The organism is Pseudomonas sp. GW822-FHT01E03, assembly GCF_058802985.1.
In genome coordinates this window covers 227708-284980 of the sequence record NZ_JBXAOQ010000004.1, presented here as the reverse complement: position 1 = coordinate 284980, position 57273 = coordinate 227708, and the positions used below count along the sequence as shown (strand labels likewise).

The 57273-nt window shown below is 59.8% G+C and carries 55 protein-coding genes (2 of these 55 only partly in view); 27 read left to right on the top strand and 28 right to left on the bottom strand.

The features are described from left to right. The 6 genes from AC1RP7_RS10105 to AC1RP7_RS10080 all read right to left on the bottom strand — a co-directional run. A protein-coding gene (locus tag AC1RP7_RS10105; RefSeq protein ID WP_057713479.1) for an ABC transporter ATP-binding protein crosses the window boundary here: on the bottom strand, positions 1-110 show its beginning. The gene continues 946 nt to the left of window position 1, outside the view; only the first 110 of its 1056 coding nucleotides appear in the window; it begins with the start codon at positions 108-110; its stop codon lies beyond the left edge, outside the window. A gap of 18 nt (positions 111-128) precedes the next feature. Beyond that, positions 129-977, bottom strand: coding sequence for an ABC transporter permease (locus tag AC1RP7_RS10100; protein ID WP_007978496.1), 849 nt, complete (start codon positions 975-977; stop codon positions 129-131). Further along, a complete protein-coding gene (locus tag AC1RP7_RS10095; protein ID WP_057713477.1) occupies positions 974-1882 on the bottom strand; it encodes an ABC transporter permease in 909 nt (302 codons plus the stop codon). Before AC1RP7_RS10095 ends, AC1RP7_RS10100 begins: the two co-directional genes overlap by 4 nt. A 166-nt stretch (positions 1883-2048) precedes the next feature. Next, on the bottom strand, positions 2049-3152 hold the full coding sequence (locus AC1RP7_RS10090; protein WP_057713476.1) for an extracellular solute-binding protein: 1104 nt from the start codon (positions 3150-3152) through the stop codon (positions 2049-2051). A gap of 303 nt (positions 3153-3455) precedes the next feature. Next, positions 3456-4904 carry an aldehyde dehydrogenase family protein gene (locus AC1RP7_RS10085; RefSeq protein WP_493181223.1) on the bottom strand — a complete coding sequence of 483 codons (1449 nt, stop codon included), beginning with the start codon at positions 4902-4904 and terminating at the stop codon, positions 3456-3458. After that, positions 4901-6538 (bottom strand): 5-guanidino-2-oxopentanoate decarboxylase, encoded by a 1638-nt coding sequence (locus AC1RP7_RS10080; protein ID WP_493181224.1) that lies wholly within the window; start codon positions 6536-6538, stop codon positions 4901-4903. Before AC1RP7_RS10080 ends, AC1RP7_RS10085 begins: the two co-directional genes overlap by 4 nt. Positions 6539-6697: 159 nt before the next feature. On the opposite strand from AC1RP7_RS10080, the gene AC1RP7_RS10075 reads away from it, so the two are divergent. Further along, entirely contained in the window at positions 6698-7579 is an 882-nt protein-coding gene (locus AC1RP7_RS10075) for a LysR substrate-binding domain-containing protein (protein WP_150813333.1), read from the top strand. Positions 7580-7719: 140 nt separating this feature from the next. On the opposite strand, the gene AC1RP7_RS10070 is transcribed toward AC1RP7_RS10075, so the two are convergent. After that, positions 7720-8334, bottom strand: a complete 615-nt coding sequence (locus AC1RP7_RS10070) for an NAD(P)-dependent oxidoreductase (protein ID WP_493181226.1) — start codon at positions 8332-8334, stop codon at positions 7720-7722. Between the two features lie 128 nt (positions 8335-8462). Next, entirely contained in the window at positions 8463-9338 is an 876-nt protein-coding gene (locus tag AC1RP7_RS10065) for an MBL fold metallo-hydrolase (protein ID WP_340313082.1), read from the bottom strand. A gap of 223 nt (positions 9339-9561) precedes the next feature. Between AC1RP7_RS10065 and AC1RP7_RS10060 the strand changes: the two genes are divergently transcribed. Both AC1RP7_RS10060 and AC1RP7_RS10055 read left to right on the top strand, forming a co-directional pair. Then, positions 9562-10467, top strand: a complete 906-nt coding sequence (locus AC1RP7_RS10060; RefSeq protein ID WP_206743389.1) for a LysR family transcriptional regulator — start codon at positions 9562-9564, stop codon at positions 10465-10467. Between the two features lie 202 nt (positions 10468-10669). Then, positions 10670-10846 carry a hypothetical protein gene (locus tag AC1RP7_RS10055; protein WP_007978514.1) on the top strand — a complete coding sequence of 59 codons (177 nt, stop codon included), beginning with the start codon at positions 10670-10672 and terminating at the stop codon, positions 10844-10846. A gap of 9 nt (positions 10847-10855) precedes the next feature. Here AC1RP7_RS10055 and AC1RP7_RS10050 read toward each other — a convergent pair whose 3' ends face one another. After that, positions 10856-11752: a helix-turn-helix domain-containing protein gene (locus AC1RP7_RS10050; RefSeq protein WP_090457497.1), complete on the bottom strand. Its 897-nt coding sequence runs from the start codon at positions 11750-11752 to the stop codon at positions 10856-10858. 181 nt (positions 11753-11933) lie between these two features. Between AC1RP7_RS10050 and pobA the strand changes: the two genes are divergently transcribed. Together pobA and AC1RP7_RS10040 are read left to right on the top strand one after the other, a co-directional pair. Further along, positions 11934-13127, top strand: coding sequence for a 4-hydroxybenzoate 3-monooxygenase (gene pobA / locus AC1RP7_RS10045; protein ID WP_493181229.1), 1194 nt, complete (start codon positions 11934-11936; stop codon positions 13125-13127). A 78-nt stretch (positions 13128-13205) separates the two neighbouring features. After that, positions 13206-14723, top strand: a complete 1518-nt coding sequence (locus AC1RP7_RS10040; protein ID WP_493181231.1) for an MDR family MFS transporter — start codon at positions 13206-13208, stop codon at positions 14721-14723. A 118-nt stretch (positions 14724-14841) separates the two neighbouring features. Here the strand turns inward: AC1RP7_RS10040 and AC1RP7_RS10035 are convergent, their stop codons facing one another. From AC1RP7_RS10035 to AC1RP7_RS10020, 4 genes are all read right to left on the bottom strand, one after another. Beyond that, positions 14842-15690 carry a cache domain-containing protein gene (locus tag AC1RP7_RS10035; protein ID WP_489339158.1) on the bottom strand — a complete coding sequence of 283 codons (849 nt, stop codon included), beginning with the start codon at positions 15688-15690 and terminating at the stop codon, positions 14842-14844. A 231-nt stretch (positions 15691-15921) separates the two neighbouring features. Further along, positions 15922-16794, bottom strand: coding sequence for an ATPase (locus tag AC1RP7_RS10030; RefSeq protein WP_340313069.1), 873 nt, complete (start codon positions 16792-16794; stop codon positions 15922-15924). Positions 16795-16910: 116 nt separating this feature from the next. Then, positions 16911-17903 (bottom strand): NAD-dependent epimerase/dehydratase family protein, encoded by a 993-nt coding sequence (locus tag AC1RP7_RS10025; RefSeq protein ID WP_150813342.1) that lies wholly within the window; start codon positions 17901-17903, stop codon positions 16911-16913. A gap of 54 nt (positions 17904-17957) precedes the next feature. Then, a complete protein-coding gene (locus AC1RP7_RS10020) occupies positions 17958-18851 on the bottom strand; it encodes a LysR family transcriptional regulator ArgP (RefSeq protein ID WP_493181233.1) in 894 nt (297 codons plus the stop codon). Positions 18852-18947: 96 nt separating this feature from the next. Here AC1RP7_RS10020 and AC1RP7_RS10015 point away from each other — a divergent pair, with 96 nt between their 5' ends. From AC1RP7_RS10015 to AC1RP7_RS10005, 3 genes are all read left to right on the top strand, one after another. Continuing rightward, positions 18948-19349, top strand: coding sequence for an ACT domain-containing protein (locus AC1RP7_RS10015; protein WP_492624086.1), 402 nt, complete (start codon positions 18948-18950; stop codon positions 19347-19349). A gap of 6 nt (positions 19350-19355) precedes the next feature. Then, a complete protein-coding gene (locus AC1RP7_RS10010) occupies positions 19356-19958 on the top strand; it encodes a LysE/ArgO family amino acid transporter (protein WP_218494266.1) in 603 nt (200 codons plus the stop codon). Between the two features lie 164 nt (positions 19959-20122). After that, positions 20123-20719 (top strand): superoxide dismutase, encoded by a 597-nt coding sequence (locus AC1RP7_RS10005; protein ID WP_008022038.1) that lies wholly within the window; start codon positions 20123-20125, stop codon positions 20717-20719. A 180-nt stretch (positions 20720-20899) separates the two neighbouring features. Here the strand turns inward: AC1RP7_RS10005 and AC1RP7_RS10000 are convergent, their stop codons facing one another. Next, positions 20900-21163, bottom strand: a complete 264-nt coding sequence (locus AC1RP7_RS10000) for a DUF6124 family protein (protein ID WP_090457509.1) — start codon at positions 21161-21163, stop codon at positions 20900-20902. Positions 21164-22355: 1192 nt separating this feature from the next. On the opposite strand from AC1RP7_RS10000, the gene AC1RP7_RS09995 reads away from it, so the two are divergent. From AC1RP7_RS09995 to AC1RP7_RS09965, 7 genes are all read left to right on the top strand, one after another. Next, positions 22356-24407 (top strand): putative bifunctional diguanylate cyclase/phosphodiesterase, encoded by a 2052-nt coding sequence (locus AC1RP7_RS09995; protein ID WP_218494264.1) that lies wholly within the window; start codon positions 22356-22358, stop codon positions 24405-24407. 246 nt (positions 24408-24653) lie between these two features. Next, on the top strand, positions 24654-26003 hold the full coding sequence (locus AC1RP7_RS09990; protein WP_493181234.1) for an imelysin family protein: 1350 nt from the start codon (positions 24654-24656) through the stop codon (positions 26001-26003). Positions 26004-26297: 294 nt separating this feature from the next. Continuing rightward, the gene (locus tag AC1RP7_RS09985) at positions 26298-27725 is read left to right on the top strand and encodes a di-heme oxidoreductase family protein (protein WP_493181235.1); all 1428 of its coding nucleotides are present in this window, start codon (positions 26298-26300) and stop codon (positions 27723-27725) included. A 27-nt stretch (positions 27726-27752) separates the two neighbouring features. Continuing rightward, the gene (locus AC1RP7_RS09980) at positions 27753-28817 is read left to right on the top strand and encodes an imelysin family protein (protein ID WP_493181236.1); all 1065 of its coding nucleotides are present in this window, start codon (positions 27753-27755) and stop codon (positions 28815-28817) included. Between the two features lie 14 nt (positions 28818-28831). Next, positions 28832-29932 carry a DUF1513 domain-containing protein gene (locus AC1RP7_RS09975; RefSeq protein ID WP_057716568.1) on the top strand — a complete coding sequence of 367 codons (1101 nt, stop codon included), beginning with the start codon at positions 28832-28834 and terminating at the stop codon, positions 29930-29932. Positions 29933-30134: 202 nt separating this feature from the next. Next, positions 30135-31283, top strand: coding sequence for an efflux RND transporter periplasmic adaptor subunit (locus AC1RP7_RS09970; protein ID WP_493181238.1), 1149 nt, complete (start codon positions 30135-30137; stop codon positions 31281-31283). 13 nt (positions 31284-31296) lie between these two features. Next, positions 31297-34323, top strand: a complete 3027-nt coding sequence (locus AC1RP7_RS09965) for a multidrug efflux RND transporter permease subunit (RefSeq protein ID WP_493181239.1) — start codon at positions 31297-31299, stop codon at positions 34321-34323. 86 nt (positions 34324-34409) lie between these two features. On the opposite strand, the gene AC1RP7_RS09960 is transcribed toward AC1RP7_RS09965, so the two are convergent. From AC1RP7_RS09960 to colR, 5 genes are all read right to left on the bottom strand, one after another. Further along, positions 34410-34637 carry a hypothetical protein gene (locus AC1RP7_RS09960; protein ID WP_079246712.1) on the bottom strand — a complete coding sequence of 76 codons (228 nt, stop codon included), beginning with the start codon at positions 34635-34637 and terminating at the stop codon, positions 34410-34412. Between the two features lie 2 nt (positions 34638-34639). Further along, positions 34640-35353, bottom strand: coding sequence for a lipopolysaccharide kinase InaA family protein (locus tag AC1RP7_RS09955; protein ID WP_057713452.1), 714 nt, complete (start codon positions 35351-35353; stop codon positions 34640-34642). Between the two features lie 4 nt (positions 35354-35357). Then, positions 35358-36026 (bottom strand): class I SAM-dependent methyltransferase, encoded by a 669-nt coding sequence (locus AC1RP7_RS09950; RefSeq protein ID WP_090457527.1) that lies wholly within the window; start codon positions 36024-36026, stop codon positions 35358-35360. A gap of 154 nt (positions 36027-36180) precedes the next feature. Beyond that, positions 36181-37455 (bottom strand): sensor histidine kinase, encoded by a 1275-nt coding sequence (locus tag AC1RP7_RS09945; RefSeq protein ID WP_057713451.1) that lies wholly within the window; start codon positions 37453-37455, stop codon positions 36181-36183. Further along, entirely contained in the window at positions 37445-38128 is a 684-nt protein-coding gene (gene colR / locus AC1RP7_RS09940; RefSeq protein WP_007985839.1) for a two-component system response regulator ColR, read from the bottom strand. Before colR ends, AC1RP7_RS09945 begins: the two co-directional genes overlap by 11 nt. A 218-nt stretch (positions 38129-38346) precedes the next feature. On the opposite strand from colR, the gene AC1RP7_RS09935 reads away from it, so the two are divergent. Continuing rightward, a complete protein-coding gene (locus AC1RP7_RS09935) occupies positions 38347-39090 on the top strand; it encodes a phosphatase PAP2 family protein (RefSeq protein WP_340313038.1) in 744 nt (247 codons plus the stop codon). 173 nt (positions 39091-39263) lie between these two features. Here the strand turns inward: AC1RP7_RS09935 and groL are convergent, their stop codons facing one another. The 4 genes from groL to AC1RP7_RS09915 form a co-directional block, all read right to left on the bottom strand. Then, on the bottom strand, positions 39264-40910 hold the full coding sequence (groL, locus tag AC1RP7_RS09930) for a chaperonin GroEL (protein WP_090457529.1): 1647 nt from the start codon (positions 40908-40910) through the stop codon (positions 39264-39266). Between the two features lie 50 nt (positions 40911-40960). Next, positions 40961-41254: a co-chaperone GroES gene (locus AC1RP7_RS09925; protein ID WP_007985847.1), complete on the bottom strand. Its 294-nt coding sequence runs from the start codon at positions 41252-41254 to the stop codon at positions 40961-40963. Positions 41255-41502: 248 nt separating this feature from the next. Further along, positions 41503-41979, bottom strand: a complete 477-nt coding sequence (locus AC1RP7_RS09920; RefSeq protein ID WP_008053539.1) for an FxsA family protein — start codon at positions 41977-41979, stop codon at positions 41503-41505. A gap of 66 nt (positions 41980-42045) precedes the next feature. Then, complete coding sequence (locus tag AC1RP7_RS09915) at positions 42046-42777, bottom strand: HugZ family pyridoxamine 5'-phosphate oxidase (protein ID WP_492587581.1); 732 nt, start codon at positions 42775-42777, stop codon at positions 42046-42048. A 163-nt stretch (positions 42778-42940) separates the two neighbouring features. Between AC1RP7_RS09915 and AC1RP7_RS09910 the strand changes: the two genes are divergently transcribed. Continuing rightward, positions 42941-43699: an SDR family oxidoreductase gene (locus AC1RP7_RS09910; protein ID WP_223501961.1), complete on the top strand. Its 759-nt coding sequence runs from the start codon at positions 42941-42943 to the stop codon at positions 43697-43699. 121 nt (positions 43700-43820) lie between these two features. Here AC1RP7_RS09910 and apbC read toward each other — a convergent pair whose 3' ends face one another. Further along, entirely contained in the window at positions 43821-44915 is a 1095-nt protein-coding gene (gene apbC, locus AC1RP7_RS09905) for an iron-sulfur cluster carrier protein ApbC (protein WP_223459660.1), read from the bottom strand. Positions 44916-45247: 332 nt separating this feature from the next. Here apbC and metG point away from each other — a divergent pair, with 332 nt between their 5' ends. The 8 genes from metG to AC1RP7_RS09865 all read left to right on the top strand — a co-directional run bounded on the left by metG (position 45248) and on the right by AC1RP7_RS09865 (position 52240). After that, positions 45248-47299, top strand: coding sequence for a methionine--tRNA ligase (metG, locus tag AC1RP7_RS09900; protein WP_056726133.1), 2052 nt, complete (start codon positions 45248-45250; stop codon positions 47297-47299). Between the two features lie 253 nt (positions 47300-47552). Next, a complete protein-coding gene (locus AC1RP7_RS09895; RefSeq protein ID WP_154860461.1) occupies positions 47553-48122 on the top strand; it encodes an electron transport complex protein RnfA in 570 nt (189 codons plus the stop codon). After that, positions 48119-49132 (top strand): electron transport complex subunit RsxB, encoded by a 1014-nt coding sequence (gene rsxB, locus AC1RP7_RS09890; RefSeq protein ID WP_407514598.1) that lies wholly within the window; start codon positions 48119-48121, stop codon positions 49130-49132. Before AC1RP7_RS09895 ends, rsxB begins: the two co-directional genes overlap by 4 nt. Beyond that, positions 49119-50105, top strand: a complete 987-nt coding sequence (locus AC1RP7_RS09885) for an RnfABCDGE type electron transport complex subunit D (RefSeq protein ID WP_057713442.1) — start codon at positions 49119-49121, stop codon at positions 50103-50105. The genes rsxB and AC1RP7_RS09885 overlap by 14 nt, the downstream gene beginning before the upstream one ends. After that, positions 50102-50713: an RnfABCDGE type electron transport complex subunit G gene (locus tag AC1RP7_RS09880; RefSeq protein WP_493181242.1), complete on the top strand. Its 612-nt coding sequence runs from the start codon at positions 50102-50104 to the stop codon at positions 50711-50713. Before AC1RP7_RS09885 ends, AC1RP7_RS09880 begins: the two co-directional genes overlap by 4 nt. Further along, entirely contained in the window at positions 50706-51290 is a 585-nt protein-coding gene (locus tag AC1RP7_RS09875) for an Rnf-Nqr domain containing protein (RefSeq protein ID WP_493181244.1), read from the top strand. The genes AC1RP7_RS09880 and AC1RP7_RS09875 overlap by 8 nt, the downstream gene beginning before the upstream one ends. A gap of 25 nt (positions 51291-51315) precedes the next feature. Next, a complete protein-coding gene (nth, locus tag AC1RP7_RS09870; RefSeq protein WP_102671233.1) occupies positions 51316-51954 on the top strand; it encodes an endonuclease III in 639 nt (212 codons plus the stop codon). Positions 51955-52060: 106 nt separating this feature from the next. Then, the gene (locus AC1RP7_RS09865; RefSeq protein ID WP_007972325.1) at positions 52061-52240 is read left to right on the top strand and encodes a PA3496 family putative envelope integrity protein; all 180 of its coding nucleotides are present in this window, start codon (positions 52061-52063) and stop codon (positions 52238-52240) included. An 83-nt stretch (positions 52241-52323) separates the two neighbouring features. Here the strand turns inward: AC1RP7_RS09865 and AC1RP7_RS09860 are convergent, their stop codons facing one another. Both AC1RP7_RS09860 and AC1RP7_RS09855 read right to left on the bottom strand, forming a co-directional pair. Then, positions 52324-52950: a response regulator transcription factor gene (locus AC1RP7_RS09860; RefSeq protein WP_008053528.1), complete on the bottom strand. Its 627-nt coding sequence runs from the start codon at positions 52948-52950 to the stop codon at positions 52324-52326. A 274-nt stretch (positions 52951-53224) separates the two neighbouring features. Continuing rightward, entirely contained in the window at positions 53225-53437 is a 213-nt protein-coding gene (locus tag AC1RP7_RS09855; protein ID WP_493181245.1) for a hypothetical protein, read from the bottom strand. A gap of 59 nt (positions 53438-53496) precedes the next feature. On the opposite strand from AC1RP7_RS09855, the gene AC1RP7_RS09850 reads away from it, so the two are divergent. Next, a complete protein-coding gene (locus AC1RP7_RS09850) occupies positions 53497-54195 on the top strand; it encodes a hypothetical protein (protein WP_407514590.1) in 699 nt (232 codons plus the stop codon). A 150-nt stretch (positions 54196-54345) separates the two neighbouring features. Here AC1RP7_RS09850 and AC1RP7_RS09845 read toward each other — a convergent pair whose 3' ends face one another. Together AC1RP7_RS09845 and AC1RP7_RS09840 are read right to left on the bottom strand one after the other, a co-directional pair. Continuing rightward, the gene (locus AC1RP7_RS09845; RefSeq protein WP_007972320.1) at positions 54346-55563 is read right to left on the bottom strand and encodes an argininosuccinate synthase; all 1218 of its coding nucleotides are present in this window, start codon (positions 55561-55563) and stop codon (positions 54346-54348) included. A 129-nt stretch (positions 55564-55692) separates the two neighbouring features. Next, a complete protein-coding gene (locus AC1RP7_RS09840; RefSeq protein WP_057713436.1) occupies positions 55693-56598 on the bottom strand; it encodes a flagellar protein MotY in 906 nt (301 codons plus the stop codon). Between the two features lie 159 nt (positions 56599-56757). Here AC1RP7_RS09840 and pyrC point away from each other — a divergent pair, with 159 nt between their 5' ends. Further along, positions 56758-57273 carry the start of a dihydroorotase gene (pyrC, locus tag AC1RP7_RS09835; protein ID WP_493181246.1) on the top strand. The gene runs 531 nt beyond the window's last position, so the window shows 516 of its 1047 coding nt (coding positions 1-516); it begins with the start codon at positions 56758-56760; its stop codon lies beyond the right edge, outside the window.

The following is a 57273-nucleotide window of genomic DNA, read 5'->3' as shown; positions in this document are numbered from 1 at the left end:
GGACCGAGGAAACACACCAGTTTGCCCTCGGGCAAATGCAGGTTTACATCCTTTACCGCGCAGGCCGAGCCGTAATGTTTCTCGACGTTTTCCAGAATCAGACCAGACATAAGAATCACCTCAAGAAATCAGAACGAAACGCCACCTTCACCAACCAGCTTCTCCAGCGCCCAGATGAGGACGAAGTCGATCAGCACGATCAGCACGGCAAACGAAAAAACGGTTGGGTCGAGCGAAGACACGGTGCGGCTGTACATCCAGATCGGCACGGTCATGACGTCGATGGTGTAGAGGAAATAGGTCACGGTGAATTCGTTGAACGAGACGATGAACGCCAGCAGCATGCCCGCCAGGATCCCCGACTTCATCAACGGCACCACCACATCGACAATCGCCCGCAGCGGTGAAGCACCGAGCATTTGCGCGGCCTCTTCGACTTCGCTGCCGATGGAGAGCATCGCCGCCGTGCAGTTCTTCACCACGAATGGCAACGCGAGGATCACGTGGGCAATCACCAGGCGCGAGGTGGTCATGTGGAACGGCAGGCTGTCGAACACCAGCAGCAACGCCAGGCCCAACACCACCATCGGAAACACCAGCGGCAACGACATCAGTTGCAGCGCCACCGCCTTGCCGCGGAACTCGCAACGGGTCAGCGCGTAGGCCGCCGGCACCGCGATGATCGTGGCGAAAATCATGGTCAGGCACGACACCAGCAGGCTGGTAGACATGGCCTGGCCGAGGCTCAGGACGTCACTGGCGTCCGGCGACACGAAGGTGTGCCAGGCGGCCTTGTACCATTGCAGGCTGTAGCTGCTCGGCGGGAAGTCGAGGTTCGACGCGCCGCTGAACGACATGACGATCATGGTCAGGATCGGCAGTACCGCCAGCAGCAGGATGAAGCCGGAAAGGATGCCGGCAAACTTGCCGGTCTCGCCGGGCAACAGCCCATAACGCTTTTTGGTCAGGGTGCTCATTGGGAAGCCTCCAGCATGCGCCGACGACGGCCAGTGATGTATTCGGACAAGGTCATGATCGCGAGGGTGGTGACGATCAGCACCACGCCGGCAGCGGATGCGGCGGGCCAGTTCATCAGCGGGGCGATCTGGTCATGCACCATCACCGCCAGCATCGGCACGCGCCGACCTCCGAGCAGCAAGGGCACCACGAAACTGCTGGCGTTGTAGGCGAACACCAGGGTCGCACCGGTAATGATCCCCGGCAGACTCATCGGCAATACCACCTGGCGGAACACTTGGAAGCGACTCGCGCCCAGGGTGGCGGCAGCTTCTTCGTAGCTGCGGGCGACACCGCGCATGGCGCTGGCAATCGGCAACACGGCCAGCGGGAAGGCGGTTTGCACCAGGCCCATCAACACGCCGTTCTGGTTGTACAACAGCATGATCGGGCGCTTGATCAGGCCCAGGCCCATCAGTGCCTGGTTGAGCATGCCGCCAGGGCCGAGGATCACCAGCCAGCCGTAGCTTTGCAGCAGCAGGTTGACCAGCAATGGCAGCAACACCGCCGCCAGGAAGATCCGTCGCACGAACGGCGAGGTCAGGCGCGACATGGTGTAGGCCACCGGGATCGCCAGAATCACTGCGATCACCGCGCTGATCAGCGCCAGGCGCAGGGTCAGCATCAGCGACTTGAGGTAATAGGGTTCCAGCAACTGGGCGTAACTGGCCAGGCTGAACCCGGACCATTCCGCGCCTTTGGTGCCCACGCTCATGCGCAGTACCAGCAGGCTCGCGGCAATCAAAACGCCGAGAAACAGCATCGACGGCGTGAGGAAAAGCCAGGCGCGCGCGGTCGGCGAAACACCCCGAGCGGCGCGCACGGGGGCGGCACTCAGCGGATGAGTCAGAGGTTGGTGTTCCATAGCAAAGGGTCTCGTCAATGGAGGATCAATGGCACACGGACTCGGGGTGTGAACCCCGATCCCCTGTAGGAGCGAGCTCGCTCGCGAAGGAAGTGAGGGCGCCACGTTCATTCAGGCAACCCTCGTAATCGTTAACGTCCATCGCGAGCAAGCTCGCTCCTACAGATCAGGAAGAAAAGATTTCCGTGTAACGACGAATCCATTGGTCATGCACGCTGGCCAGGAAGGCGTTGTCGTGCATGATCGCCTTCTCGGCAATCTGCTCCGGCGTGAGGATGTACGGGCTCTTGCGTGCTTCGGCGGAAATGATCGCCTTGGCGTTGACCGGGCCGTTGTAGATGTCTTCAGCCATCTTGCCCTGCACCAGCGGGTCCAGAGAGTGGTTGATGAAGGCGTAGGCCATGTCGGTATCGCCCGGACGGTTCTTCGGCATCACCGACAGCATCAGGTCGGTGTAGAAACCTTCCTTCATGCCGAATGTGGCGCCCAGGCCGTAGTTCGGATCACGGATCTGTTTCGGGAAGAAGGCTGGTGCGTACAGGCCGCCCATGTCCAGGGAACCGGTGCGGAACAGTTCGGCGATCTGGTTCGGGTTTTCACCCAGGGTCACCACACGATCCTTCAGCTCGGCGAGCTTCTTGAAGCCAGGCTCGATGTTGTGTTCGTCACCACCGGCCAGTTTGGCGGCGATGATGATCAGGTCCATGGCCTCGGTCCAGTTCGGCGGCGGCAGGAAGATGTTCGGCGCCGCGTCGGCATCCCACAGGGAGGCGTAGCTGGTCGGGGCTTCTTTCTGAGTGCGGGTGCTGTAGACCAGGCTGTTGCACCACAGCAGGTAACCGATACCGTGGCCATTGGCGCCGGTGCGGTATTTCTCCGGTACATCGACGAGGTTGGGAATGCGGTTGAGGTCGGGTTTTTCCAGCAGGTTGGCAGCGGCCAGACCTTCGGCGCCAACGCCTGCCAGGGTGATGATGTCGTACTGCGGACGATCACCGCCGGCCTTGAGTTTGGCGACCATTTCCGAGGTACTGCCGGTGCGGTCAGCGATGACCTTGCAGCCGTACTTGTCTTCGAACGTCGCGGCGATGTTGCGCAGTGCGGCCAGGCCGGTGTCATCGGACCAGGTCAGCAGACGAAGGGTCTTGCCGGCAAAGCGTGTGTCGCTGGCATTGGCCTTGATGAACGGCATGCTCATGGCTGCCGCTGCAACCGAGGCTACGCCTACGGTCTTGATGAATTGACGTCTGTTCAGATCATGCTCGCCCATTACGGACTCCCTTTGTTTTTGTAGGTATGAGGCAGGTCGAAACTGTTGCATCCGCGCGACCGGACCAGCGTTATCCCTCGTATTTTCGGGGCTTGACTGAGCCGGCAAGTTCATCCTGAGGTCGCGTAAAACACCTGACTATCGATAAAAACTCATTGAAGCCATGACGCCAGCGCATGCCTCCTTTTCCTTGTGGGAGCGAGCTTGCTCGCGATGGACGTCAACGATAATGCGGGGCATCAGACAGCCCGTGTCGTCCATGCGTCCATCGCGAGCAAGCTCGCTCCTACACAGTGCCAGGCGTCAGACGGCCCGGATCACGTGTTTGATTTCCTGGAAAGCCTGCAAGCCCCATGGCCCCAATTCGCGGCCGATGCTGCTCTGCTTGTAGCCGCCCCAGGCGGTCTGCGGGAAGATCACCTGCGGCGCGTTGATCCACACAAGCCCCGCCTGCAAAGCGTTGGCGACGCGGTCGGCGGTCTGTGCATTGCGCGTCACCACACTGGCGACCAGGCCAAACTGACTGTCGTTGGCCAGGGCAATCGCTTCGGCCTCGGAGGCGAAACGGCGCACGCAGATCACCGGGCCGAAAATCTCTTCATTCCACAACGCACTGTCGAGGGGCACATCGGTGAACACCGTCGGCTGCAAAAAATATCCGCGCGGCAGGTCGGCCGGGCGATTGCCACCGCAAACCAGCTTGGCACCGGCACTCAAACCGCGATCGATGTGACCGAGCACGCGCTGGTATTGCGCCTGATTGACCAGTGCGCCCATTTCCACGTTCGGGTCGAACGGGTCGGCCACGCGGATGGCTTCGGCACGGGCCTTCACTCGGTTCAGGAATTCATCGGCCAGTTCATCGGCGACCAGCACGCGGCTGGTGGCGGAGCACATCTGCCCGGCGTTGAAGAAACCACCGCCACAGGCCACTTCCACCGCCAGTTCGAGATCGGCATCGGCCAGCACCAACAGCGAAGATTTGCCGCCCAGCTCCAGGCTCACGCCTTTGACGGTTTCCGCCGCCCGTTGCATGACCTGCACGCCAACGGCATTGCTGCCGGTGAACGACACCTTGGCGATGCGCGTGTCTGCCGACAGCGGAGCGCCAACGGCCAGGCCGGTGCCGCACACCAGGTTAAAGACACCCGCCGGCACACCGGCTTCAGCGATGATCGCGGCCAGCTCCAGTTCCGGCAGCGGCGTCACTTCCGAAGGCTTGAGCACCACGCAGCAACCGGCGGCCAGGGCAGGGGCGAGTTTCCACGCGGTGGTGACCATCGGGAAATTCCACGGCACGATCAGGCCGACCACACCGCACGGCTCGCGGCGCAGGCGAGCGCTGAAGTCGTCGGTCGGCAGCTCTACCGCGCTGTCTTGTTTGGCATCCAGGCCTTCGGCCAGACCGGCGTAATACTCGAACGTGGCGATCACGTCATCGACGTCGATCGCGGCTTCGAATTGCGGCTTGCCGTTGTTGCTCGACTGCAAGTGCATCAGCTTTTCACGATTGGCCTGCACGCCCGTGGCGATTTTGCGCAGGATCGCACCGCGTTCGGCGCCCGTGGTTTTCGACCAGTCGGCGAACGCCTGGGTCGCTGCGTTCACGGCTTGATCAACCGCGCGCTCGTCGCCGCCATTGACGGTGGTCAACAGAGCTTCGGTCGCCGGGTTGATCACACGCAGGTGTTCGTTGCCGGCCGACCATTGGCCGTTGATGTACAGGCCATCCAGAGTCGTCGGGAAGCTCATTTCGACACCGCCTGCATCCATTCGGCCTGATCGATTTCAATCAGGGTCGGGCCCTGGCGATCGGTAGCCACCCGCAATGCGCCGCGCAATTGCTCGACACTGCTGACCGCTTCGGCGGCGCAACCCAATGCCTTGGCCACACCGATGAAGTCCGGGGTGTAGATGTCCACGCCCACCGGCTCGATGGCGCGATTGACCATGTATTTTTTGATCTCTTCGTAGCCCTGGTTATTCCACAGCAGCACGATGACCGGGGTGCGCGCTTCAACGGCACTGGCCAGTTCCGGCAAGGTGAACTGCAGGCCACCGTCGCCGATCAGGCACACCACCGGAGGACGCGCGCCACCTTCGACGCGGCCACCCAGCCAGGCGCCAATCGCCGCCGGCAAGGCGTAGCCGAGGGTGCCGTAACCGGTGGACGAGTTGAACCAGCGACGCGGACGCTCCGGGTTGAACGTCAGGTTGCCGGTGTACACCGGCTGGGTCGAATCGCCGACGAACACTGCGTCTGGCAGTTCCTGCAGCACGGTTTCGAGGAAGCGGGTCTGGGCCAGGGTCGGTGCGTCCCAGGTTGCGGCCAGGTCTTCACGCAGACGGGCGGCACGTACTTGTCCCCAATCGTTGCGACGCTCGGCCAGGGATTTGTGCGACAGGGCACTGAGCAAAGCCTGGGCGGCGTTGCGCGAGTCGGCCACCAGCGCCACGTGCGGCGGGTAGTTGCGCACGGTCTGGTCCGGGTCGATATCGACGCGCAGCAACTTGCCAGGAATTTCGAAGCCACCGGCGAAGGTCACGTCGTAGTCGGTCTCGGCCAGTTCAGTGCCGATGGCCAGTACCACGTCGGCCTCGGCGACCAGCGCACGGGTGGCGACCAGGCTCTGGGTCGAGCCGATCAGCAGCGGGTGGCCGGAGGCGAGCATGCCCTTGGCATTGATGGTCAGGGCGACCGGCGCGGCCAGCAGTTCGGCCAGCTCAGTCAGCTCGACGGCCGCGTCGATGGCGCCGCCACCGGCGAGAATCAGCGGACGCTTGGCGTCGGCCAGCAATTCGGCCATGCGTGACACGGCGCTCGGCGAAGCACCGGCGCGGTCGATATTGACCGGCAGGCTGGCGAGCAAGTCGTCGGCTTCTTCAACCAGAACATCCAGCGGAATTTCAATGTGCACCGGACGCGGACGGCCAGCCTGGAACAGTGCAAAGGCGCGAGCCAGCACACCCGGCAATTCCGACGCCGACATCAGGGTGTGGGAGAACGCCGCGACACCGGCACACAGTGCGCCCTGGTTCGGCAGTTCATGCAGCTTGCCGCGACCACCGCCCAACTGGCTGCGCGATTGCACGCTGGAAATCACCAGCATCGGGATCGAATCGGCGTAGGCCTGGCCCATGGCGGTGGTGATGTTGGTCATGCCAGGGCCGGTGATGATGAAGCACACACCCGGTTTGCCGCTGGTGCGGGCGTAGCCATCGGCCATGAAGCCGGCGCCCTGTTCATGGCGCGGCGTGACGTGGTTGATGCTCGAACGGGCCAGCCCGCGATACAGCTCCACGGTATGCACCCCTGGAATGCCGAACACCTGCTCGACCCCGTAGTTTTCGAGTAACTTGACCAATACTTCGCCGCACGTCGCCATGTCTTTGCCCTTTTTGTTCGTTTGAGACGCCGGGCGTGCGCTGTGTTTATGATGGATTCGCAGGCCCGGGAATGGCCTCATTGGAACGGGCGACAGGTAGCCGCAACAATGGATAAAAAGTCATACTAGCCATGTCCTCACGTCATACCTTGGATCCCAATGAAACGACTGCCTCCCCTGCCGGCGCTGCACACTTTTCTGATAACCGCGCAGTGCTGCAATTTCACCCGGGCCGCCGAACAGCTGCACATCACCCAGGGCGCGGTGAGTCGGCAGATCGCCGGGCTGGAAGATCATCTGGGTTATGAACTGTTCATCCGCCTGGCCCGAGGCCTGGACCTGACAGCCGAGGGACGGGAATGGCTGCCACGGGTCCAGCAGATTTTCGGCCTGATCGACGAGGCCGTTGAACAGATCGGCGAGAAGCGTGAAACCCTGCAACTCAAGGCACCGACCTGCGTCATGCGCTGGTTGCTGCCGCGTCTGTTGCAATGGCAAAGGGAACGCCCGGACGTGCCGGTGGAACTGACCACCACGGTCAAGCACGGGGTGGATTTTCATCGCGAGCAATTCGATGCGGCGGTGATGTACGGCGCACCGCCGGATGATTCATTGATGTCGCAAAAACTCTTCGACGAACAACTCACGCCGGTGTGTTCCAGACCGATGCTCGAAGGCCCCATGCCCCTGCAGACTCCGGCCGATCTGCAACAACACCTGTTGCTGCACCCGACCCGCGATGAACGGGACTGGAAAGCCTGGTTGAAAGCCGCGGATGTGCATTTGACCAATGTCGGCAAGGGCCAGCACTTCGAAACACTGGACCTGGCGATGTCGATGGCGTCCCAGGGAACGGGTGTGGCGATTGGCGACTGGTCGCTGATCGGCGATGACCTGAACGCCGGGCGGCTGGTCATGCCATTCGATTTGAAAGTGACAACGGGACTGGCGTATTACCTGGTGTTCCCGGAAAAACCCGGGCCTTCACCGAAGTTGCGTGAATTGATGGGGTGGTTGGTGGAGCAGGCGCAATCGCGGTAAAACCGCAAAATCCTGGTGCACCACCCTGTGGGAGCGAGCTTGCTCGCGATGAACCTGAGAACGCCGCGGGGTATCAGGTTCCCAGCGTTATCGTTGGCGATCATCGCGAGCGAGCTCGCTCCTACAGGAGATCAGTGACCTCAATAACCGACAGTAAACCGCAGTCGAGAATGCTTCGGCGTTTCCACTTCATCGAGCATCGCAATCGCATAATCGGCAAACGTGATCCAGCTGCGCCCTGCGCTGCTCACCAGCAAATCATCCTGGCCGGTGCGGAATTTCCCGGTGCGCTCGCCCTCGACAAATTCGGCCGATGGCGACAGGAAGGTCCAGTCCAGATCCCGCTCTTCACGCAGGTTTGCGAGGAATTCGGCACCGGCGCTGGCCTCTGCCTTGTAAGCCTCAGGGAAACCTTCGCTATCGATCACTCGAGCGCCATCGGGCAATAGCAGCGAACCCGCCCCGCCCACTACCAGCAAACGTTTAACCCCGGCTTTTTTCACCGGGCCAACGACTGCACTGGCAGGCAGGGTCGCGAAATGTGCGGCGCTGATGACTACGTCATGGCCCGCAATCGCAGCTTGCAACGCAGCGGCATCAAGGGCATCGACTTCCTTGCTGACCACACCTTCACGCACGTCTATTTTCGATGTGTCGCGGGCAATGGCAGTAACGCTGTGGCCGCGCCGCAGGGCTTCTTCCAGCACTTGGCTACCGGCACGACCGGTGGCACCGATGATTGCGATTTTGCTCATGACGTTCTCCAGTTGGCTTGAAAGTATCGGTATCAAATTGCGCTGACCTTTGTGGCGAGGGGGCTTGCCCCCTCGCCACAGGTAATCAATTTCATCTCAAAACTTGCTTCAGCTTCATGTACTTCCGGTTACCACTTCATCTCGCCCTTCGCGACCTTGGCACTCAGCTCCAGGGAGCTTTCATCGCCCAGGGTCGGGAAGCGTTTTTTCATCGCGGCGATCAGCGCGGCAGCATCCTTGGCCTTGGCGGTTTCTTCGTCGAAGGCCTTGATGTAGGCGGCGGTGAACTGCACGGCCGTCAGTGAGCGATCGCTCTCGCCAAGGTAATGACCCGGCACCACGGTCTGCGGTTTCAGGGTTTCAATGGCATGCAGCGTAGTCAGCCAATCGGCATGGGACTGCGGAGTTTGCGTGTCAGCCATCCACACGTGGATGTTTTGCGCCACCACGACACCACCAACCACGGCCTTGATCGATGGAATCCACACAAAGCTGCGATCCGGCTGCGGGCCCTCAAGACCCACCACCTGCAACTTCTGCCCTTCGAGGATCAGGCTGTCACCCTTGAGCACGTCCGGCACGATGGTTTTTACAGGCACGTCGGCCCCCATTTTCGGGCCCCAGAATGCCAGTTTGCCCTCGACGGTGTGCTTGATGTGGTCGACGGTCGGCTGCGAGGCGAGGACCTTGGCCTTGGGGAATGCGGCCGTAAGGGTATCGAGGCCGAAGTAGTAGTCCGGGTCACCGTGGCTGATGTAGATGGTGGTCAACTGCTTGCCGCTGGCGCGGATTTTTTCCACTACCTGTTCGGCCTGGGATTTGCCGAATTGCGCATCCACCAGGATCGCTTCTTTCTCGCCACTGACCAACACCGAGGTCACCGGGAAGATGGCTTTTTCGCCGGGGTTGTAGACATCCAGCGTCAGGGTCGAGGCGCTGGCGTGGGCGGCAAAACCGAAGGTGGTGGCCAGCAAAACTCGCTTAAGTGAGGTGAAACCGATCATCTGTTGCTCCGTGATCCCGATGCCATGTTTGGCGATGCCTTTTGTAGGAGCGAGCCTGCTCGCGATGGACTTGAAGGCGCCGCGTATAACCGGTATCCCGCGTTATCGTTAACGACCATCGCGAGCAAGCTCGCTCCTACACAGAGGAACAGAGCTTAGTTGCCTGACTCGGTACAAAAAATGCGATGCTTGAACATAGTTTGTTTCTGAAAGCGGGCAAATCATGGATCGTCTTCAAGCAATGCGTGTGTTCGTCACGGTGGTCGACCTCGGCAGCCAGTCGGCCGCCGCCGATCATCTGGAGCTGTCACGGCCGGTGGTGTCGCGGTATCTGGCGGAGCTGGAAGACTGGGTCGGCGCGCGCCTGATGCATCGCACCACACGCAAGTTGAGCCTCACCGCCGCCGGCACCGAGATCCTGCCCCGCTGTCGGCAGATGCTCGATTTATCCACCGACATGCAAGCCGCCGTCAGCGAACCGGATGACGCACCCCGCGGCCTGCTGCGAATCAGCGTCAGCACCTCCTTCGGCCAGGCGCAATTGGCCGACGCCATGGCCGCCTATGTCCGACGCTACCCCGGCGTCAGCATCGACATGCAGATGCTCGACCGCACCGTGAACCTGGTGGATGAGCGCATCGACCTGGCGATCCGTACCAGCAACGACCTGGACCCGAACCTGATCGCCCGCCGCCTGACGGTTTGCCGCTCGGTGATCTGCGCGTCCCCCGCTTACTTGCGCGAGCACCCGGCGCCGCAACGGGTCGAGGACTTGAGCCTGCACAATTGCCTGACCCACTCCTACTTCGGCAAAAGCCTGTGGCATTTCGAACAGGATGGCGAGCAGGTTTCAGTACCGGTGCAAGGCAACATCAGCGCCAACGAGGCCAGCACACTGCTGCGCGCAACGATAGCCGGCGCCGGGGTGGCGATGCTGCCCACCTACCAGGCCGGCGTGCACATCCACAGCGGCGAGTTGATTCGCCTGCTGCCGACGGCCGAACCCCGGCAAATGAACGTGTATGCGGTGTATGCCTCGCGCAAGCACATGCCGGCGGCGTTGCGCAGCTTGCTGGATTTTCTGGTGGTGAGGTTTCCGCAAGAACCGGAATGGGACATCGGGTTGTAAATGGAAGCCCTGTGGGAGCGAGCTTGCTCGCGATGGCTACCGAACATTCAACAATGATGTCGACTGATCCACCGCTATCGCGAGCAAGCTCGCTCCCGCAGGGGGGATCAGTGTTCTGAATACCGCGCTATTGCTGGTAACTCACCGGCGCTGACCTATGCTCAAAGTAGTACCGAAAGGTATTCGTTCAGAGGTCAACGCCATGAACATCAGAACAAGAAGATACCTCGCGATTTTCATCACCTGTGCGGTCACGCTCGGGCTGTATGGCGCTGCGGCCTGGCGCGTCGAGCAACTGCGCAACCTGCCCCGTGAAGCCGCGAGCTGCAACTTCGAGCGCTGCATCCCCCACAACGCCACCCTCAACGCCCTCCGGTAACGAAGGGGGTCAGGCTTCGTTGTCCTGATCGGCCTTCAAGCGGTCGCGGAACGCCTTTGGCGAAATCCCCACTCGACGCCGGAACAGGCGCGTGAAGTTGGTCGGATCGGAAAACCCCAACACGTCGGACATTTCATAAATGGTCATGCTGGTGTAGGTCAGCAAACGCTTGGCCTCCAGCAATTGCCGTTCGTGCATTATCTGCAACGCCGGTTGCCCCGCCAGCTCACGGCAGGTGCCGTTGAGGTGGGACACGGAAATCCCCAGCCGGTGTGCCAGATCCTCGACCTTGACGTGCTGGCGATACGTCTCTTCCACCAGTTGAATAAAGCCGTTGAGGTATTCCCGGGCCCGCTGCGGTCGCGCCATGGCGGTGCGACGCTGGATCACCTGGCGACTGACCCACACCACGATCACGCTGACCAGCGAATGCATGAGCATTTCCCGCGCCGGTTGATGGCTGGTGTATTCGTTCTGCAAGGCGCTGAACAGGCTGTTGAGGTACTCGGCGTCCTTGCCTGCCGGGTAGCTTTCGGACTGGGCCAGGGCATTGACCGATTGCCCCAACTGCATCTGCAGGTGGGCGATCAGCGGCGCAGCCAGGGTTACGACAAACCCTTCCACGTCCTCGGAAAAACGAAAGCCGTGCACCGACAGCGGTGGCAGGATCTGAATTGCCGGCTCCACCAGTTGCGTTCGCTTGCCTTCGATTTCAAGCTCGGCCTGACCTTTGAATACGAAGAGCAACTGGCACAAGTCAGCGTGGCGGTGAGGTTTGATTTCCCAATGATGTTCGCGACTGCGTTTGGAAATGGTTTCACAGTGCAGCAAGTCCGGGGTCGGCCAATCCAGGCTTTCACCGTAGAGCTTGAACACCGGAATCGAAGGCAGGTCAGGCTTGTTCATCACTTCAATCCAGGCCTCGGGGTTGATCTGGGGCGATAATCGCACCGATTGGCAGAATGTACAGCTATCGGCTCAGTTTTCACCTTCAATTGACAGACTCGCAAGGGAAAAATGCAAGCACTCGATCCATAAAAATCATTCACCGGCCCAGGTCGTGTGGAGCTTGCGAGTCATAAGAACAATGAAAACACTGAAAACCCAAGTTGCCATTATCGGTGCTGGCCCCTCAGGCTTGCTGCTCGGCCAATTGCTGCACAACGCCGGCATCGACAACATCGTTCTCGAACGTCAAACCCCCGATTATGTACTCGGCCGAATCCGCGCCGGCGTGCTTGAACAAGGCATGGTAGAGCTGTTGCGTCAGGCCGGCGTGAGTCAGCGCATGGACGCCGAGGGACTGGTCCATGGTGGCTTCGAACTGGCCCTCGACGGGCACCAGGTACACATCGATCTGCAAGCGTTGACCGGCGGCAAGACGGTGATGATCTACGGCCAGACCGAGGTCACCCGTGACCTGATGGCCGCTCGTCGGGAGGTGGGCGCGCAGACGATTTACCAGGCCAGCAACGTCGTTCCCCACGGCATGAAAACCGATGAAGCGTTTGTCACTTTTGAGAAGGACGGCGAGCCGTATCGACTTGACTGCGACTACATCGCCGGTTGCGACGGCTTCCACGGTGTGGCGCGACAATCGATTCCCGCCGACAGCCTGAAAATCTTCGAACGGATCTATCCCTTCGGCTGGCTGGGGATTCTGGCCGATACCCCACCGGTCCACGATGAGCTGGTCTATGCCCGCCATGAGCGCGGTTTCGCCCTGTGCAGCATGCGCTCGCCGACGCGCACCCGTTATTACCTGCAAGTGCCCGCAGAGGAAAATGTCGAGGATTGGTCCGATCAACGCTTCTGGGACGAGCTCAAAAACCGCCTGCCGGTCGATCTTGCGCAAAAACTGGTAACCGGCCCGTCCATCGAGAAAAGCATCGCGCCGCTGCGCAGCTTCGTCGTCGAACCCATGCAGTACGGGCGGATGTTCCTCGTCGGTGATGCCGCGCACATTGTCCCGCCCACCGGGGCCAAGGGCCTGAACCTGGCGGCCAGTGACGTCAGCACGCTGTTCAACATCCTGGTCAAGGTTTACCGCGACGATCGCCTTGATCTGCTGGAGAAATACTCGGAAATCTGCCTGCGCCGGGTGTGGAAAGCCGAGCGTTTTTCCTGGTGGATGACCTCGATGCTGCACCGCTTTGATGATCACGATGCCTTTAGCCAACGCATTGCCGAGTCGGAACTGGACTATTTTGTCGATTCGCAGGCGGGTCGCAAAACCATTGCAGAAAACTACGTCGGGCTTCCTTATGAGGCTATCGAATAGCTTCCTATCGACTTACACTGGCGAGCATCCCCGCTCGCCTTGCCTCTTGCGGGTCAATCACTGCCCGCAGGTTTTCCCGTGACCAATCTCCATCAGCCTGAAACGCCCAAACCGGCCATTCGCAGCGTGCTGATCGCCCTGATGCTGGCGATCTTTCTCGGTGCGTTGGACCAGACCATCGTCGCCGTTTCGATGCCGGCCATTTCCGCGCAATTCAAGGACGTCAGCCTGCTGGCCTGGGTGATTTCCGGCTACATGGTGGCCATGACCGTGGCGGTGCCGATCTACGGCAAACTGGGCGACTTGTACGGGCGGCGCAAGCTGATGCTGTTCGGCATGGGCCTGTTCACCCTGGCGTCGGTGTTCTGCGGCATGGCACAGAGCATGGAACAACTGGTACTGGCGCGAATCTTCCAGGGCATCGGGGCCGGCGGGATGATTTCGGTGAGCCAGGCGATCATCGGTGACATCGTGCCGCCACGGGAGCGCGGCCGGTATCAGGGCTATTTCAGCAGCATGTATGCAGTGGCCAGCGTGGCCGGCCCGGTGCTCGGTGGTTACATGACCGAATACCTGTCCTGGCGCTGGGTGTTCCTGATCAACCTGCCACTGGGCCTGGGCGCCTGGCTGGTCGCCTATCGCACGCTGGTGGGCCTGCCGATTCCGCAACGCAAACCGATCATCGACTACCTGGGCACCGTGTTGATGATCATCGGGCTGACAGCATTGTTGCTGGGCATCACCCAGGTCGGCCAGGGCCATTCGTGGCGCAGTGCCGAGGTGTTGGCGCTGCTCGCTTGTGCGGTGCTGGTGCTGGGGCTGTTCGTCGTCCACGAGCGACGGGCGCGAGAACCGTTGTTGCCCATGCATCTGTTCGCCAACCGCAATGCGATCCTGTGCTGGTGCACGATTTTCTTCACCAGTTTCCAGGCCATCTCGCTGATTGTGTTGATGCCGCTGCGCTTTCAGAGCGTCACCGGCGCCGGTGCCGACAGCGCCGCCCTGCACCTGCTGCCCCTGGCCATGGGTTTGCCGATTGGCGCGTATTTCGCAGGCCGCCGCACCTCGGTCACCGGACGCTACAAACCGATGATCCTTACCGGTGCGGCGCTGATGCCTGTCTCGATTATCGGCATGGCGTTCAGCCCGCCGCAGGCGTTCGTCGTGAGCAGTCTGTTCATGCTGCTCTGCGGGATATCCTCGGGCATGCAGTTCCCGACGTCATTGGTCGGCACGCAGAACTCGGTGGACCAGCGGGACATCGGTGTAGCCACCAGCACCACCAACCTGTTCCGTTCGCTGGGTGGTGCCGTGGGTGTGGCGTTGATGTCGGCGCTGCTGTTGGCGTTGTTGCAGGATTCGAGTTTCGCGCACCTGGCCGGTTCGTCTCTGATTGCCGAAGGCAGCTCGGGAAATGTATTGCTGGACGGTTTGAATGCCGCGCCGGGTGAGGCGCAGAACACCCTGCGTGCCGAATTGTCACTGACATTCCGGCATTTGCTGACGGTCAGCGCGGCCGTTTCATTGCTTGGGCTGGCGGCGGCGATTGCCATGCCGAACATGTTGCTGCGCGGGCGCGAGGACAAGGTTCGCTAGATATCTGCAGGAGCGAGCTTGCTCGCGAAAAAATCCAAGGGCGCCGCTGGGCATCTGGTTTTACGCGTTATCGTTTACGACCTTCGCGAGCAAGCTCGCTCCTACATCGCGAAGGCTATCAAGGGCTGTAATACCCGACAGCCACCAGAAAATGTCCGACCTTCTTCAGGTAGGCATGCTTGTTCTCGACTTTGCCCGTCACCGGGTTTTTCCAGCGGTATTCGTATTCGCCGTAATCCTGCTGGGCCATCAACGCCAGAATCGGCTCGCCCACCGGTTTGCCTTCCGGGTCCACGATCTTGCTGAAGTCGGTATTGATCAGCCGCAGGTTGGTGCCGTGGGCCACGTAACGCTGAGTATCCAGGTCGACAACAAACACATACAGGTCATCCTGCAGGTAGCCGCCCTTGAGGGAATTGATCGCCGTCAGGGTGCCCTTTTCGTCCTTGGCCAGATCGGTTGCCGCTTTGTTCAGCAAGGTCATGGCCTGTTCGGCGGAGGCCCGTGGCAGGTAATAACCGACCGCCAGAATCCGCTGCCCAACGCGCTGGTAGTAGACATGCTTGCGCTCGACCTTGCCGTCATTCCAGTTCTGCCAGCGATATTCCGCCTGCTGAATGCCATTGCCCTCCGGCACCTTCAGGGCGTCCTTGAAAGCTTTCTGCAGATCCGGTCCAAGCACTTGCGACACGTCCCGGCCAATCAGCGCCGACGACGGCCCGCCACTGGCGAGCATCACGCCCTTGGTGTCGAGCACAAAGACATAACGGTCCTTGTCGACAAACTCACCCTGTCGACTGAACGCCGCCAACGCCTTGTCGCCATTCTGGTGGTAGTAGGCCAGGGCTTTTTCCAGTAGGGCAATGGCCGCCTTGCTGTCGTCCTTTTCCGTCCCGGCGGCTTGCGCCTGGCCCAGGCACAACAAAAACATGCCGCACAGCAAGGTAAACCTATGCAGAAACCCCATTGCGCATCCCTCGTTCCTGATGGTGTTTCAAGAGCGTAGACGGCAATGGGATATGTACGAATATTCGCCAGAACAGGGTCATAGGCTTTTGTGGCGAGGGGGCTTGCCCCCGTCCGGCTGCGCAGCAGTCGAAAATCAGGCACCGCGGTTGATCTGGTGAACCGCGGCGAATGGATTTGGGGCGGCTTCGCCACCCATCGGGGGCAAGCTCCCTCGCCACAACTGTTCGGATTACTGCCGGGCGCGCAGTTGCTGCTGAAGGTTCTGGATCTGCGCCTGAAGGGTATTGATGTTGCGGGTGACCTGGCTGCGGAATGCATCGAACTCGGCGGTATTGGTCGAGCCCTGCGTGACCGCTGGACGGTTGTCCTGCTCGCTCTTGAGCACGATCATGTCTTGCTCGAGACGCTCGATAGCAGCGCTTGGGTTGCCTTGTTTCTTCAGCGCGGTGATATCGGCGCCCAGGCTCTTCAGTTGTGCATCGAGTTTTTCAGCGTCCGACGGGGCACTTTTCAGGGTGGCCAATTCAGCACTCAATGCTTTGACCTGGGCCTGCAACTGGGTATTGGCCGTCTGATGTTCGGTGTTCTGGGTATTCAATTGCGCCAGGCGCTTGTCCAGCTCGGTGGTTTGCGCGGTCATTTGTGCCAGTCGCTTGTCCAGGTCCGAGGCCTGGCCGGCAACACCTTGCTGCTGGGCGTTCTGGTCCTGGAGCTTGCTTTCCAGCTGGCGGATTTGCAGCTTCAAGGCCTCGCTGTCGGTGTTGACACTGGTCTGGCTGGCAACAACCTTTCCGGAAATATCCTGCAGGCGCCCTGCCGCTTCCTCACTGATTCGCGCGAAGCTTTCCTGGGTCGCCACCAGTTGCTGTTCCATCAGGGAGATCTGCTGAAAGCTCCACCAGGCCAGGCCCGTGAACGCAAAGAACAACGCCCCGATCAACGCCCACAAGGCACCGGTACTCGCCGCCTTGACCTTCACCACCGGCGTCGTGCGCGAATGCACGACCGTGCGGGCGGGGGGCGCAAAGTCGTCATCGAGAACGTCTGCACGCAGGCTCGGTACATCATCGAAGTCGTCGTTGGCATCGTTTCGCATGGACATTGAATCAACCTTAGTGAATCACATAATGGCTTTATGCCGCGCAGTATAAACCCCACAGCCGCAACCATTGACCCCCAAGCCCGAATCCGGTTCAGTCGGGGGTCGTTGTTCGAGCGTCAGCGAACAGCCTGGGCCTTCCACCAGCCACAGAATTCATCGAGCGCCGTCCAGAGGCTGACCTTGGGATCGTAATCCAGATAATGCCGCGCGCGGCTGATGTCCAGGGTGAAATTTTTGTTCATGACCTGCATGCCCAGACGCGACAGCGTCGGTTCGGGACGCCCCGGCCACAACTTGCACACGCCCTCGTTGAGCGCCGCCACGCTGTAGGCCAGGCCGTAGGAACGGTAGCGGGTGACCTGTGGGACTTCCATGTTGCGCATGACGTAATTGACCACATCCCACAGGGGAATCGGCGTGCCGTTGCTGATGTTGTAAGCCTTGCCCAGCGCAGAACCGCTGGCCAGCAAACTGCTGAGCAACGCCTCGTTGAGGTTTTGCACGCTGGTGAAATCAACTTTGTTCAGACCGTTGCCGATGATCGCCAGGCGCCCCTTGCGCTGCATGTTCAACAGGCGCGGGAAGATGCTCATGTCGCCGGCCCCGGTGACGAAACGCGGGCGCAGGGCCAGGGTTTCGAGACCGAACTCCTGGGCACCGAAGACTTTTTGCTCGGCCAGGTACTTGGTGGCGGCGTAAGGGTGTTTGAAGCGCTTGGGCACCTGTTCTTCCGTCAGGCCCAGATGATCGCGACCATCGAAGTAGATCGACGGCGACGACAAATGCACCAGCCGCCGAACCCGTTGCTTCAAGCAGGCTTCGACCACGTTCTCGGTGACCTGGACGTTGCCCTGATGGAAGTCTTGATAACGTCCCCATAATCCAACAGCACCGGCGCAATGCACCACGGCCTCGACGTCCGAGCACAGCTCGCGCGCCAGTTCCGGGTCGCTCAAGTCACCCTGGATGAACTCGGCTCCCCGGCGTACCAGATGCTCCACGCTCTCGGCCCGGCGACCGTTGACCCGCACGTCCAGGCCCTGCTCCAGGGCAAAACGCGCAAAGCGCCCGCCGATGAAGCCGCTTGCGCCGGTAACCAGAATCTTCATGAATTGCTCCGAATATTTCGTTTTGCGTATTACGTGAGGTCTTGACGCTGCGCGTCAGTCCAAGGGCACCAGCCATTGCTTCGATGCGCTGACCAATTGATCGGTGAGCAGCCCCAGCAGCTGGCCGCCATTACGCCAATGATGCCAGTACAGCGGCACATCGATCGGCTTATCTGGCAGCAGCTCCTGCAATACACCCCTTTGCAGTTGCTCGTGCACCTGCAGTTCCGGAACCAGCCCCCAGCCCAGACCGGCTTCCGCCAAGCGGATAAAACCTTCGGAGGACGGGCACAAATGGTGTTCGAATCCACCCTCGACGCCGAGGGACGCAAGGTAGCGATGCTGCAGGAAATCGTCCGGGCCAAATACCAGCGCCGGGGTTCGGGCCAACTGATCGGCGCGTACGCCCTGCGGAAAATGCCGGGCAATAAAGGCGGGGCTGGCCAGCGCACGGTAACGCATGGCCCCCAGCAACACGCTGCGCGCACCCGCCACCGGCCGCTCGCTGGCGCAGACACAAGCCGCCACTTCACCGGCGCGCATGCGCTTGAGGCCGACGGTCTGGTCTTCGACCACCAGATCCATCAGCAGATGCTGTTCGGCGCAAAACGCCCCCACGGCCTGCGCCCACCAAGTGGCCAGGCTGTCGGCATTCAGGGCGATGCGCAGGCGTTCCGGCAGGCCCTCTTCATCCAGCGCCGGCACCAGGCTTTGCAAATCCCGTTCAAGCAATCGCACCTGCTGCACGTGGTTGAGCAGCCGTCGACCGATTTCCGTCGGCGTTGGCGGCGTGGCCCGCACCAGCACCGGCTGACCAACCCGCGCTTCCAGCAGCTTGATACGCTGGGAAATCGCCGATTGCGACAAGCCCAGTACCTGGGCCGCCCGTTCAAAACCGGCCTGTTCGACCACGGCGGCCAGGGCAGAAAGCAATTTATAGTCGAACATCAGTTTTCCTAATGAGCGATCAGCAAGATTGGTTTTTCTTATACAACCTTCACAAGGACAATGACCAGCAAGAACTCTTGAACAAGGATCACCCACATGGCTGGCGAAACTTCATTGGCAACGCTGCTGCGCAGCATGAGCCCGCAACTCAACGCTGGCGAATACGTGTTCTGCACCCTGCGCGACGGTAAATTGCCTGCGGATCTGGAGATTGTCGGCAGCTTCCGCGAGCAGGAAGGCCTGACCGTAATTCTCGAGCGTTCCCACGCCGAAACAGCCGGATTCAGCTTCGACTACATCGCCGCCTGGATCACCTTGAACGTACATTCGGCCCTCGAAGCGGTCGGCCTGACCGCCGCGTTCGCCACGGCACTGGGCAAAGCCGGAATCAGCTGCAACGTGATTGCCGGCTACTACCACGACCATTTGTTCGTCGGCCAGGCCGACGCCGACCGTGCCCTGCAAGTGCTGCGGGATCTGGCAGCCAACGCGGAGTAAAAAATCATGTGGCAAAGTTATGTGAACGGGCTGCTCGTGGCCTTCGGCCTGATCATGGCGATCGGCACCCAGAATGCGTTTGTCCTGGCGCAAAGCCTGCGGCGTGAACATCACCTGCCGGTGGCGGCACTCTGCGTGGCCTGCGATGCCCTGTTGGTGGCCGCCGGAGTGTTCGGCCTGGCGACCGTACTGGCGCAGAACCCGACGCTGTTGGCCATCGCACGCTGGGGCGGCGCAGCGTTCCTGTTGTGGTACGGCAGCCAGGCGCTGCGCCGGGCCTTTTCGAAGCAGAGCCTTGAGCAGGGCGAAGGCCAGACCGTACGCTCGCTGCGGGCGGTCATGCTCAGTGCGCTGGCGGTGACCTTGCTCAACCCGCACGTCTATCTGGACACCGTTTTGCTGATCGGCTCCCTGGGCGCCCAACAAACCGAGCCCGGCGCTTATGTCGTCGGCGCGGCCAGTGCCTCGCTGCTGTGGTTCTTCACCCTGGCCCTCGGTGCGGCATGGCTGGCACCGTGGCTCGCCCGGCCCGGCACCTGGCGAATTCTCGATCTGTTGGTGGCGGTGATGATGTTTGCCGTAGCGCTGCAGCTGATCGCGGCCATCTGATTGGCGGAACCTCTATTCCACACAGTTGTTGCGTGGTTATGCCGCCCCCCCGGTGCTATGATCCGACTCCCTGCGCCGCAAAGAGTACAAACTCCCCGGCGCTTGTCTGGCCGCCCGTGATCGGCCTTGCGCTCACCGCAACTGACCTGATTAGGAGAATCATCATGGCTTTCGAATTGCCGCCACTGCCGTACGCACACGATGCCCTGCAGCCGCACATCTCCAAGGAAACCCTGGAGTTCCACCACGACAAGCACCACAACACCTACGTCGTGAACCTGAACAACCTGGTGCCAGGCACCGAGTTCGAAGGCAAGACCCTGGAAGAAATCGTCAAGACTTCCTCGGGCGGTATCTTCAACAACGCCGCTCAGGTCTGGAACCACACTTTCTACTGGAACTGCCTGGCGCCAAACGCTGGCGGTCAACCAACCGGCGCACTGGCTGAAGCCATCAACGCGGCCTTCGGTTCGTTCGACAAGTTCAAGGAAGAATTCAGCAAGACTTCCATCGGCACCTTCGGTTCCGGTTGGGGCTGGCTGGTGAAGAAGGCTGACGGTTCCCTGGCCCTGGCCAGCACCATCGGCGCCGGCAACCCGCTGACCAACGGCGACACCCCGCTGCTGACCTGCGACGTCTGGGAACACGCTTACTACATCGACTACCGCAACCTGCGTCCGAAGTACGTCGAAGCGTTCTGGAACCTGGTCAACTGGAAATTCGTGGCTGAGCAGTTCGAAGGCAAAACCTTCACCGCTTAAGCTCGATGCCAGACAAAAAACCCGGCTTTTGCCGGGTTTTTTTATGGAAGGAATATGAGCAAAGGGACGGTGGTGATTGTCCCGCCGTCTTCGCGAGCAGGCTCGCTCCCACAGATCACCCCCCCGAGCCAGTGGGAGCGAGCCTGCTCGCGAAGAACCATAAAGCAGTCAGTCGGCCAACTACTGCGGATCGAGGTTATCCAGCGCACGATTCACCGCCAGCTCCGCCAACATGACAATCTGCGAAATGGCCAGCGCCGTGTTGCGCTGGGGGCCAGCCAGGCAGGTAGCGAAATCACTCGCCATGACATTGGCTGAAGCCAGTGATTCACAAGCGTGGGCAAGCAGGCTTTCAGTGTCCATGTCGGGGACGATCATGAACATGGTGCGAGGGCTGTAGGGTTTGGTGGTGTTGCAGGGGGGATCGGGGATTAACTTATCCAAAATATGCTCCTTATCGATTGGAGCCATCTCTCGCCGTTTCTCACGCGAGCGAAGAGGTGGCAGCTATGTGCGGAGTGAGAAACCGGCAAGAGAGCAATCCGGCCAGACCGAGGTCTGCCCGCACACAGCCGCCATAAAGCATTGCTGGCAGCGGATAAGCTGGCGGCAATTATGGTGGTACTGGCGCTGGATTAACACTCTCTTGCGGGTTCTCACGCCCGATCGCTGAAGCATTTCAGCGATCACCAAAGGTTATTCAGCCCGCTTCCGACGGACAACCTGAAAACTGCGTGGGAAACTTCTGGCGCTTTCCTACACCGCGCTAACGCCCAAAACGTAACGCGAAGCATCCCTGGCCACACATGGGTATGACTCACTCACATTGGGTCCCCGGTTTTCAGTCGGGACTTGTGGCCACTGAAGATCCCTGTAGGAGCGAGCTTGCTCGCGAAAAACGTCTGAACAACGCGATCAACCAGTCAGCCCGCGTTATCGTTGACGTCCATCGCGAGCAAGCTCGCTCCCACAGAAGAGCAAAAAGCAGAGCATCCCGCATCACCGCATCGCTTCTCACCACTCAACAGGCCGAGCGTTAGCTCGCCTGCAGCTTTTGATCTTGATCCACCCGCCCCCTCGGCAGGCTGAGTGGAGGTGTTCATCCGGGGATTGGCGCGCAGCGCCGTTCGACGCAGTCGAACACATCGCATGTAGGTGCCAGCGAAGCCAACCGGAGGGCGATGCCCCCGGATGAATGCCGGAGCGAAGGAACCCCGAGCCCTGGCGAGGGGCCGTACGTTCGGGGCGAGACTTTTTGGTTCCTTTTGTGTCGTTTGACAAAAGGGACTCGCCGTAAGGGCGAAACCGCCAGCTGCCGTTACCGCAGCAATGGATATGCCCCCCCAAAAAAACCCGGACGAAGCCAATTTCCCAAGATGAAACCAGCCTCCAGCCCCTTGCTCCCCCGCCCACGCCGACTAACATCAAACAAAAGGAAAATATCTCCATCCCGCCCCTCAAGTTGAAGGACTCGACAACCGACACAGTACTAATAGGCTAACTCGCCAGGTCAACTGCAAATCGGCCAAGCAGCAGGCAAAATCCCCCAAGGATGATTGTCCCTTTGACTGCCATCACGGGATTGCCAATACTCATGGCAACTTGATGCTACCCGCACGGAACAAGGAATAACCCTTTGAAGCTGGAACTCAAGAACAGCTTGTCGGTGAAGTTGCTCCGGGTCGTACTCCTGTCGGCATTGATCGTCGGCGTGGTCTTGAGCTGCGCGCAGATTGTGTTCGATGCCTATAAAACACGCCAGGCCGTCGCCAGCGATGCCGAACGCATCCTCGACATGTTTCGCGACCCCTCGACCCAGGCCGTCTACAGCCTGGACCGGGAAATGGGCATGCAGGTGATCGAAGGCCTGTTTCAGGACGCCGCCGTCCGCAAGGCCTCCATCGGCCATCCCAACGAAGCCATGCTCGCGCAAAAAACCCGCGAATTGCAGCACTCCCACAGCCGCTGGCTGACCGACCTGATTCTTGGCAAGGAACGCACCTTCACCACCCAACTGGTCGGTCGCGGGCCCTACAGTGAGTATTACGGTGACCTGAGCATCACCCTCGATACCGCCACCTACGGCCAAGGGTTCATTGTCAGCTCGGTGATCATCTTCATTTCCGGCGTCCTGCGCGCACTCGCCATGGGACTGGTGTTGTACCTGGTCTACCACTGGCTGCTGACCAAGCCGCTGTCGCGGATCATCGAGCACCTCACGGAAATCAATCCGGATCGTCCCAGCGAACACAAGATTCCGCTGCTCAAGGGCCACGAGAACAACGAACTGGGCATCTGGATCAACACCGCCAACCAGTTGCTCGAATCCATCGAACGCAATACCCATCTGCGCCACGAAGCGGAAAACAGCCTGGTGCGCATGTCCCAGTACGATTTCCTGACGGGGCTGCCGAACCGGCAGCAATTGCAGCAGCAACTGGACAAGATCCTCATCGACGCCGGCAAATTGCAGCGCCGGGTCGCGGTGTTGTGTGTCGGCCTCGATGACTTCAAGGGCATCAACGAGCAGTTCAGCTACCAGACCGGCGACCAGTTGCTGCTGGCCCTGGCCGATCGCCTGCGCGGTCATAGCGGTCGCCTGGGCGCCCTTGCCCGCCTCGGCGGCGACCAGTTCGCCCTTGTCCAGGCCGATATCGAGCAGCCCTACGAAGCCGCCGAGCTGGCGCAAAGCATTCTCGATGACCTGGAAGCGGCGTTTGCCCTCGATCATCAGGAGATCCGCCTGCGCGCCACTATCGGCATCACCCTGTTCCCCGAGGACGGCAACAGCACCGAGAAGTTGCTGCAAAAGGCCGAGCAGACCATGACGCTGGCCAAGACCCGTTCGCGCAACCGCTATCAGTTCTATATCGCCAGCGTCGATACCGAAATGCGTCGCCGCCGCGAGCTGGAAAAAGACCTGCGCGATGCGTTGATCCGCAATCAGTTCTACCTCGTCTATCAACCGCAGATCAGCTACCGCGACAACCGCGTGGTGGGCGTCGAAGCCCTGATTCGCTGGCAACACCCCGAGCACGGTATGGTGCCGCCGGACCTGTTCATCCCGCTGGCCGAACAGAACGGCACCATCATCGCCATCGGCGAATGGGTGCTGGACCAGGCCTGCAAACAACTACGCGAGTGGCATGACCAGGGCTTCTCCGACCTGCGCATGGCGGTGAACCTGTCTACGGTTCAATTGCACCACGCCGAACTGCCACGGGTGGTCAACAACCTGCTGCAGATGTACCGCCTGCCACCGCGCAGCCTGGAGCTGGAAGTCACCGAAACCGGCCTGATGGAAGACATCAGCACCGCGGCCCAGCACTTGCTCAGCCTGCGCCGCTCCGGCGCGCTGATCGCCATCGACGATTTCGGAACCGGCTATTCGTCCTTGAGCTATCTCAAGAGCCTGCCTCTGGACAAGATCAAGATCGACAAGAGCTTCGTCCAGGACCTGCTCGATGACGACGACGATGCGACCATCGTTCGCGCCATCATCCAGCTGGGCAAAAGCCTGGGCATGCAGGTGATTGCCGAGGGCGTGGAAACCGCCGAGCAAGAGGCCTACATCATTTCCGAAGGCTGCCACGAAGGTCAGGGCTATCACTACAGCAAACCGTTGCCGGCACGGGAACTGGGTCTGTACCTGAAGCAGGCCCAACGCAGTAATGCCGCTATCTTGTAACCTCCTGTAGGAGCGAGCCTGCTCGCGATGGTCGTGAACGATAACGCGTTCATCCTGGATGGGCGCGTTGCTCTCAAGATCATCGCGAGCGCGCTCGCTCCTACAGTGAGGGTTGCAAGCCTCGCTCTGTGAATAAGAAATATTTACAGGTACAACCCTTTACACATAATGCGAAAGATTTGCATTATGTCGCAGTTTTGCGTGTGCATAGCACGACTCCACCCCTATCGAAGCAGGATGTTCGCCATGATTCGTATGCCTCTGGCTACCGCCAGTCTGTTGGCCATCGCTATTTCCCTCGCCGGTTGCGGCGAAGGTAAAGACCAAGAAAAAGCTGCCGCGCCAGCTGCCAGCACTGCAGCTGCCCCGGCTGCTCCAGCCACTGCGCCTGCCGCTGCCGGTAAGGTCGACGAAGCTGCCGCCAAAGCCGTTGTCGCCCATTACGCCGACATCGTTTTCGCCGTTTACAGCGATGCCGAATCCACCGCGAAGACCCTGCAAACCGCCGTAGACGCCTTCCTCGCCAAGCCGAACGCCGACACCCTCAAAGCCGCCAAGGCTGCCTGGGTTGCCGCTCGCGTGCCTTACCTGCAGAGCGAAGTGTTCCGTTTCGGCAACACCATCGTTGACGACTGGGAAGGTCAGCTGAACTCTTGGCCGCTGGACGAAGGCCTGATCGACTACGTCGACAAATCCTATGAACACGCCCTGGGCAACCCGGGTGCCACTGCCAACATCATCGCCAACACTCAAGTGCAGATCGGCGAAGACAAGGTCGATGTCAAAGACATCACCCCGGAAAAACTCGCCAGCCTGAACGAGCTGGGCGGTTCCGAGGCCAACGTCGCCACTGGCTACCACGCCATCGAATTCCTGCTCTGGGGCCAGGACCTGAACGGCACCGGCCCTGGCGCCGGCAACCGTCCGGCTTCGGACTACCTGGAAGGCAAAGGCGCTACCGGCGGTCACAATGATCGTCGTCGTGCCTACCTGAAGTCCGTGACCCAGCTGCTGGTCAGCGATCTGGAAGAAATGGTCGGTAACTGGAAGCCGAACGTGGCCGACAACTACCGCGCCACCCTGGAAGCAGAACCGGCTGAAACCGGCCTGCGCAAAATGCTGTTCGGCATGGGCAGCCTGTCCCTGGGCGAACTGGCGGGCGAGCGCATGAAGGTTTCCCTGGAAGCCAACTCCCCGGAAGACGAACAGGATTGCTTCAGCGACAACACCCACAACTCGCACTTCTACGATGCCAAGGGCATTCGTAACGTGTACCTGGGTGAATACACTCGCGTCGATGGCACCAAAATGACCGGCGCCAGCCTGTCGTCCCTGGTGGCCAAAGCCGACCCGGCTGCCGACACCGCGCTCAAGGACGACCTGGCCGCCACTGAAGCCAAGCTTCAGGTCATGGTCGACCACGCCAACAAGGGCGAGCACTACGACCAGTTGATCGCTGCCGGCAACACCGCAGGCAACCAGATCGTCCGTGACGCCATCGCTTCCCTGGTCAAGCAGACCGGTTCGATCGAAGCCGCCGCTGGCAAACTGGGCATCAACGACCTGAACCCGGACAACGCTGATCACGAGTTCTGATCAACGCTGGCTGAATGAAAAAGGCGACCTTCGGGTCGCCTTTTTCTTGTCTGCCCGGATGTGCCCCCCCTGTAGGAGCGAGCTTGCTCGCGATGAATTTGAAGGCAACGCATTTTTCCAGTCAGCACGCGTCACCGTTCACGTCCATCGCGAGCAAGCTCGCTCCTACACAGGGGATCGTGGTTTGCAGATAGACTCTTGCCCCACATCAAGCAAACGATAATTCCTCTTATTCAAATTCCCATCCCCTGTTAGACTTTGCGCCCTTGTTTTGCTCGTCTTGCAGGATGTCTGATGCCCCCGCTGCCTCTTCGCTTGTCCGCACTGTTTCTGGCCCTGGGCCTGAGTGCCTGCGATGACGCCCCGAAATTCACCCGGGCCGAACCCGGTGAAGCCCGCTCCGGCGGCAGTGCGACGGTGCGCAAGACCGATCAGAACTCGTTTTCCATGCCCTCGGCGAACCTGCCGCCATCACGGCGTGTGGATTTCAGTGTCGGCAACAGCTTCTTCCGCAGCCCTTGGGTGATCGCCCCGTCGACGACGACCGCTCGCGATGGTCTCGGTCCACTGTTCAACACCAATGCCTGCCAGGGCTGCCACATCAAGGACGGCCGCGGCCATCCGCCGACGCCCGACGATGTGAACGCGGTGTCGATGCTGGTACGCCTGTCGATTCCCGACGCCCCGGCGTATGCCAAGGTCATCGAACAGCTCGGCGTGGTGCCGGAGCCCGTCTACGGCGGCCAGTTCCAGGACATGTCCGTACCCGGCGTGGCCCCCGAAGGCAAAGTGCGGGTCGATTACACCCCCGTGCCGGTGCGCTTCAAGGACGGCACCGAAGTCGAGTTACGCAAACCGAGCCTGAACATCACCCAGCTGGGTTACGGCCCGATGCACCCCGACACCCGTTTCTCGGCCCGCGTGGCGCCGCCAATGATTGGCCTGGGCCTGCTCGAAGCGATCCCCGAGGAGGCGATCCTGGCCAACGCCGAGGCACAGGCCAAGGCGAACAACGGCATCAGCGGGCGACCGAACCGGGTCTGGGATGACGCTCTGAAAAAGACCGTTCTGGGACGATTTGGCTGGAAAGCCGGACAACCGAACCTCAATCAACAGAATGTCCACGCGTTTTCGGGAGATATGGGGCTCACAACCAGCCTTAGACCCCTTGATGACTGCACGGACGCGCAAACGGCCTGCAAACAGGCACCCAGTGGCAACGGCCCCGATGGCGAGCCGGAAGTCAGCGACAACATCCTGCGCCTGGTGCTGTTCTACAGCCGCAACCTTGCCGTACCGGCCCGCCGTGACGTCAACGCCCCTGAAGTACTGGCCGGCAAGACCCTGTTTTATCAGGCCGGTTGCCAGTCCTGTCACACACCGAAATACACCACCGCCGCCAACGCCGCCGAACCTGAACTGGCCAATCAAGTGATTCGCCCGTACAGCGATCTGCTGCTGCATGACATGGGCGACGGCCTGGCCGACAACCGTAGCGAATTCCAGGCCAGCGGCCGCGAATGGCGCACCCCGCCGTTATGGGGCATCGGCCTGACACAGGCGGTCAGCGGCCACACCCAGTTCCTGCACGACGGCCGCGCCCGCAACCTGCTCGAAGCCGTGCTCTGGCATGGCGGCGAGGCGACTGCGGCGCAACAACAGGTTTTGTCTTTCAATGCCGAGCAACGCGCTGCGTTGCTGGCGTTCCTGAATTCCCTTTAACACGCATTCCACTCGCGGGAGCCCGACATGTTCCGTCCCAAACTGTTGTTCACCAGCCTTGCCGCCCTCGCCCTGGGCGCCTGCTCGCCCCAGGACCCGCAAGCGGTCACGTCGGCGGCCATTGCCAAGTCGGTGATCCTGCCGACCTACACCCGCTGGGTTGAGGCCGACCGTCAATTGGCGGTCAGCGCCCTCGCCTACTGCGAAGGCAAGGAAACCCTGGAAACCGCCCGTGCCGACTTCCTGCATGCGCAAAAAGCCTGGGCCGAGCTGCAACCATTGCTGATCGGACCGTTGGCCGAAGGCAACCGTTCGTGGCAAGTCCAGTTCTGGCCGGACAAGAAAAACCTGGTTGGCCGTCAGGTCGAGCAACTGATCACCGCCCAGCCGCAAATCGATGCCGCCGCCCTGGCCAAGTCCAGCGTCGTGGTACAGGGGCTCTCGGCCTACGAATACATCCTGTTCGACAGCAAGCCTGACGTGGCCAACGCTGAGCAGAAGAGCAAATACTGCCCGCTGCTGGTCGCCATCGGCGAACGCCAGAAGCAATTGGCCGAAGAAATTCTGCAAACCTGGAACAACACCGACGGCATGCTCGCGCAAATGAGCAAGTTCCCGAACCAGCGCTACGCGGACTCCCATGAGGCGATCGCCGATCTGCTGCGCGTGCAAGTCACCGCCATCGACACCCTGAAGAAAAAACTCGGCACGCCGATGGGCCGCCAGAGCAAGGGCGTGCCGCAACCGTTCCAGGCCGATGCATGGCGCAGCCAGGCGTCCCTGACCAGCCTCGAAGCCAGCCTCGCGGCCGCCAGGACCGTGTGGGAAGGTGTGGATAACAAAGGCCTGCGCGGCCTGTTGCCGAGCGAGCAGAAGCCGTTGGCCGACAAGATCGATGCAGCCTATGCCGCCTCGCTGAAACTGTTCGCCGGCAACCAGCGCTCGCTGACCGACATGCTCAATGACGAGGCTGGCCGCCAGCAACTCAACGAGCTGTATGACAGTCTCAACGTCGTCCATCGCCTGCACGAGGCCGATCTGGCCAAGGCACTGGGCATCCAGCTGGGCTTCAACGCCAACGACGGTGACTGATGAGGGCCGGTTCCATGCTGCGACGCCAGGTTCTGACATTAGGTAGTTTGCTGCTGGGTGCAGTGACGCTGGGCGGCTGGAAGCTGTTCAAGCAAAAGGACAGGAGTCCGTTGTTGCTTTCGGCACGGGACGACACCGACGGCCAGCATTACGCCGTCGGTTATCGGCTCGATGGCACCCAAGTGTTCGCCACCCGGGTCGGCCAGCGTTGCCACGACATCATCAACCACCCGACACAGCCGATTGCGCTGTTCGTCGCTCGCCGTCCGGGCACCGAGAGCTACCTGATCGACCTGCGCGACGGCGCGCTCCTGCAAACCGTGGTGTCACAGCCGAACCGGCACTTCTACGGGCACGCGGTCATTCACCACAGCGGCGACTGGCTGTACGCCACGGAAAACGACACCTCCGATCCGGGGCGCGGCCTGCTCGGCGTGTATAAGTTCGAAGGCGAACGGCTGGTGCACAGTGGTGAGATTTCCACCCACGGCCTCGGTCCGCATCAGGTGTCGTGGATGCCCGATGGCGAAACCCTGGTGGTGGCCAACGGCGGGATTCGCACCGAGGCCGAAAGCCGGGTGGAGATGAACCTCAGCGCCATGGAACCGAGCCTGGTCCTGATGCACCGCGACGGCACCCTGCTGAGCAAGGAAACCCTCGCCCAGCAGATGAACAGCGTGCGTCATCTGGCCATCGCCAGCGACGGCACCATCGTCGCCAGCCAGCAGTTCATGGGTGCAGCCCACGAGTCGTCGGAGTTGCTGGCGATCAAGCGCCCCGGTCAGCCCTTCGTCGCGTTCCCGGTACCCGAGCACCAGTTGCAGGCCATGGGACACTACACCGCCAGCGTCGCAATACACAGCGACTTGCGCCTGGTGGCGTTGACCGCACCGCGGGGCAACCGCTTTTTCATCTGGGACCTGGACAGCGGTGAAGTACGCCTGGACGCGCCACTGCCCGATTGCGCCGGGGTCGGTGCCGTGGCCGATGGTTTTGTCGTGACCTCGGGACAGGGGCGCTGCCGCTACTACGATTGCCGCCAGACAAACCTCGTTGCAAAACCGCTGGAGCTACCCGCAGGGCTCTGGGACAACCATCTGCATCTGATGGCCTGAATCATTGAAAAGATCGCCGGCCTGGGCCGCGCCTGCATCGGGATGACGTACACCCCGCAGGCGAGAACCGAGACGGCGAATCTTTTCAGGCTTTCACCCCTCTAATACCTCACTACCTGTAAAAACGGCAGTTGGATTTACCCTCTACACTCGCGGTAATGTTCCCTGCTGTCTCACCTGATTTTCTCCAAGGAACTGGAATATGCTGCGTCGCCGCATGCTGATCATGTTGGGTGTGGTTCTATTGATTGTGCTGGTCCTGGCCGCGTACAAAGCCTTCTCGATCTATACGATGGTTCAAGGCTTCTCTGTGCCCAGACCCGCCGTCAGCGTTGCCGTGGCCACCGCCACCGAGCGCCCATGGCAAGCCCGCCTGCCTACCGTTGGCACGCTCAAGGCATTGCAGGGGGTGGACCTGAGCCTGGAGACCGATGGCACCGTCATCGATCTCCAGTTCGAGTCGGGGCAGAAGGTCAAGGCCGGCCAACCACTCCTGCGCCTCGACAGCGCCGTTGAAAGTGCCCTGCTGGAAACTGCTCTGGCCGACCTCGGGTTGGCACAGCTTGATTACGGTCGCGGTAGCCAACTGGTCGGCAGCCAGGCCATTTCCAAAGGCGAATTCGACCGACTTTCGGCGGTGCTGAAAAAGAGCAAGGCCACGGTCAATCAACTCAAGGCTGCGCTCGGCAAAAAAAGCATCATCGCGCCGTTCAGCGGCACCATTGGCATTCGTCAGGTGGACGTTGGCGACTACATGGCCAGTGGCACCATGATCGCCACCCTGCAAGACCTCAGTAGCCTGTATGTCGACTTTTTTGTGCCCGAGCAGTCGGTGCCGAAGATTGCGCTCGGCCAGCCAGTGCAGGTCATTGTCGCGGCGTATCCGACCGTGGAGTACCCCGGCACCATCAGTGCAATCAACCCTAAAGTCGAGAACAGCACACGTAACGTGCAGGTCCGCGCCACCCTGGCCAACCCCGACGGCAAGTTGATGCCAGGCATGTTCGCCAGCCTCCAGGTGCTCCTGCCCGACCCGCAACCGCGCATCGTGGTGCCGGAAAGCGCGATTACCTACACGCTCTACGGCAACTCGGTGTATGTGGCCGTACCAAAGAAAGCCGAGGATGGCAGCCTGGTAAAGGACGACAAGGGCCAACCGGTGCTGATCGCCGAACGGCGGTTTGTCGAGACCGGCGAACGCCGCGATGGGCAAGTGATGATCACCAAAGGCGTGCAGAGCGGCGAGAAAGTGGTGACCGCCGGCCAGCTCAAACTGGATAACGGCTCACGCATTGCCATCAGCGACGACAAGACCCTGGCCGGGCAGAACAGCCAGCCACGCGCGGACTGATCAAGGAATTCCCATGGCTTTTACCGACCCGTTCATCCGCCGTCCGGTTCTCGCTACCGTGGTCAGTCTGTTGATTGTACTGCTGGGCTTTCAGGCCTGGAGCAAGCTGCCGCTACGCCAGTACCCGCAAATGGAAAACGCCCTGATCACGGTGACCACCGCCTACCCCGGGGCCAACGCCGAGACCATCCAGGGTTACATCACCCAACCGATGCAGCAAAGCCTGGCCAGCGCCGAGGGCATCGACTACATGACCTCGGTCAGTCGCCAGAATTTCTCGGTGATCTCGATCTACGCGCGCGTCGGCGCCAATAGCGACCGTCTGTTTACCGAACTGCTGGCCAAGGCCAACGAGGTCAAGAACCAGCTGCCCCAGGACGCTGAAGACCCGGTGCTGAGCAAAGAATCGGCCGATGCGTCAGTGCTGATGTACATCAGCTACTTCAGCAAGGAGTTGAGCAACCCGCAGATTACCGATTACCTGTCACGGGTGATCCAGCCCAAGCTGGCGACCTTGCCCGGCATGGCCGAAGCCGAGATCCTCGGTAACCAGGTATTTGCCATGCGCCTGTGGCTGGACCCGATGAAGCTGGCGGGTTTCGGCCTCAGTGCCAGCGATGTGACCAATGCGGTGCGCCAGTACAACTTCCTCTCTGCCGCAGGCGAAGTGAAGGGCGAATACGTGGTCACCAGCATCAACGCCAATACCGAACTCAAGTCCGCCGAAGCCTTCGGGACGATTCCGCTCAAGGTCGATGGCGACAGCCGAGTGTTGCTGCGGGATGTGGCGCGCGTGGAAATGGGTGCGGAGAACTACGACTCCATCAGCTCGTTCGGTGGCACCCCGTCGGTGTACATCGGCATCAAGGCGACGCCCGGCGCCAACCCGCTGGAAGTGATCAAGGAAGTGCGCAAGATCATGCCGGACCTGCAGGCCCAGCTACCGCCGAACCTGAAAGGTGAAATCGCCTACGACGCCACTCTGTTCATCCAGGCCTCGATCGACGAAGTGGTGAAGACCCTGTTCGAAGCGGTGCTGATCGTGATTGTGGTGGTGTTCCTGTTCCTCGGTGCCCTGCGCTCGGTGGTGATCCCGGTGGTGACCATCCCGCTGTCGATGATCGGCGTCATGTTCTTCATGCAGATGATGGGGTACTCGATCAACCTGCTCACCCTGCTGGCGATGGTATTGGCCATCGGCCTGGTGGTGGACGATGCCATCGTGGTGGTGGAAAACATTCACCGTCACATCGAGGAAGGCAAGACACCGCTCGAGGCCGCCATTGAAGGCGCCCGGGAAATCGCCATGCCGGTGGTTTCGATGACCATCACCCTGGCGGCGGTGTATGCACCGATCGGCTTCCTGACCGGCCTGACCGGGGCGCTGTTCAAGGAGTTCGCCCTGACCCTGGCCGGCGCGGTGGTGATTTCCGGTATCGTCGCCCTGACCCTGTCGCCGATGATGTGTGCGTTTCTGCTGCGTCACGACGAGAACCCCAGCGGCCTGGCCCATCGCTTGGACATGATTTTCGAACGCCTCAAGCGCCGCTACCAGAGCCTGCTTCATGGCACCCTCAACACCCGGCCGGTGGTGCTGGTGTTCGCCGTGATCGTGTTGTGCCTGATTCCGGTCCTTCTCAACTTCACCAAATCGGAACTGGCGCCGGATGAGGACCAGGGCATCATTTTCATGATTGCCAACGCCCCGCAACCGACCAACCTCGACTACCTGAACACCTACACCGACGAGTTCGTCTCGATCTTCAAGGCGTTTCCCGAGTACTACTCGTCGTTCCAGATCAACGGTTTCAACGGCGTGCAATCGGGCATCGGCGGTTTCCTGCTCAAGCCATGGGACGATCGCAGTCGAACGCAAATGGCGATCCTGCCCGAGGTGCAAGCCAAACTGGAAAAGATCCCGGGGCTGCAGATCTTCGGCTTCAACCTGCCGTCGCTGCCGGGCACCGGCGAAGGCGTGCCGTTCCAGTTCGTCATCAACTCCGCCAACGATTACGAATTGCTGCTGCAGGTGGTCGACCGGGTAAAAAAACGTGCGAAGGAATCCGGCAAGTTTGCGTTTGTCCACGTTGACCTGGCCTTCGACAAGCCGGAAGTGGTGGTGGATATCGACCGCGCCAAGGCTGCGCAGATGGGGGTTTCCATGCAGGACCTGGGGGGAACCCTGGCGACCCTGCTGGGTGAAGGCGAGATCAACCGATTCACCATTGAAGGTCGCAGCTACAAGGTCATTGCCCAGGTCGAGCGGCCGTTCCGTGACAATCCGGACTGGCTGAACAATTACTACGTGAAAAACACCAAGGGTGAACTGTTGGCGTTGTCGACCCTGATCACCGTCACCGACCGTGCCCGACCGAGACAGCTGAACCAGTTCCAGCAACTCAACTCGGCCATCCTGTCCGGCGTGCCGCTGGTGAGCATGGGGGAAGCCATCGACCTCGTGCGCCAGATCGCCCGGGAAGAGGCACCCGCCGGTTTTGCCTTCGACTACGCCGGCGCATCGAGGCAGTACGTTCAGGAAGGCAGTGCCCTGTGGGTCACCTTTGCCCTGGCGCTGGCGATCATTTTCCTGGTGCTGGCGGCCCAGTTCGAAAGCTTCCGCGACCCGCTGGTGATCCTGGTCACCGTGCCCCTGTCTATCTGCGGTGCATTGATTCCGCTGTTCCTGGGCTGGTCGAGCATGAACATCTATACCCAGGTCGGGCTGGTGACCTTGATCGGGCTGATCAGCAAGCACGGCATTCTGATCGTCGAGTTCGCCAACCAGTTACGCAAGGACAAGGGCCTGACCGCACGGGAAGCGGTGGAGGAAGCAGCGGCCATCCGGCTGCGTCCGGTCTTGATGACCACGGCGGCAATGGTGTTCGGCATGGTGCCATTGATCATCGCCAGCGGTGCTGGCGCGGTCAGCCGGTTCGACATCGGCACGGTCATCGCGACCGGCATGTCGATCGGCACACTGTTCACCTTGTTTGTATTGCCTTGCGTCTACACCTTGCTGGCCAAGCCGGATAAACCCTGATGCAGAAAAACCTGTGGGAGCCCGAAGTCAGGGCAACAAAAAAAGGCCTCGCATCAGCGAGGCCTTTCATTTTGGCTTCAATCGGTTCAACTCTGCGGCCTCAATCCCTGAGAAAGTCCGAACATGAACAGCAACAAGTCATGATCGGGTCGAGTGGCCACGGATGCCTTGGCAATCCGTGGCAACGGACAATGTTCTTCTGCGTTTATCGAGCTGAGAACCTGGGGGCGTGGTTGCTCCCAGGTTGCCATCGCGATCGATGCAACTGCCAAGGCTCCTACCAGAAACAAACCTCGTGCAATTTCGAGTTTCATCGCTATAAACCCTTGATAGCGCTGCCAAACGCCGTCTCATAAAAGTAGATGAGTTTTTCCCAGTCTGCGTCGCTGAACGACGAGTGGCGACGCAATTGCTTCATGTCATGGACAGCTGCGCGATGGGCCGTCAAACGCTGTCGGCATTTCTCCAGATCGATCAGGGCCACTTCGACCTTGGCCGTCTCGCCCTCACCGGTCACGCGAACGAATACGTGCTTGTCGTAAATACATCCGTGCTGCCAGCGGCCCTTATGCATGCGAGCCAGGTTTTCAGCCAGGTCCTTGAGCACTCGTTCGTTTATGGCTTCACCATGACGCTCGCGACCGCCACCGGCGTACCAGCGATCGATTTCCTCGAAGCCGTCCAGCGACTTGGTGACCAGCAAGGCACGCCACTTGTGCACAGGATCGCGCTGTGCGCCACAGAAAACGATTTCCGGAACCCGTACGCCAAGCGCGGTCACACCGGTGAGCGCAGCATGCTCGCGCATGACCGTCGGCCGCCCGAAAGGGTGCTGCAAGCTACGATGGATATGCCCGGTCTGGCGCTTGACGTAGAGCAGTTGACCATCACTGCCCATCAGGCGTTGAACGCCGCTTTCCCCGCCGCGACGGACGTTGGGTTCTTCTACCCATTCACCGCGCTGATTCCAAAAGTAATCGAAGCGGTCCTGGGGAACGACTTCCGTTTCTGCTGCACACTGCACTGCCATCCTGTTACCTCTTGCGTAATACGTAAACTCGCCACATGGCATAGAGCGGCAAAAAGTCCAGTTGTTCCTGGATTCGGAAACCCGCCTGCTCAAATTCCTTCTCTACGGTAGCGGCCGGTAACACAAACCGGTTTTGGTAACCTTCCTGCCCACGGGTTTTCTCCGAACGCTTGCGTTTCCAGGCCTTGAAGTTGCCATCGACCCACAGCGAAAGGATCACGCTGTCGCGGGAAACCCGCTCGAATTCACGCAAAATAGCCATGCGATGCTTGGCTTCACCGACGTGGTGGAGCAAACGCATGCAAAAAATGCTGTCGACGGCGTTGTCCGGCAAGGCGATGTCGAATACAGATGTGTGCAAGGGTTGTACCCGCTTCACCACATCGGCAGGTTGCGCCTGGGTTGCGACCTTCAGCATGGACGGCGAGTTATCGGCACCGATGATCACACGGTTGGATTTTTCCGCCAACAAGGGCCAAAAGCGCCCTGCACCACAAGGCAAATCGAGGACCAGACCAGGCTCGCCAACCAGGGCCAGTGCCTTGCGCGCCAGTTGTTCGTCACGCCAGTGGGACAATCGACGGCCGAGACCTTCCTGGTGTTTGCGCAAATAGCGTTGCGCGTGTTGATCGTCGTACTTTTCGGAAAAATCGAGCTTGATCGGGCCGTCCATCATCAGGTCTCCTGAACTTCTGATAGCAGCTACCTTAGATTTTGTAGTGTCGGCGTCTGGTCATCCATTTGTGAAAATATCGTTATGGGAAAACCTGAAATATTACAGGGTTTTACGGAGTTGACAGGGTTTGCTGGACGCCTGACTTAACAGATCAAGTTCGGGACAGCTCCACCTGAAAACGGCAGCCACTGGGCTCCATCGTAGTCAGGCTGACGCTCCAGCCCTGGTTTTCACAAATCCGCTGCACCAGTGAAAGCCCCAGGCCCAAGCCTTCCCCGCGTTTTTCAGTGCCCCGAACGAAGGGTTCGAACATCGCCTCGCGTTTTTCTTCGGGAATGCCCACACCGCTGTCTTCGACCAGAAATCCCGTGCCCGTCAGGCTCAGGCGGATGAAGCCCCGTTCTGTGTAGTGCAAGGCGTTGCGCAGCAAGTTACCCATCACCGCGTGCAGGAGCGTCGCATTGTAGCCCTTGGCCTCAGGGTTGCCCGGTTCGAAGATCAGTTTCAACCCTTTGCTTTCAATGGGGCCGCGCCACAGACCGACCAGGCCCTCGGCTACCTGGCCCAAGGGCTGCTGCGGCGACATGCTGTTGTCTTCGCGCTTGGCGCGGGCCAGCATCAGGAAGGTTTGCACCAGCTCACGCATTTCTTCACATGCCCGGGCAATGCGCTCGACCTGGGCGCGACCGCGCTGATCGAGACCTGGGTTTTCCAGCAACAACTCGCAGGAACTGGCCAGGATCATCAGGGGCGTACGCAATTCGTGGCTGACGTCGCTGGTGAACAAACGCTCGCGGGTCAGGGCCTGACGCAAGCGCCCGAGGGTGGCGTCGAAGGCCACGGCCAGCTCGCCCACTTCGTCGGCGGCATAATCCGGAGCCAAGGGAGGAGCCAAACCCAGCAGTTGATCGCGATGGCGCACCTGGCGGGCCAGCCGTACCACCGGCGCCATGACCTTGCGTGCCAGCACCCAGCCGAGAAATACAGCCAGTGCCAGGCTCAGTACGAAACCCACCAGCACCACGGCAAACAGCACCCGCTCGCGCTCTTCAAAATCGCTCTGGTCCTGCAACAGCACGTAACGTCGGCCGTCGACGATTTCGACCATGGCGTGGTACGACAGGTTTTCGCGGAACACTTCGTGGAAACCCGGCTCCAGATGCCGCAAATCCTTGGGCAAATTGAAATCGCCAGGCCCGTTGCTGAAGTAGAACAATTGGTCCGGTTCGGGTCGGTGGCTCCAGTCCGTGACATTGTCCATCAGCAACAGGCGCTGCAAATCGCCGCCCAGACCGGCCGAAATCAGTTTTTCCTCCACCAGGTGCACGGTCGCCACGATGCCCATGGCAAAGGCACCCGCCACCAGTGCGCTCATCAGCGCAAAGGCAATGATGATGCGTTGAGCAAGGCTCTGCTTAAACTCCATCACGGCCCTCGGCCAGGCGATACCCCACACCGTGCACGGTTTGCAGTAATGGTTTGGCGAACGGCTTGTCGATCACCTGGCGCAGTTGGTGGACATGACTGCGCAGGCTGTCGCTGTCCGGGCAGTCGTCGCCCCAGAGCGCTTCTTCAAGAATTTCACGGCGCAACACATGAGGGCTTTTCTGCATCAACACGGCCAGCAACTTCAGGCCGACCGGGTTGAGTTTCAGCAACCGGCCTTCGCGAGTGACTTCCAGTGTGTCGAGGTCGTAGCTCAGGTCGCCGACCTGCAAGGTCCGCCGCCCGCCGCCCTGGGTTCGGCGCATGACCGCTTCGATCCGCGCCGCCAGCTCAGACAGGGCGAACGGTTTAATCAGATAGTCATCGGCGCCGGACTTGAAGCCCTGCAGACGGTCATCCAGCTGATCGCGGGCCGTGAGCATGATCACCGGCGTTTCGCGGCGAGCATCCTCGCGCAGGCGCTTGCACAGGGTGTAGCCATCGATGCCGGGCAACATGATATCGAGCACGATCAAATCGTAGTGCTCGGTGGCCGCCAGGTGCAGGCCCGACAGACCATCCTGAGCGCAATCGACGGTATAGCCTTTGAGCCCCAGGTAATCGGCCAGGTTGGCCAGGATATCGCGGTTGTCTTCAACCAATAGAATTCGCATGGGTATCTCTCCGTCCACAGTAACGGCCGTCGTGGCCCGCGCAGCTTAAGGCGAAGTTCCGCTCAGGGCTAGGACTGAGTGAAGCGCAAAAGCGCGGAAATTGACCGATTACAGCCTTAACGAGTTTTTCACCGGCGATTCACATGCTGGCGACAGAATCGGGTTCAAACTCTGCGCGGCTGCGCATTTGAGAACATTTCACTGATCAAGGAACTAGCATGGTTTCGACCCTTGCCCGCCCTGCCCCTCGTCCGCTCAATTTCTGGGTGTGCCTTGGAGTCCCCGCCGTAGCTGCGATCATTCTGGTATTGCTCGAATTGACCAGTCTGGACATGGACCTGGCCAAGCTGTTTTACGACCCGGTCACCGGGGAGTTCATCGGACGCCACAGTTACTTCCTCGAGGACATCCTGCACGATCGCGCCAAGCAAGTGGTCATCGCCTTCTCGGTGTTTGCCATCCTCGGTTTCATCGCTTCGTTCTTCATGGCCAGGCTCAAACCGCTCAAGCGGGAACTGGGTTGCCTGGTATTGTCCCTGGGCCTGGCGACTTCCTTTGTCACGCCCATGAAAGCAGTGACCGCGGTGCAATGCCCATGGAGCCTCGAACAGTTCGGCGGTCACGAGACCTACAGCGAACTGTTGAGTCCTCGCCCGCACACCGATAAACCAGGGCGTTGCTGGCCCGGCGGCCATGCGGCCACCGGCTTCACCCTGTTTGCCCTGTTTTTCGTACTGCGTGACCGTCGCCCGCGCATGGCTCGCGCAGCGTTGGTCTTCGCCTTTGCCCTCGGCTCGGTGTTCTCCATCGGGCGGATGATGCAGGGCGCGCACTTCTTCTCGCACAACGTGTGGACGGCGGTGTTCTGCTGGCTGATTTGTTTGGGGTCGTATTACTACGTTCTGTATCGACCGGCCTTGAGGGCGGATCGCGAGGCAAGTGCAGAACCTGTCAGCGCCTGACCTGACGCCTTCGCGGGCAAGCCACGCTCCCACAGAGACGATGCAGATCCTGTGGGAGCGTGGCTTGCCCGCGATGGGCGCGACGCAATCTCCAGCCAACCCCAAATTGAAGGCAATAAAAAACCCCGCCTGCTTTCGCAGACGGGGTTTTTTCGTACAGGGGTAAGGCTGGCTTACATCATGCCGCCCATGCCGCCCATACCGCCCATGTCTGGCATACCGCCGCCAGCTGCACCTTCTTTCTTCGGTGCATCAGCAACAGCGGCTTCGGTGGTCAGGATCAGACCGCCGATCGACGATGCAGCTTGCAGCGCGGAACGGGTGACCTTGGTCGGATCCAGGATACCCATTTCGATCATGTCGCCGTATTCGCCAGTCGCAGCGTTGTAACCGAAGTTACCTTTGCCGTTCTTGACTTCGTTGACCACAACGCTTGGCTCGTCACCGCTGTTGGCAGCGATCTGACGCAGCGGTGCTTCAACGGCACGACGCAGAACAGCGATACCTACGTCCTGATCAGCGTTGTCGCCTTTCAGATCGTTCAGGGTTTGCAGAGCGCGGATCAGCGCAACGCCACCGCCAGGTACCACGCCTTCTTCAACGGCTGCACGAGTAGCGTGCAGGGCGTCTTCAACGCGGGCTTTCTTCTCTTTCATTTCAACTTCGGAACCAGCGCCAACCTTGATCACTGCAACGCCGCCGGACAGCTTGGCCAGACGCTCTTGCAGTTTTTCACGGTCGTAGTCCGAGGAAGTTTCGGCAACCTGAGCACGGATCTGAGTGATGCGTGCTTCGATGTCGCCGTGTACGCCAGCACCGTCAACGATGATGGTGTTTTCCTTGGACAGGGTCACGCGCTTGGCGCTGCCCAGGTTTTCCAGGGTTGCGCTTTCCAGGCTCAGGCCGATCTCTTCGGAGATAACGGTACCGCCGGTCAGAACGGCGATGTCCTGCAGCATGGCCTTGCGACGATCGCCGAAGCCTGGAGCCTTGACGGCTGCGACTTTAACGATGCCACGCATGTTGTTCACAACCAGAGTCGCCAGGGCTTCGCCTTCAACGTCTTCGGCCACGATCAGCAGTGGACGGCCGGCTTTGGCAACGGCTTCCAGCACTGGCAGCATTTCGCGGATGTTCGAGATTTTCTTGTCGACCAGCAGGATCAGCGGGCCGTCCAGCTCAGCGACCATGGTCTCTGGCTTGTTGACGAAGTACGGGGACAGGTAGCCACGGTCGAACTGCATGCCTTCAACAACCGACAGTTCGTTTTCCAGGCCCGAGCCTTCTTCAACGGTGATCACGCCTTCTTTACCGACTTTTTCCATGGCTTCGGCAATGATGTCGCCGATGGAGTTGTCGGAGTTGGCCGAGATGGTGCCGACCTGGGCGATAGCCTTGGTGTCAGCGCATGGCTTGGACAGGTTTTTCAGCTCTTTGACGATGGCGATGGTCGCCTTGTCGATGCCGCGCTTGAGGTCCATCGGGTTCATGCCGGCAGCGACGGCTTTCAGGCCTTCGTTGACGATCGACTGAGCCAGAACGGTAGCGGTGGTAGTACCGTCACCAGCGTCATCGTTGGCACGGGAGGCAACGTCTTTGACCAGCTGCGCGCCCATGTTTTCGAAACGGTCTTCCAGTTCGATTTCTTTTGCTACGGAAACGCCGTCCTTGGTGATGGTCGGAGCGCCGAAGCTCTTCTCGATGATCACGTTACGGCCTTTCGGGCCCAGGGTCGCTTTTACTGCGTCAGCCAGGACGTTGACGCCCTTGAGCATTTTTTTACGGGCGGAATCGCCAAACAGAACTTCTTTAGCAGCCATGATCGATATTCCTTAAATACTTTGTAGTAGCGGGAAAATGAACGGGGGTATCAGCCTTCGATAACGGCGAGAATTTCGTTCTCGCTCATTACCAGCAGGTCTTCGCCGTCGACTTTCACAGTGTTGCTGCCGGAGTAAGGACCGAACACAACCTTGTCGCCCACTTTCACGGACAGTGCACGCACTTCACCGTTTTCCAGTACGCGGCCGGTGCCTACAGCGAGGATTTCGCCGCTGTTGGCTTTTTCAGCAGCCGAACCTGGCAGGACGATACCGCCAGCGGTTTTCTTTTCTTCTTCGCTGCGACGGATGACGACGCGGTCATGCAGAGGACGAAGCTTCATTGTCGATCTCTCCTAATTGTGGTTTTCATCGGCCGGTGTAGTCCCGGCGGGTTTAACAAAGGCCGGCGGTGCCGGTTGCGGTTCGTCAAGCGAACCGCGGAAGTCTGTCTGGCTTGTTCGCCAGAAACCTTGCGGTGACCGTTACATAAGGGCGCATAAGCTTATTACAAGGGCGGCGATGAAAAATTTTTCAGGTCGATGCCCCGCAAACGAACACGGCACCCGAAGGTGCCGTGTCGATGTGCGTATTACTTGGTATCGCGGTGTTCGAACTCGCCTTCGATCACGTTGGGCTCGCGGCCCAGCGGCTCGCGAGGCGCCGGGCCGCCACGGGCCTGTAGGTCGTCGGCGAACGCTCGCTGACGCATCGCCTGCTCTTCGGCGCGCTGGCGCATTTTATTGGCCAGCAGGCGACGACTGAACGGCAGCAGCATGAACAGGCCGATCACATCGCTGATGAAGCCCGGAAGAATCAGCAGACCACCGGCCAATGCCAGCATCAGGCCTTCGAGCATGGTCTGGGCCGGCAGTTCGCCGCGGCTCAGGCTTTCACGGGCACGCAGGGCCGTGGCCAGGCCGGCGATGCGCAGCACAAACACGCCGAACATCGAGCCGAGAATGATCAGCAGCAGGGCCGGGAAGAACCCGATGGACCCTGCCACCTTGACGAATACGAACAGCTCCAACACCGGGAACAGCAGAAAGAGCAACAAAAAAGGGCGCATCAAATGGTTCCTCAACGCAAGAATGCCTTGCCAGTTCACCTTAGATGACGTCGCCGTTTCGTGAATTCAAGCGTCGGCCACTTCATTTTTCGGCCAATGATCGGCGTGAGCCAGAGAAACCAAGGCTTCGCGAACTTGTGTCGGCGTATTACAAGGCGCTTGGAACGGTAACCAGTACAGACTTTGACCGATGCGCAGGTGCATGCCTTCGCAATCGATGCCGACCATTTGCGCCGGCACGTTTTTCGGCAGCCCGGCCAGATCGACGTAATGGGCGATGGCCTTGGCGTGATCGGCGTTCATGTGCTCGACCATGCTCACTTCGGCCTTGCCGGCGAATGGGTTGGCCAGGGTCAGCTCGTTGACCCAATGAATCGCGCCAAAACCGCCGATGTAACGGTGGCGTACAGGCTCAAGCACCCAGAAATCGAAATCGTGGGCCTTGTGATAACCCTTCGACTCCGGGAAGTAGCGGTAGTAACGCTCGGAGGCCGCGTCGATGGCGGCTTCGTCTTCGAGCTGCTGCGCCTCAGCCAGGTAAGTCAGTCGACCAACGGCCTGGACATCTTCGGCACCACGTTCGCCGACAAAGAGCGAGCATTTCGGATCTTTTTGCAGATTATGAGTGTGCTGGGCGATGCGGCTGATCAGGATCAGCGGCCGGCCCTGCTCGTCCAGGCAGTACGGAACCACGGAACCGAACGGAAAACCGGGCATTGATTTGGAGTGCGTCGAGAGCACCCCACGGTATTCCTTGAGAAGCAATTCTCGTGCATGCTTAGCCGCTTCAACGCTCAATTTATGACTCCTTAAATAGAATCCGTCAGAAAAACGGACGAGCTGCTGGCGAAAGTCCCAGCACGCCATCGGGGGCAGTTCTCATGTGCAGCCAAGCCAGGTCAGGCGCAGATCGAGAGGCTCTCTAAAGGAAACCACTCAGACCTGCTACCGGGGCATGCGAATGCAACTCACTGACAAAGTAATCATTATCACTGGCGGTTGCCAGGGTTTAGGCCGCTCCATGGCCGAGTATTTCGCAGGCCTGGGCGCGAAACTCGCGCTGGTGGACCTGAACCAGGAAAAACTCGACGACGCCGTCGCGGCCTGCAAGGCCCAAGGTGTCGAGGCCCGCGCCTACCTGTGCAACGTGGCCAACGAAGAGCAAGTGACCCACATGGTTGCCCAGGTCGCTGAAGACTTCGGCGCGATCCATGGCTTGATCAACAACGCCGGGATCCTGCGCGACGGCCTGTTGCTCAAGGTCAAGGATGGCGAAATGACCAAGATGAGCCTGGCCCAGTGGCAGGCCGTCATCGACGTCAACCTGACCGGCGTGTTCCTGTGCACCCGTGAAGTCGCGGCGAAAATGGTCGAGCTGAACAACACTGGCGCGATCATCAATATCTCGTCGATTTCCCGCGCCGGCAACGTCGGTCAGACCAACTACTCCGCCGCCAAGGCCGGTGTTGCTGCGGCGACCGTGACCTGGGCCAAGGAGCTGGCACGCTACGGCATTCGCGTCGCCGGCATTGCACCGGGCTTCATCGAAACCGAAATGACCCTGGGCATGAAGCCTGAAGCGCTGGAGAAGATGACTGCGGGGATCCCGCTCAAGCGCATGGGCAAGCCTGAGGAAATCGCCCATTCGGCGGCTTACATCTTCGAGAACGACTATTACACCGGTCGGATTCTGGAGATGGATGGCGGGTTGCGGATCTAAGACGCGACAAAGAACAACTGTAGGAGCGAGCCTGCTCGCGAAGGTGTGTCAGGCACCGCGGTGTCGAATGATGCACCTTCGCGAGCAGGCTCGCTCCTACAGGGATTCGTATTTCAGCTTATTAGTCGTCGCTGACGCTGATGTTCGGCATCGCAGGCGTCAACGCTTCCTGCAACACGATCCGCGCGCCGACATGGCGGGCCAGTTCCTGGTAAACCATCGCAATCTGGCTATCAGGCTCGGCGATCACTGTTGGCTTGCCGCCATCGGCCTGCTCGCGGATGACCATCGACAGCGGCAGCGAAGCCAGCAGTTCAACGCCATACTGATTAGCCAGTTTCACACCACCGCCTTCGCCAAACAGATGCTCGGCATGTCCGCAGTTGGAGCAGATGTGCACGGCCATGTTCTCCACCACGCCCAGCACCGGGATGTTGACCTTGCGGAACATTTCCACGCCCTTGCGTGCGTCCAGCAATGCCAGGTCCTGCGGGGTGGTCACGATCACCGCACCGGCCACTGGCACTTTCTGCGCCAGGGTCAACTGGATGTCACCGGTGCCTGGCGGCATGTCGATGACCAGGTAATCCAGGTCACCCCACGCGGTCTGGGTGACCAGTTGCAACAGGGCGCCCGAAACCATCGGCCCGCGCCAGACCATCGGCGTGTTGTCGTCGGTGAGGAAAGCCATGGACATCACTTCGACGCCATGGGACTTGAGCGGAACGAACCATTTCTGATCCTTGACCTCGGGCCGGGTACGCTCGGGTATGCCGAACATGATGCCCTGGCTCGGGCCGTAGATGTCCGCATCGAGAATCCCGACCTTGGCGCCTTCCCGGGCCAGAGCCAGGGCCAGGTTGGCCGCCGTGGTGGATTTGCCCACGCCGCCCTTGCCGGACGCCACGGCCACCACGTTTTTCACGTTCGCCAAGCCGGGAATCTGCGCCTGAGCCTTGTGCGCGGCGATCACGCTGGTGATTTCGACCTTGGCACTTGCCACGCCATCCAGCCCCTGAATGGCCATTTCCAGCATCTGCGCCCAGCCACTCTTGAACAGACCGGCGGCGTAACCCAATTCAAGCTGAACGCTGACGCGGTCGCCCTGAATCTCGATGTTGCGCACGCACCCGGCGCTGACCGGGTCCTGGTTCAGGTAAGGGTCGGTGTATTGGCGAAGGACGGCTTCCACCGCTGCGCGATTGACGGCGCTCATGGGCAACTCCGAAAACAGGACTGGAAAAGATAGTGGGTATCGTACCTGTTCTGCGCCCGAGGCGGCATGCCTGTAGACCATTTGTTGCGAAGGCATTCATGTGGCGAGGGGGCTTGCCCCCGTTGGGTGGCGAAGCCGCCCCAATCCCGGCAGCCCGGTTCCGACAATTGGATCGCATCAGCCTTATTACGACTGCTGCGCAGTCGAACGGGGGCGAGCCCCCTCGCCACAGTTTTCACCAGCTATGCATCCGGAAACAGGCTCACAGGGTGAAAAATATGCGCCGGCGCTTTATAGTGGCCGACCTCCGTTTCATCAAGTAGCCGAGCCCCATGTCCGAGCCACGCAAGATCCTCGTCACCAGCGCCCTGCCCTATGCCAATGGTTCGATTCACCTCGGCCATATGCTGGAATACATCCAGACCGATATGTGGGTGCGCTTCCAGAAGCACCGCGGCAATCAATGCATCTATGTCTGCGCCGACGACGCCCACGGTTCGGCGATCATGCTGCGCGCGGAAAAGGAAGGCATCACCCCGGAACAACTGATCGCCAACGTCCAGGCTGAACACAGCGCCGACTTTGCCGACTTCCTGGTGGACTTCGACAATTTCCACTCCACTCACGCCGAAGAAAACCGTGAGCTGTCGAGCCAGATCTACCTGAAGCTGCGTGACGCCGGGCACATCGCCACGCGTTCGATCACCCAGTACTTCGACCCGGAAAAGAAAATGTTCCTGGCCGACCGCTTCATCAAGGGCACCTGCCCGAAATGCGGCACCGAAGACCAGTACGGCGACAACTGCGAAAAATGCGGTGCGACCTACGCACCGACCGACCTGAAGGATCCGAAGTCGGCGATCTCCGGCGCCACACCGGTGCTCAAGGATTCCCAGCACTTCTTCTTCAAGCTGCCAGACTTCCAGCAAATGCTGCAAACCTGGACCCGCAGCGGCACCCTGCAGGATGCCGTCGCCAACAAGATCGCCGAATGGCTGGATGCCGGCCTGCAACAGTGGGACATCTCCCGCGATGCACCGTATTTCGGTTTTGAAATCCCCGACGAGCCGGGCAAGTACTTCTACGTGTGGCTGGATGCGCCGATCGGTTACATGGCCAGCTTCAAGAACCTGTGCAACCGCACGCCGGAGCTGGACTTCGACGCGTTCTGGGGCAAGGACTCCACCGCCGAGCTGTACCACTTCATCGGCAAGGACATCGTCAACTTCCACGCCCTGTTCTGGCCAGCCATGCTCGAGGGCGCGGGCTACCGCAAGCCGACCGGCATCAACGTGCACGGCTACCTGACTGTCAACGGTCAGAAAATGTCCAAGTCCCGCGGCACCTTCATCAAGGCCCGGACCTACCTGGACCACCTGTCGCCGGAATACCTGCGCTATTACTACGCGGCCAAGCTGGGCCGTGGCGTTGATGACCTCGATCTGAACCTCGAAGACTTCGTGCAGAAGGTCAACTCCGACCTGGTGGGCAAGGTCGTCAACATCGCCAGCCGTTGTGCCGGTTTCATCAACAAGGGCAATGCCGGCGTAATGGTCGACACCAACGCCGCGCCTGAACTGACCGAAGCCTTCCTGGCCGCCGCGCCAGGTATCGCCGACGCCTATGAAGCCCGCGACTTTGCCCGTGCCATGCGCGAGATCATGGGCCTGGCCGACCGCGCCAACGCCTGGATCGCCGACAAGGCGCCGTGGTCGTTGAACAAACAGGAAGGCAAACAGGATGAAGTCCAGGCCATCTGCGCCACAGGCGTCAACCTGTTCCGCCAACTGGTGATCTTCCTCAAGCCGGTGCTGCCGCTGCTGGCCGCCGACGCCGAGGCGTTCCTCAACGTCGCGCCGCTGACCTGGAACGATCACGCGACCTTGCTCGGCAATCACCAGCTGAACGAGTTCAAGCCGCTGATGACCCGCATCGACCCGGTAAAAGTGCAAGCCATGACCGACGCCTCGAAAGAAGACCTGACCGCCAGCCAGACCGACACTGGCGAAGCCGCACCTGCCGGCAATGGCGAACTGGCCAAGGATCCGCTGTCGCCGGAAATCGAGTTCGACACCTTTGCCGCTGTCGACCTGCGTGTCGCGCTGATCGTCAAGGCTGAACACGTGGAAGGTGCCGACAAGCTGTTGCGCCTGACCCTGGATATCGGTGACGAGCAACGCAACGTGTTCTCCGGGATCAAGAGCGCTTACCCGGACCCGTCCAAGCTCGATGGGCGCCTGACCATGATGATCGCCAACCTCAAGCCACGGAAAATGAAGTTTGGTATCTCCGAAGGCATGGTGATGGCGGCAGGCCCTGGCGGAGAAGAAATCTACCTGCTCAGCCCTGACAGCGGCGCCAAGCCTGGCCAGCGCATCAAGTAAGGTCTGCGGCAAATCGATCCCACAGTCGTGCCTGGCGCGGCTGTGGGATTTTCATGTCTGGCCCACCCTCCCGCCTTGCCGGATAATGCCTAAGCTTTTTAGACCATCTCCTGTAGGAGCGAGCTCGTTCGCGATGGTCGTTAACGATTATGCGTGTCCACAGGTTGAACGCAGCGCCCTTGAGTCCATCGCCGGAACGCCGCCCGGACCAAGCTCGCTCCTACAAAAACTACCGTTCTTGTCGGCACGAACAATGACCGAAATCCTGCTTACGCTTATCAGCGCTGCCCTGATCAACAACCTCGTGTTGCAATGGCCATTGGCCGTCGATCCACTGTTGGCCGGTCAGCGTCGTCAGGTACATGCCCTGGGCATTGCGACGACATGCCTGATGCTGGTCGTGGGCATGCTCGGCTACGCGCTCTATCAATGGATGCTGGTGCCACTACAATTGACGCCGCTGCGTCTGTTTGTGTTTCTGCCATTGAGCGTGCTGCTGATCAGCCCGTTGCTGAAGTTGCTGGCGCGGTTGTTTTCGACACTACCATTCGAAGGCCTCTGGCCGTTGCTGCTGGGCAATGCTGGCGTACTCGGCGTGGCCCTGCTCAATGCTCAGGAAGACAAGGGTTTTTTTCACGCCACTGCCTTGAGCCTCGGTGCAGGGTTGGGCTTCTGGCTGGTGTTGAGCCTGTTCACTGATTTGCGTGAACGCACGGCCGACAACGATGTTCCCCTGCCCTTTCGCGGCTTGCCGATCGACCTGATTGGTGCCGGCCTGATCGCAGTGGCTTTTCTCGGATTCAGCGGACTGATCAAAACATGAGTCTGATTCAATGCATCGACGCACTCTTGCCGCAAACCCAATGCGGCAAGTGCGGGCACCCCGGGTGCAAGCCGTATGCCGAAGGCATAGCCAGCGGTGAGCCGATCAACAAGTGCCCTCCCGGAGGCAACGAAACCATCGCGGCCCTGGCTGAACTGCTGAAGGTGCCGGTGCTGGAGTTGGATATCACTCGCGGCTCGGCACCTGCGCAGATCGCCTATATCCGCGAGGCCGAGTGCATTGGTTGCACCAAGTGCATTCAGGCCTGCCCGATCGATGCCATCGTCGGCGCGGCCAAGCTGATGCACACGGTGATCATTGATGAGTGCACCGGTTGCGATCTCTGCGTGGCACCGTGCCCGGTGGACTGCATCGAAATGCGCCCACTGCAGCCGAACACTGTACTGCCTGTTGTCGGGGGCCTGGCCCTCACACCGCAGGCGCGGCAGGCCCGCAACCTCAAGCGCGATCACGCACGGCGCCGCTTCGAACAACGCAATGCCCGCTTGCAGCGTGAGGAGCAACAGAAAATCGCCGAGCGCCAGGCAAGGCAGCGAGCCGCACAACCTGCCGAGACGACAGCCGACCCGGTGCAGGCAGCCCTCGAGCGCGTCCGCGCACAGAAAACCGCCAATGCCGATGCCGCGCTGAAAAAGGCCAAGATCGAGGTGGCGATGAGTCGGGCGCAGTTGCACAAATCGCTGAAGGCCTTCGGGCATCCGCCGACCTTCGAACAGCAATCGCAGTTGATCGCACTGCAACAACAGTTCGAAGCCGCCGAACAAAACCTGGCGCAACTGGAAAGCGCCGCTCCACCTTCCCCTGCACCGACGGTCGCGGCTGCGTCGTCAAATGATGCCGATCTGAAACGGGCCAAGATCCAGTTGGCCATGCGCCGCGCCGAACTCAAGAAGGCTCAGGCCAACGAAGCACCAGCGGAACAAATCGAAGCCCTGGAACGCGCACTCGGTGAAGCCGAACGCCTGGTGGACGCCCATGCCAGCCCTTGACGCGGTGGATGATCGCCTGCAACAGGCGATGAAACTGGTGCTGTTGGCCACGCTGCCGGGAATCCTGGCGGCGTTCTGGCTGTACGGCTGGGGTGTGTTGATCAATCTGCTTCTGGCGGCCACTGCCGCGTTGGCCGTCGAGGCCGCCGTCGTGCAATGGCGCAAGCAGCCGCCGGGGCCAACTTTGAGTGACGGTAGCGCGCTGGTCAGTGCCACATTGCTGGCTCTGGCACTGCCGCCTTACTGCCCATGGTGGCTGACCCTCAGTGCTGCCGCTTCTGCGATGGTGTTCGGCAAGCACTTGTATGGTGGCGTCGGTTCGAATCCCTTCAACCCGGCGATGCTTGGCTTGGCTCTGGTACTGGTGACCTTTCCCCAACCAATGACCCATTGGCCATTGCCCCATGGCATGGATCTGTTGAGCGGCCTGCAGCACGTGTTTGGCATCGGCCATGTGCCGGATGCGTGGGTGCAGGCCACGGCACTGGACAGTCTGCGGATCAACAAAAGCCTGACCATGGATGAACTGTTTGCCGGCAACCCGGCATTCGGCCACTTTGGCGGCCGGGGGGTGGAATGGGTGAACCTGGCCTTTGTGGCGGGTGGAGCGTTTCTCCTGCAACGAAGGGTGATCAGCTGGCATGCACCGGTCGGCATGCTGGCCAGCCTGTTCATCATCAGCCTGTTGTGCTGGAACGGCTCGGGCTCCGACTCCCATGGCTCGCCGTTGTTTCATCTGCTGACCGGCGCGACCATGCTGGGTGCGTTCTTCATCATCACCGAACCGGTGTCCGGCGCCAGAAGCCCTGGCGCGAAACTGTTGTTCGGCGCTGGTGTTGGGCTTCTCACTTATCTGATTCGTACCTGGGGTGGCTACCCGGACGGCATCGCCTTCGCTGTGCTGTTGATGAACCTGTGCGTGCCGGCGCTGGAGCGGTTCGTGGCGGCCAGGCAACAGCCGGAGGCGCCATGAACCGGACATCAAGCATCGCGCTTGTGGTGCTTTTGGCCGCACTGGGCCTTGGCGTGACGTACTTCGTACAACTCGGCAGCGCGCCACGCATTGCAGCCGAACAGCGCCTGATCGACAGCCGTAACCTGCTGGACCTGATCGCGCCGGACAGCTACGACAATCAACCACTCGAACACCCCATAACGATAGAAGCGATCGCACTGACCAACAGCACCTTGCTGGGTGGTTATCTGGCGACCCGGGCCGATCAGCCCGTCGCGGTCTTGCTGCGCAGTCAAACCCTTGGCTACGCCGGTGCCATCGACCTGTTGATCGCAGTCGACGCCAATGGCAGGTTGCTGGGCGTCAAAACCCTCAAACAGTCGGAAACACCTGGACTGGGGGCTCGGATCGCCGACTGGCCCAATGCCTGGCTCCAGGTTTTTTCCGGCAAGTCTCGAACAGAACCCGGTGACAGCGGCTGGGCGCTGAAAAAGGATCAGGGACAGTTCGATCAGATCGCAGGCGCAACCATCACCTCAAGAGCGGTGATCAATGCCGTCCACGATGCCTTGCGCTACTTCGATGAACACCGGCAACAATTGCTCGGAATCCCTGCCCATGGATAACTCATCGACTCTGCGCAACGCCTTGATGCTGACGCCACTGATCGGCGTCACCCACTCGCTGATGACTGCAGTTGGCCTGTGCCTGATGTTCATGGTGGTGACTCAGTTGTTCGGTCTGGCCATGGGTGCCCTGCGATCTCGACTGGTCCCGGCGACCCGTATGCTGGCCAGTATCCTGTTGGCAGCCACCCTCACCAGTTGCGCGGAACTCATGGCACAAGCCTGGTCGCTGCAATGGCAGCAGCATCTGGGGATTTATGGAGCCTTGATCGCCTTGCAATGCGTTGTACTGGAACACACCGGGGTCTTTCAGAGCGATTGGCGTCAACGCCTGCGACTCAATAGCCTGTTTGCCACGCTGATGATCACGCTGGGCCTGCTGCGCGAACTCATCGGCAACGGAACACTTGGAAACCATCTATCGTGGCTGTTCGGTGCAACGCAAACTGACTGGCATGGCTGGGTGCTGGTGGCTGACGGCGGGCTGCGCCTGACCACACTGGTCCCTGGCGGGTTCATCCTGCTCGGACTCATGATCGCCGCCTGGCAGGCCTGGCGCCCGACGCCCACACATTGATTGCCTTCGAGGAAACGCACCGCCCATGAATGCCGCAAAACGTCTGGAAATCTTCCGCCGACTGCACGAGGACAACCCGGAACCAAAGACCGAACTGGCCTATTCCTCCCCCTTCGAATTACTGATTGCCGTGATTCTCTCGGCGCAGTCCACCGATGTCGGCGTCAACAAGGCCACAGCCAGGCTTTTCCCGGTCGCCAATACCCCGGCAGCGATGCATGCCCTGGGTGTCGAAGGGCTGTCGGAGTACATCAAGACCATCGGGCTGTACAACAGCAAAGCGAAAAACGTGATCGAAACCTGCCGTTTGCTGGTCGAGCGTCACGCCGGCGAGGTCCCACAAACCCGCGAAGAGCTGGAAGCACTGCCCGGCGTCGGCCGCAAGACCGCCAATGTGGTACTCAATACGGCATTCCGTCAGCTGACCATGGCCGTCGACACGCATATTTTCAGGGTCAGCAACCGGACTGGCATTGCTCCCGGCAAGAATGTGGTGGAAGTCGAGAAAAAACTGATGAAATTCGTGCCCAGGGAGTACCTGCTCGACTCCCATCACTGGCTGATCCTTCATGGTCGCTATGTTTGCCTGGCCCGCAAGCCCCGATGCGGAAGCTGCCGGATCGAGGACTTGTGCGAATACAAGCACAAAACCTCCGACGATTGAGGCGCTATTGGGTTTATTGATTTGTCGATTGAAAAAATCTTTTTTACCCGCCGGGAGAATGTCGATATAAGGGGCGCCAAAGGCCTTCTTAGCCTGGAGCAACTAAATGAGTACTGGCAAAGAGCAATTAGACGTAGAAGACGATTTCACCACCGCCGAAACCGATGACGCTGAACCGGTGGTTGAAGTAGCGAAAACTAATCTGAGCAAACGCCGCACCATCGACAACCTGCTGGAGGAGCGCCGACTGCAAAAGCAATTGGCCGATTACGATTTTGATTTATGACACCTGAAAGCCTCCCGAAACGGAGGCTTTTTTTTGCTAAGTGCCGTACCCCGATAGGCGCCCCTTGTCGCGCAGTTATGCCATCACACCAGACCATTGCGTTGTGCCAGTTCGATCAGATCGACCAGAGACCGCGCATTCAGCTTGAGCAACAGGCGGGTCTTGTAAGTACTGACTGTTTTATTGCTGAGAAACATCCCATCGGCAATCTCTTTATTGGTCTTTCCTCGGGCCAACTGCTGCAGGACCATCATTTCCCGCCCCGACAATCGATCGACCATATCGGCCTCACTGGCATTCCCCAAACTGCATCGTACGGTATGCAAGGCTTGATTAGGAAAGTAACTGTAGCCTGACAAAACGGCCTTTATTGCACTGAGCAACTCCGTGAGATCTTGTTGTTTGCAGACATAACCGGCTGCACCGGATTGCATGCAACGCATCGAAAAATGTCCCGGCGCCTGGGAAGTCAAAATCAGCACTTTCATCGGCATTGAAGTCGAAGACAAACGCGCGATAACTTCCAACCCGTCCAGCTTCGGAATCCCGATATCCAGAATGACAATGTCCGGCATAAGTTCTCGGGCTAGTTGCAGTGCGTCCACACCATTATCGGTTTCTGCAATAACTTCGTAGCCATGACGCTCCATTAGCATACGTACCGCAAGACGAATGACGGGGTGATCATCCACGATCAGCACTTTATTCATGGGCAAGTCCAATTTTCGCTGTTCGAATTTTTAGAGCCCGCACAATAGCCTAGTCGTTTCACCCATGGCATGTCGCCCCTCCCGGCCACCCACACCAAGAGACATCCCCTACAAACAACACGGATTCCTCCTACAAAAATCCCTCGAACAGAATGAATTTAAAACTGTATCAGCGTCAGTGTGTCGCACTTTCCAGCAGCCACCTGTGTCGATTTACGACCAGATTTTTTCGAGAGCCAGCTTGATCCGATCGCGCCCTGACAAACACTAGCCCCTACCTTTCCGCTAAAACGTAACTGATATTTTCGCACACAACACTCACACCAGAAATATCACACACTTCGCATCCAATTACTCTTACAGCAAATAATATTTTTTGAGCAATCATTAAAACACGCCAAAAATTCAAGAAACCGAAGAGCAATACAGCAAACAAATAAAAACCTGTTAAAAACCAGCAGACAATCATAATCACTACAATAGGCATCACATCGAACCAACTTCATAAACCACTCGAGAACAGACAACCCAGCATGAGTACAGAATATGATAAAAAAACGAATCACCAACCCAATGACAATTATCGCGATATTCGCAGCGCTCTCTGAAACGTCGGCAGCCGTCTCTCTACCCTTCCTTGATCAGGAGGAAAGAGAACTCTACGTCTGGTTCCTGATCAGCTTTCCGTTTTATTTACTTTTGCTTTTCTTCGCGACACTCAACTTCAACTATAAATCACTTTATGCACCCTCCGATTTTGAAAAGGGAAAGCACTTCATGAAGGTCATGGATGATGTTGGGCGCTCGGAAAAAAAAGCGTCCGCAAAACCACCTGAAAACCCCACACTGGAAACGTCAGCGAATGACTGGCGGTCAGCCCGAACGCCCTGTGGCGCACAGGACCCGCCAACCGGGATTGGTCTGCAAACCACTGTCTCTGTTCAGCATCACCTTCAGTTACCGGAACCGGTAAAAGACCTGTACATCGTTGATGTACGCTGGATGAGCGAAGAGGTCGAGTTTGGAGCGCTGCTGGAAAAAATCCAGAGGCCACGGGAAAAGACGGCGTACGTGATTCTGTTTGTCACTTGTGCCGTTTCGGAGAAATTACTGAAAGCCAGTGCGCTTGGACATACAAAGCAGGCCAGCAAACGCGGTGCCGCCTTTTATGTGGCCTACAATCCGGACTCGCACAGATTGTCGGTCATCGATCACGCCGGGCAACCGGCGAACAGCAACCTGTAGTACAGGTCAGGCCATCGAGAAGGAGAAAAACAGTAAATCATCAGCGGAAACGAAAACACCCGACAACACAGTAACTGGTATCACACTCCGTTTTCAGGTACCTGACCTCGTCGAGGACGAGGTCAGGTATCCATCACGATATCAAAGGTCTCAGAACAGCTTCCGGCCTTTGTTCGCCGCAATGCGCATGCGCAGGGCGTTGAGCTTGATGAAGCCCGCGGCATCCGCCTGGTTGTACGCGCCGCCATCTTCTTCGAAGGTAGCGATGTTGGCGTCGAACAGCGAGTCGTCGGACTTGCGGCCAGTGACGATCACATTGCCCTTGTACAGTTTCAGGCGCACAACGCCGTTCACGTTGACCTGGGACGCATCGATCATCTGTTGCAGCATCAGACGCTCAGGGCTCCACCAGTAGCCGGTATAGATCAGGCTGGCGTACTTGGGCATCAGCTCGTCCTTGAGGTGAGCCACTTCGCGGTCCAGGGTGATCGATTCGATCGCACGGTGGGCACGCAGCATGATGGTGCCGCCAGGGGTTTCGTAGCAGCCACGGGACTTCATGCCCACGTAGCGGTTCTCGACGATGTCGAGACGGCCGATACCGTGCTCACCACCGATACGGTTCAGGGTCGCCAGCACGGTGGCCGGAGTCATTTCGACGCCGTCCAGCGCGACGATGTCGCCGTTGCGGTAGGTCAGTTCCAGGTACTGCGGCTTGTCTGGAGCGTTTTCCGGGGAAACGGTCCAGCGCCACATGTCTTCTTCGTGCTCGGTCCAGGTGTCTTCCAGCACGCCGCCTTCATAGGAGATGTGCAGCAGGTTGGCATCCATGGAGTACGGGGACTTCTTCTTGCCGTGGCGCTCGATCGGAATCGCGTGCTTCGCGGCGTAATCCATCAGCTTTTCACGGGACAGCAGGTCCCACTCGCGCCAAGGAGCGATCACTTTCACACCTGGCTTCAAGGCGTACGCACCGAGCTCGAAACGAACCTGGTCGTTACCCTTGCCGGTGGCGCCATGGGAAATGGCGTCTGCACCGGTTTCGTTGGCAATTTCGATCAGGCGCTTGGCGATCAGCGGACGAGCGATGGAAGTACCCAGCAGGTACTCGCCTTCGTAAACGGTGTTGGCGCGGAACATCGGGAAAACGAAATCGCGCACGAACTCTTCGCGCAAGTCGTCGATGTAGATCTCTTTGACGCCCATGGCCTGAGCCTTGGCGCGTGCAGGTTCGACCTCTTCGCCCTGACCCAGGTCAGCGGTGAAGGTCACTACTTCACAGTTATAAGTATCCTGCAGCCACTTGAGGATCACCGAAGTGTCCAGGCCGCCGGAATACGCCAGAACGACCTTGTTTACGTCCGCCATGCCATCACTCCACGGGGTTCTACGGAAAGCCGGGAAGTCTACCGCTCATGCAGAATAATTTACAGTGGCGCGACAGCTTATGACGACGAAGCGACAGATTATGTCGAGGGCGCGACGATTACAGCCGGGTCAGGAAGTGGCCGAAGTGGCCGCTTTCGTCGCTTGCGGGGCGACTTGTTCCGCGGGTGCTCCGCGCTCCAGGCGCACTGCTACTCGACGGTTCTTCGCGCGGTTGGTGTTGTTGGTGTTAGGCGCCACCGGATAACGCTCGCCATGGAAACGCAGGGTGATTTGCGATTCCTGGATGCCGTTGGCCTTGAAGAACTCCATCACTGCCAGGGCTCGGCGCCGCGACAGGTCGCGGTTGGTCAGGCGATTGCCGCTGTTGTCGGAGTGACCGTCGAGCTCGATGTGATTGACCGTCGGATCGGCCTTCATGTACTCCAGCATTACCTGCAGTTTGGCTTTTGCGGCGCTGTCGAGTTCGATTCCGCCGCCGGGGAAGCCGATTTCCGATTGCTTCACCTGTTCGAAATTCTGTGGCAACAGTTTCGCCACGCAACCCTGGTAGTCGGCAAACGCCTTGGTGAACCTGACCGGCAACAAGCGTACTTCCGACACCCGCCCATCCCCCGAGGAATGTCGAACGACCGGGCTGCGACCGTCCATCAGGCCACTAATCAGACGCCCGGCCTGAACCTGTGAGCTATTGAACAATACGTTGCCACTGCCGATTCTCACCGTGCCCAGGTTGATATCGTCACGGCCCGGCTGCCACGGCGCGGCAGCGGCCAGCAAGGTGGCCGAACCACCGCCGATCATCGGGTTGTAGGCTTTCAGACGGAAAGTCGCCTGCTCGCCGGCACGACGCACGAACTCGCCCGAACCGAAATCGGTAACCGGCTGAGTCAGGCGGCATTCGAACTTGTCGCCTTCGACCGTCCACTCAATGTTCTCCAGACGTGTCTGGAAAGTGAGCGCCATGGCCGGAAGGCTGGCAAACACACTGAGCAAGGCTAAATAACGCTGGCGCACGGGAGGCTCCACTGGCTTCTACAACGAAAAGACCGACACACACATGTTTACGGCATACCTGTTGGATATCGGAAGCTTCCTGCAAAACTTGATAGCGAGTGCCTGCAAGAGTCTTTTCCGGTAGCATTCCCTTGAGTTTGACCCGCCTGGAATCCCCTCATGTCCGACCGCCTGACCCTGCTGCGTCCCGACGACTGGCATATTCATCTTCGCGATGGTGCCGTGCTGACCAATACCGTCGCGGATGTCGCGCGCACCTTTGGCCGCGCCATCATCATGCCCAACCTGGTTCCACCGGTACGCAATGCGGCCGAAGCCGACGGCTATCGGCAGCGGATTCTCGCTGCCCGCCCGACCGGCAGCCTGTTCGAGCCACTGATGGTCCTGTACCTGACCGACCGCACCCAGCCTGAAGAAATTCGCGAGGCCAAGGCCAGCGGATTCATTCACGCCGCCAAGCTGTACCCGGCCGGCGCGACCACCAACTCGGATTCTGGCGTCACCAGCATCGACAAAATCTTCCCTGCACTCGAGGCCATGGCCGAAGTCGGGATGCCGTTGTTGGTCCACGGTGAAGTCACCCGGGGCGATGTCGACGTGTTCGACCGAGAAAAAATCTTCATCGACGAGCACTTGCGTCGTGTGGTCGAGCGCTTCCCGACCCTCAAAGTGGTC

Bases quoted from the DNA above. Each gene is read 5' to 3' on its own strand.
- AC1RP7_RS10100 (WP_007978496.1), bottom strand. From the start codon at position 977: ATGAGCACCCTGACCAAAAAGCGTTATGGGCTGTTGCCCGGCGAGACC.
- AC1RP7_RS10095 (WP_057713477.1), bottom strand. From the start codon at position 1,882: ATGGAACACCAACCTCTGACTCATCCGCTGAGTGCCGCCCCCGTGCGC.
- AC1RP7_RS10090 (WP_057713476.1), bottom strand. From the start codon at position 3,152: ATGGGCGAGCATGATCTGAACAGACGTCAATTCATCAAGACCGTAGGC.
- AC1RP7_RS10085 (WP_493181223.1), bottom strand. From the start codon at position 4,904: ATGAGCTTCCCGACGACTCTGGATGGCCTGTACATCAACGGCCAATGG.
- AC1RP7_RS10080 (WP_493181224.1), bottom strand. From the start codon at position 6,538: ATGGCGACGTGCGGCGAAGTATTGGTCAAGTTACTCGAAAACTACGGG.
- AC1RP7_RS10075 (WP_150813333.1), top strand. From the start codon at position 6,698: ATGAAACGACTGCCTCCCCTGCCGGCGCTGCACACTTTTCTGATAACC.
- AC1RP7_RS10070 (WP_493181226.1), bottom strand. From the start codon at position 8,334: ATGAGCAAAATCGCAATCATCGGTGCCACCGGTCGTGCCGGTAGCCAA.
- AC1RP7_RS10065 (WP_340313082.1), bottom strand. From the start codon at position 9,338: ATGATCGGTTTCACCTCACTTAAGCGAGTTTTGCTGGCCACCACCTTC.
- AC1RP7_RS10060 (WP_206743389.1), top strand. From the start codon at position 9,562: ATGGATCGTCTTCAAGCAATGCGTGTGTTCGTCACGGTGGTCGACCTC.
- AC1RP7_RS10055 (WP_007978514.1), top strand. From the start codon at position 10,670: ATGAACATCAGAACAAGAAGATACCTCGCGATTTTCATCACCTGTGCG.
- AC1RP7_RS10050 (WP_090457497.1), bottom strand. From the start codon at position 11,752: ATGAACAAGCCTGACCTGCCTTCGATTCCGGTGTTCAAGCTCTACGGT.
- pobA (WP_493181229.1), top strand. From the start codon at position 11,934: ATGAAAACACTGAAAACCCAAGTTGCCATTATCGGTGCTGGCCCCTCA.
- AC1RP7_RS10035 (WP_489339158.1), bottom strand. From the start codon at position 15,690: ATGGGGTTTCTGCATAGGTTTACCTTGCTGTGCGGCATGTTTTTGTTG.
- AC1RP7_RS10030 (WP_340313069.1), bottom strand. From the start codon at position 16,794: ATGTCCATGCGAAACGATGCCAACGACGACTTCGATGATGTACCGAGC.
- AC1RP7_RS10025 (WP_150813342.1), bottom strand. From the start codon at position 17,903: ATGAAGATTCTGGTTACCGGCGCAAGCGGCTTCATCGGCGGGCGCTTT.
- AC1RP7_RS10020 (WP_493181233.1), bottom strand. From the start codon at position 18,851: ATGTTCGACTATAAATTGCTTTCTGCCCTGGCCGCCGTGGTCGAACAG.
- AC1RP7_RS10015 (WP_492624086.1), top strand. From the start codon at position 18,948: ATGGCTGGCGAAACTTCATTGGCAACGCTGCTGCGCAGCATGAGCCCG.
- AC1RP7_RS10010 (WP_218494266.1), top strand. From the start codon at position 19,356: ATGTGGCAAAGTTATGTGAACGGGCTGCTCGTGGCCTTCGGCCTGATC.
- AC1RP7_RS10005 (WP_008022038.1), top strand. From the start codon at position 20,123: ATGGCTTTCGAATTGCCGCCACTGCCGTACGCACACGATGCCCTGCAG.
- AC1RP7_RS09990 (WP_493181234.1), top strand. From the start codon at position 24,654: ATGATTCGTATGCCTCTGGCTACCGCCAGTCTGTTGGCCATCGCTATT.
- AC1RP7_RS09985 (WP_493181235.1), top strand. From the start codon at position 26,298: ATGCCCCCGCTGCCTCTTCGCTTGTCCGCACTGTTTCTGGCCCTGGGC.
- AC1RP7_RS09980 (WP_493181236.1), top strand. From the start codon at position 27,753: ATGTTCCGTCCCAAACTGTTGTTCACCAGCCTTGCCGCCCTCGCCCTG.
- AC1RP7_RS09975 (WP_057716568.1), top strand. From the start codon at position 28,832: ATGCTGCGACGCCAGGTTCTGACATTAGGTAGTTTGCTGCTGGGTGCA.
- AC1RP7_RS09970 (WP_493181238.1), top strand. From the start codon at position 30,135: ATGCTGCGTCGCCGCATGCTGATCATGTTGGGTGTGGTTCTATTGATT.
- AC1RP7_RS09965 (WP_493181239.1), top strand. From the start codon at position 31,297: ATGGCTTTTACCGACCCGTTCATCCGCCGTCCGGTTCTCGCTACCGTG.
- AC1RP7_RS09960 (WP_079246712.1), bottom strand. From the start codon at position 34,637: ATGAAACTCGAAATTGCACGAGGTTTGTTTCTGGTAGGAGCCTTGGCA.
- AC1RP7_RS09955 (WP_057713452.1), bottom strand. From the start codon at position 35,353: ATGGCAGTGCAGTGTGCAGCAGAAACGGAAGTCGTTCCCCAGGACCGC.
- AC1RP7_RS09950 (WP_090457527.1), bottom strand. From the start codon at position 36,026: ATGGACGGCCCGATCAAGCTCGATTTTTCCGAAAAGTACGACGATCAA.
- AC1RP7_RS09945 (WP_057713451.1), bottom strand. From the start codon at position 37,455: ATGGAGTTTAAGCAGAGCCTTGCTCAACGCATCATCATTGCCTTTGCG.
- colR (WP_007985839.1), bottom strand. From the start codon at position 38,128: ATGCGAATTCTATTGGTTGAAGACAACCGCGATATCCTGGCCAACCTG.
- AC1RP7_RS09935 (WP_340313038.1), top strand. From the start codon at position 38,347: ATGGTTTCGACCCTTGCCCGCCCTGCCCCTCGTCCGCTCAATTTCTGG.
- groL (WP_090457529.1), bottom strand. From the start codon at position 40,910: ATGGCTGCTAAAGAAGTTCTGTTTGGCGATTCCGCCCGTAAAAAAATG.
- AC1RP7_RS09925 (WP_007985847.1), bottom strand. From the start codon at position 41,254: ATGAAGCTTCGTCCTCTGCATGACCGCGTCGTCATCCGTCGCAGCGAA.
- AC1RP7_RS09920 (WP_008053539.1), bottom strand. From the start codon at position 41,979: ATGCGCCCTTTTTTGTTGCTCTTTCTGCTGTTCCCGGTGTTGGAGCTG.
- AC1RP7_RS09910 (WP_223501961.1), top strand. From the start codon at position 42,941: ATGCAACTCACTGACAAAGTAATCATTATCACTGGCGGTTGCCAGGGT.
- apbC (WP_223459660.1), bottom strand. From the start codon at position 44,915: ATGAGCGCCGTCAATCGCGCAGCGGTGGAAGCCGTCCTTCGCCAATAC.
- metG (WP_056726133.1), top strand. From the start codon at position 45,248: ATGTCCGAGCCACGCAAGATCCTCGTCACCAGCGCCCTGCCCTATGCC.
- AC1RP7_RS09895 (WP_154860461.1), top strand. From the start codon at position 47,553: ATGACCGAAATCCTGCTTACGCTTATCAGCGCTGCCCTGATCAACAAC.
- rsxB (WP_407514598.1), top strand. From the start codon at position 48,119: ATGAGTCTGATTCAATGCATCGACGCACTCTTGCCGCAAACCCAATGC.
- AC1RP7_RS09885 (WP_057713442.1), top strand. From the start codon at position 49,119: ATGCCAGCCCTTGACGCGGTGGATGATCGCCTGCAACAGGCGATGAAA.
- AC1RP7_RS09880 (WP_493181242.1), top strand. From the start codon at position 50,102: ATGAACCGGACATCAAGCATCGCGCTTGTGGTGCTTTTGGCCGCACTG.
- AC1RP7_RS09875 (WP_493181244.1), top strand. From the start codon at position 50,706: ATGGATAACTCATCGACTCTGCGCAACGCCTTGATGCTGACGCCACTG.
- nth (WP_102671233.1), top strand. From the start codon at position 51,316: ATGAATGCCGCAAAACGTCTGGAAATCTTCCGCCGACTGCACGAGGAC.
- AC1RP7_RS09865 (WP_007972325.1), top strand. From the start codon at position 52,061: ATGAGTACTGGCAAAGAGCAATTAGACGTAGAAGACGATTTCACCACC.
- AC1RP7_RS09860 (WP_008053528.1), bottom strand. From the start codon at position 52,950: ATGAATAAAGTGCTGATCGTGGATGATCACCCCGTCATTCGTCTTGCG.
- AC1RP7_RS09855 (WP_493181245.1), bottom strand. From the start codon at position 53,437: ATGCCTATTGTAGTGATTATGATTGTCTGCTGGTTTTTAACAGGTTTT.
- AC1RP7_RS09850 (WP_407514590.1), top strand. From the start codon at position 53,497: ATGATAAAAAAACGAATCACCAACCCAATGACAATTATCGCGATATTC.
- AC1RP7_RS09845 (WP_007972320.1), bottom strand. From the start codon at position 55,563: ATGGCGGACGTAAACAAGGTCGTTCTGGCGTATTCCGGCGGCCTGGAC.